The following is a 55,316-nucleotide window of genomic DNA, read 5'->3' as shown; positions in this document are numbered from 1 at the left end:
GCTGACCGTGCGGACCACCGTAGGGGTCGAGCAGGACCGGCAGGGAGGTGTCACCGGCGTAGTCACGCGGCAAGAGCACGGCGCACGGGATTCGTCGTGCGCCCCCCTCGACAAGCGTCACACGCGGGGACAAACCGGGATCTTCGGCATGTGGGGTCACGGTCGCGAACTGCTTGCCGTCGCGCAGCAGCCGTACCTGCGCGCCCGGGTGGTCGAGCGAGGCGGACACCAGCACGGTCACGCCCCCGGCGCGCACCGCCGTGTGCACGCCGGGTTCCTGCGACAAGCGCTCCACGCCGAGTTCGCTGACGCGGTAGACGTGCACCTCGCCGATCTCGGACGCCTCGGCCTCCGCGCCCGCCGACGCCGAGACCAGCACGTCGTCGTCCCCGACCGCCAGCACGGCGCGTACGTGCAACTGCGGTCCGGTCAGGGGGCGTTCGCCGACCGCCAGGACCCGCGCGCCGCCCTCGTCGGCGATCCGCACGAGCCGCCCCGAAGGGCTCCAGCAGGGCACTCCGGGGAAAAGATCAAGCCAAATTGGATCTTCGTCCGCGTGTACCAGACGGGTCGCTCCCGTGTCCGGATCCACCGCCAGGTACAGCTGACTGCGCTGGTCGCGCGCCTGTACGAGGAGCAGCGGCGCACCCGCGTCTGACCAGTGCACATGCGCCAGATACGGATACCGCGCCCGGTCCCAGACGACCTCCGTGCGGGCCCCGTGCAGGCCGATCACGAACAGCCGCACCTCCGCGTTGGCGGTGCCCGCCGCCGGATACGGGACGTGCTGTGGATCACGTTCGGGATGCGCCGGGTCGGAGATCCACCAGCGCTGCACGGGCGTGTCGTCCACGCGCGCGACCAGCAGCCGGTCGGACTCGGGCGACCACCAGAAGCCGCGCTGGCGCTGCATCTCCTCGGCCGCGATGAACTCGGCCAGTCCATAGGTGATGTTCGCCGACTCCGGCTCGGCGAGCGCCCGTTCACCCTCGCCCTCGGCGCCCACGATCCGCAGGGCACCGCCGGCCACGTAGGCGACATGCCGTCCGTCGGGGGCCGGGCGCGGGTCGATCACCGGTCCGGGGACGGTGAGTTCACGTGCCGTGCCGGCCCGCAGTTCGGCCGTGAACAGCCGCCCCGACAGGGCGAAAGAGGCCAGCTCGACGGTCGCGTCGGTGGCGTAGCCGACGATGCCGGCGCCGCCCTCGCGGCTGCGTTCGCGACGGGCGCGCTCCTGCGGGGAGAGGTCCTCGGCGGCCCCGTCGAGCAGGGCGCGCGGGTCCGCCGCGACGCGCTCCCCGCCGTCCGTCGGATCCAGCACCCACAGTGAATTCGCCCTGTCCGTACCGGAGGTGGAGCGCAGGAACACGACCCGCGAACCGTCGGGTGCCACCGAGAACGCGCGCGGCGCACCGAGCGTGAAGCGCTGGGTGCGGGCGTGTCGGCGGGGGAAAGAGTCGGACGTCGTCGTCATGCTCCGACCATATTGGCCATGCGCCCCCTTGTGCGGCCGTGCGCCGATCGATGCGCGCGTGCGGATAGTTATGATCACTGACGCATGGTGGGTATGAATCCGCTGGCTGACGTATGGATTTATCTGCTGGATTCATCTGCCCCTTGGTCCGACTGGTCCGACCCCGCGTACTTGGGATCTTTGGAGGTGAGCCGCCGTGGCACTTTCGATTTCGGCGGTGGTGCTGCTGGCGATCGTCGTCTTCCTGTTGGTCAAGAAGTCAGGTCTGAAGGGCGGGCACGCCGTGGTGTGCGTCCTTCTCGGCTTCTACCTCGCCTCCTCGACCGTCGCTCCCACCATCAGTGAGCTGACGACGAACATCGCGGGGATGATCGGCAGCCTCAAGTTCTGACCCGGGCCGCGCCGGGCTTGTCGGTGGCGCCTCGTAGGGTGGCTCCATGACGGAACTGCCTGCTCGGCGTCTGCTCCTGGTGCACGCGCATCCTGACGACGAGTCGATCAACAACGGCGCGACCATGGCCCGGTACGCGGCCGAGGGTGCCCACGTGACCCTGGTCACCTGCACCCTCGGCGAGCTCGGCGAGGTCATCCCGCCGCAGCTGCGCCACCTGACCGGCGCCGCCCTGGGCGAGTACCGCCGGGGCGAGCTCGCGGCGGCCCTGCGTGCGCTCGGCGTCCAGGACTTCCGTCAGCTCGGCGGCCCCGGACGCTACCGCGACTCCGGAATGATGGGCCTCGCCGACAACGACGACCCCGCCGCCTTCTGGCAGGCCGACCTCGATGAAGCCGCAGGCCACCTCGTCGAGGTGATCCTGGAGGTACGCCCCCAGGTCCTCGTCACCTACGACGAGCACGGCGGGTACGGCCACCCCGACCACATCCAGGCCCACCGCGTCGCGACGCGCGCCGCCGAGCTGGCCGCCGACGCCGGCTGGCGGATCCCCAAGGTCTACTGGAACCGCGTCCCGCGCCCGGTCGCCGAGGCCGCGTTCGCCCGCCTCTCGGGCGCCCTGCTCGGCCTGCCCTTCGCCAAGTCCGCCGTTGTCGACGACGTGCCGGGCGTGGTGGCCGACGACCTCGTCACCACCGAGATCGACGGCACCGCGTACGCCGCCGCCAAGGCCGCAGCGATGCGCGCGCACGCGACCCAGATCGCCGTCGCGGAACCGTACTTCGCGCTCTCCAACGAGCTGGCCCAGCCGCTCTTCACGACGGAGTACTACGAACTCGTGGGGGGCGCCGGAGCAGTTCGGCGCGATTCCGGTGGGCGCGAGACCGACCTGTTCGCCGGCATCGGCACCGAGGAGGCGTCATGAGCGACCGGGGTTCCATGCTCGCGCAGCCCTTGCAGCGGCCCTCTCTCGGGCGGGCGCTCCTCTACGTGGGGCTCTTCGTGCTCGGTGCGGTGGTCGGGGGCGCCGGGGCGCTGGTGCAGTCCGGCTGGTTCCCGGGCGGGCTGCTGCTCGCGCTCGTCGGCGAGGCGGGGCTCTGTCTCGGCGGCGGCTGGGCGATCGGCGGCCGGGGCGGGGCGATCGCGCCCGCCGCCGGCTGGATGGTCTCCGTCATCCTGCTCACCGCCAGCAGACCGGAGGGCGACTTCCTGTTCGCTGCAGGAGGTGGCTCTTATCTCTTCCTCCTCGGAGGGATGGCCGTCGCTGTGATCTGCGCCACCCTTGGACAAGGGCGGCAACCAGGCGCCCGTGACGTCCGACTTGGCAAGTGACGTACCACTTCGCCGTTAAGGGCGCGTGCAAGTGCCGTGTGGGTTTACTCGGCGGTCGCGGGATACGCGCCAGACGTGGCCAGTATGGTGGTGCGCGCCGCCGAGCCGCCCGCTGAGGTTGTGTCGGGCGGCGGAGCCAACCGGGAGAACCTGCCTTGAGTCGTGAAACTGACACTCCGTCCTCCGGGCCCAACGGGCGCGGCGGGGCCGCCTACCCGTCGGGTACGCCGCCGTACGGGACCCCCGCGGTTCCCGACGCCGGTACGGACGCGGGTCGTTCGGCCGCGCAGCCGGAGGAACGCAAGACCGAGACCACGCTGACGACCCGGATCCGGATCAACATCCCCGGGTCGCGGCCCATTCCGCCTGTCGTCGTACGGACCCCCGTCACGGACGCGGACGCCCCCGACGGCAGTGCTGCGGAGGCCGAGGCTCCGGCGCTGCCCGCGCTGCCGTCCATGGGCTCCGGCGAGCCGCCCACCGGACAGGGCGGACCCGGCGCTCCCGGCGGCTCCGGCGGGGAGAAGACGAGCGACTGGTTCGCGCCCCGCAAGTCCTCGGCGGGCAAGCCCGATTCGGGCGGCGGTGCCACCAACGGCGCCGGAATCCCGGGCGGTTCGGCCGCCCCCGCCACGCCTCCCGCGGGCACTCCGACCCCCGGTGCCCGTCCCGGCGCGGGCCGCCCCGGCGGTGTCGTCGGCTCCATGAGCGTGCCGGGCGGCTCCCGCCCCGGCGGCGCGAGCGGTGCCCGGCCCGGCGGGACCAACGGTTCGGGGCTCACCGGCGCGACCGGCGGCCCGGTGGCCCCCGGACACGGCGGCGGCACCGGTTCCTTCGACGTCACCGAGGCGCTCGCCGCGGGACCGCTGGGCCCCGGCTCACGTCCCGGCGGCGGCGAACCGCGCCGCGCCGAGCTGCCGTACTTCGCCGAGGGCGAGCGCGGGGAGCAGGGCGGCCCGGGCACCCAGGGCGGCTACGGCGGCCCCGGCGGCGCGAGCGGCTTCAACGGACCGGGCGGCCCCGGCGGCCCCGGTGGCGGCCCGCACGGCCCCGCGGGACCGACCGGCGGTCCGGTCACCGGCGACGGGCCGATGGCCCCGCAGCTGGGCGCCGGCCCCGGCGGCCCCAACGGCCAGGGCGGCTATGGCGGTCCCGGCGGTCCGGGCAACCCGCACGACTTCTCGACGCCCGGCGGCCCTGGCGGTCCTGGTGCCATGGGCGCTCCCGGCACGGGACCCGGCGCCGGACCGCGTGGGCTCGGTCCCGGCGGCGGGCTGAGCGACGACACCGCGATCCTCACCCCGCAGATTCCCGCCTCCGCGCGGCCACCGCAGAGCTACCCGAACCCCGACAACGTCTCCGGGCACACCGTCACCAGCGGCATCCCGGTCGTCCCGTCCGGCCAGGGCGCGCCCTTCGGACCGGGCGCCCACACCGACGGACCGCTGCCGCACACCCCGCCCAAGCTGCCCGAGCCGGTCGCGCAGGACGTGCCGGCCGCGGCGTCGAGCAAGGCGGGCAAGAAAAAGAAGAAGGGGCGCAGCAAGCTGGTGCTCCTGGTCGTCGCCCTGTTCGTCATCGGCGGCGGTGCCTACGGCGCCGGGCTGCTGATGAACCACACCGACGTGCCCAAGGGCTCCACCGTGCTGGGTGTCGACATCGGCGGCGGCACCCGCGACGACGCCGTCAAGAAGCTCGACGAGGCCTTCGGCAACCGCGTCAACAAGCCGCTGAAGCTCTCCGTGGGCGGCAGCACCGTCTCGCTCACGCCGGACCAGGCGGGCCTGCAGTTCGACGAGCAGGCCACGGTCGCCGCGGCCGCGCAGAGCGACTACAACCCGGTCTCCGTCGTCGGCTCCCTCTTCGGCAACCACCGGATCATCGACCCGGTCATGCCGGTGGACGAGGAGAAGCTGACCGCCGCTCTCAAGGACGCGGCCGGCGGCTCCGGCTCGGTGACCGAGGGCACGATCGAGTTCAAGTCCGGCAAGCCGGTCGCCGTCTACGGCAAGGCGGGCAAGGGTATCGACGCCGCGAGGTCGATCGACGCCGTCGTGCAGGCCTACCGCACCCAGGTGGAGACCAACACGACCACGCCGGTCACGGTCGCGACCACGACCCAGCAGCCGGCGATCTCGAACGCCGAGGTCGACCGCGAGATGAAGGACTTCGCGAAGCCGGCGATGTCCGCCCAGGTCATCGTGCAGACCGACGCGACGCACAGCATCCCGTTCGGTTCCCTGTCCCTGCCGAAGATCCTCGGCTTCAAGGCGGTGGACGGCAAGCTGGTGGAGACGTACGACCTCGACGCGCTCAAGGAGGCGTACGGCGCCACCTTCGAGGGCGTGCTGATCACCCGGGGCACCGGCCAGAAGACGGCCGTCACCCCCCAGGACGTCGCCGGCGCGCTGCGCAAGGCGCTGGTCGGCAAGACGGCGGCGGAGCGCATCGGGGTCATCGACACCGACCCGAGCTGACGTCCGTAGGAACGTGTGAAGGCCCGTCCTGACCGGACGGGCCTTCATGGGTTTCACGCGGTCACGGACGCGTGATGCAGTACAGGGCCACGTAGCCCTTGATCCCCTGGTAGTTGATGGCGATCCAGAAGAATCCGTCGGTGTGACCGCAGGCGGTGTAGGTTCCGCCCTCCGAGGATCCGCCGCATTCGGCGCCCGCGCCCTTGGGGAAGAGCCCGAGGGCGGCCGCGCTGGTCGACTTCGTCTGCCGGATCCGGACGCTCTCCTTGGCATGACAGTTGATGGCCTGGACCGAGACGGTGTCCGAGGATGCCGCCTGTGCCGGGGCGGCGAAGGCGAGGCTGGTGGCGGCGACCACGGCGGTCGCGGCGCCGGCAAGGAACGTGCGCATCACAGTTTCCCCCTGGGGTGGTTGTGCCTGGCGGGTCGGGCCGAGCGGTGATCGAGCCTACTGATTGAACGCGTTCATGCCATCTGCTTTTCAGGCGCGTTCCTGAGCTCACCCTCCCGACATGACATCTGTCATCCGGCACTCAGGACCGCCGACACTGCCGGGCGGGAGCGCCCGGCGGCCACCATGGTCCGCATGACGACGACAGCGGCGACGGCCACCACCCCGGTGGTCGGGTTCGACCAGGTGAGCAAGATCTACGGGGACGTACGGGTCGTGGACGGGCTGACGCTCGCTCTGCACCCGGGGGAGACGGTGGCCCTGCTGGGGCCCAACGGGGCCGGCAAGTCGACCACCCTCGATCTGCTGCTGGGGCTGAGGCAGGCCGACAGCGGCACGGTGAAGGTGTTCGGGAGCAGTCCGCGCGAGGCCATCGTCGCCGGGCGGGTGGGCGCGATGCTGCAGAGCGGCGGGCTGATGGACGAGGTCACGGTCGCCGAGCTGGTCCGGCTCGCCTGCGATCTGCACCCCAGGCCGTACCCGCTGAGCGAGGTGCTGGCCCGCGCCGACATCGCGCAGATCACCGACCGCAAGGTGAACAAGCTCTCCGGCGGCCAGGCCCAGCGCGTCCGCTTCGCCCTCGCCACCGCGGGCGACAGCGATCTGATCGTGCTGGACGAGCCGACCACCGGCATGGACGTCTCCGCCCGCCAGGCCTTCTGGGCCACCATGCGCGAGCAGGCCGACCGGGGCCGCACGGTCCTGTTCGCCACGCACTACCTGGAGGAGGCCGACGCCATCGCGGACCGCGTGCTGGTCCTGCACCGCGGCCGGCTCCTCGCGGACGGCACCGCCGCCGAGATCAAGGCGAAGGCGGGCGCGCGCAAGGTCGCCTTCGACCTGGAGGGCGAGATCGACGAGGCGCCGATCCGGGAGCTGCCGTTCCTCACGTCGGTCGACATCTCCGGCCAGACGGTCCGTATCCAGTCCACCGACGCCGACGCGACCGTCCACGCCCTCTACGGCCTCGGCGTCTACCCCCGCAATCTCGAAGTCGCCGGGCTCGGCCTGGAGCAGGCGTTCGTGGCCATCACCGCCGCCGAGGAGGCGAAGTCGAAGTGAACAGCCTGATCAAGCTGGAACTCACCCGCGCCCTGCGCAACCGCAAGTTCCTGTTCTTCTCGGTGATCTACCCCTCGGCCCTGTTCCTGCTGATCGCGGGCAGCGCCGGCCGCACGGACAAGATCGACGGCACCGGCCTGAACGTCGCGACCTACATGATGGTCTCCATGGCCTCCTTCGGCGCCCTGACGGCCGTCCTGATGGGCAACAGCGAGCGCATCGCCAAGGAGCGGGAGAGCGGCTGGGTACGGCAGCTGCGGCTGACCCCGCTGCCGGGGCGCGGGTACGTGATCGCGAAGACCGCGAGCGCGGCCGTGGTCAGCCTGCCGTCGATCGTGATCGTCTTCCTGGTCGCGGCCACGGTGAAGGACGTACGCCTGGACGCCTGGCAGTGGCTCGCGCTCACCGGCGCGATCTGGGCCGGCAGCCTGGTCTTCGCGGCGCTCGGCGTGGCCATCGGCTACCTCGCCACCGGTGACGCGGTCCGCCCGATCACGATGATCACCTACTTCGGCCTGTCCCTGTTGGGCGGCCTGTGGATGCCCGCGACGACGTTCCCGCAGTGGCTCCAGGACATCGCGAAGTGGCTGCCCACGCACGCGTACGCTGCCCTGGGACAGGCCATCGAGCAGAGCCAGTCCCCGAGCTCGAAGGACGTCGCCCTCCTCGTCGTCTACTTCGCCCTGTTCGCGGGCGGCGCGGCGTGGCTGTACCGGAAGGACACGCTGAAGGCGTGAGCGCGATGACGGAAGATCTGCGGTCCGACGAGGAAGCCCGCGCGGATCGGCTGGTACGGATCGGCCGACCGCCCCGCAACCGGGGCGACGCGATCCGCAAGCTGGTGTGGGTCCTGCCCTGGCTGGTCTTCCTCAGCGCCCCCGTGCAGGACCTGACGGCCGGCCACCACACCCCCTCGGCCACGACGGCCGGCTGGGTGGGCCTGGTGGCCTTCACCGGGATCTACCTGGCCGTCGTCTTCCGCACCATGGGCCGCCCCTACGCGGGCTGGTTCGTCGCCGTCCTGGTGGCCGTGCTGGGGGTCCTGGCCGTCACCCTGTCCTTCTCCCTCGGCAGCCACTGGCTGGGCCTGTACGTCTACGTCTCCGTCACCTGCGGGATCACCCTCCCCCTGCGCGCCGCGTACTGGACGATCCCGCTGGCCACCGCCGCGATGATGCTGGCGGGCTGGTTCGTCGACGACCTGGACGAGGCCTGGGGCCTGTTCCTGGTGGTGCTGCTGGTGGGCTACTCGATGACGGGTGTACGACAACTGGTGCGTACGACGGTGGAGTTGCGCAAGGCACGCGCCACCGTCGCCCAACTGGCCGCCAACGAGGAGCGGTTGCGCCTGGCCCGGGACCTGCACGACCTGCTCGGCCACTCCCTCTCGCTGATCACGCTGAAGAGCGAACTCGCGGGCCGTATGCTCCCCGACCACCCCGACAAGGCGGCCCAGCAGGTCGCCGACATCGAACAGGTCAGCCGGCAGGCCCTGGTCGACGTCCGGGAGGCCGTCACCGGTTACCGCCGCCCGCGCCTGGCCGCCGAACTGGCGGGCGCCCAGGTCGCGTTGACCGCGGCGGGGGTCACCGCCGAACTCCCCGAGGAAGCCACCGTCGACCTGACCGGCGTACCCGAGGAGAGTCAAGCGGCCCTGGCCTGGGCGCTGCGCGAGGCGATCACCAACGTCGTCCGGCACAGCGGTGCCCGGCGCTGCACGGTGGAGCTGCTCGCCCGCCAGACCCTGGGCGGCCGGATGCTGGAACTCACCGTCGAGGACAACGGCTCCGGCGGCTCCGGCAAGGGCCCCGGCAACGGCCTCACGGGCCTCGCCGAGCGCCTGGAGAAGGCGGGCGGCACCCTCGAAGCCGCCGGCACCAAGCACGGCTTCCGCCTGGTCGTCCGCGTGCCCGCCGGCACCCCGGCGGACGTAGGATCCGGGGCATGAGCCGAACGATCAAGGTCCTGCTGGCCGAGGACCAGTCGATGGTCCGCGAGGCGCTGGCCGCGCTGCTCGGTCTGGAGGACGACATCGAGGTCGTCGCCCAGGTGGCGCGCGGCGACGAGGTCCTGGCCGCGGTCCGCGAACACGCCGTGGACGTGGCCCTGTTGGACATCGAGATGCCCGGCTGCACCGGCATCGAGGCGGCGGCCGCCGTACGCAGGGAACTCCCGTCCGTGAGGCTGGTCGTCCTCACCACCTTCGGCCGCCCCGGCTACCTCCGCAGCGCGATGGAGGCCGGCGCCGACGCCTTCCTGGTCAAGGACGCCCCCGCGGCCCAACTCGCCCAAGCGGTACGCAAGGTCCTCGCCGGTGACCGGGTCATCGACCCCACGCTGGCGGCTGCCGCCCTGGCCGATGGCGCGAATCCGCTGACCGAGCGGGAACGAGAGGTACTCCGTGCCGCGGCGGACGGCTCCACGAACGCGGAGCTGGCATCGGCCCTGCACCTGTCCCAGGGCACGGTCCGAAATTACCTTTCGACGGCAATCCAGAAACTGGCGGTACGCAACAGGGCGGAGGCGGTACGGATCGCAAGGGAGAAGGGCTGGTTGTAGCCGACGTTTTAAGGGGCGCGGGGCTGTATCGATGTGCGGCTCCGCCGCGTGGACGCGACCAGCCACAACGCACCCGCACTCGCTCAACCAGAGTCGCTCCTAAGGCGATTGGGCGAGCTCAGTTGAGCAACGCCCGAGCAGCCCGAGCCTGCCCCCGCACCGTCTCCGCCCACGATTCATCAACCGCACTGATCATCCCCGCGTACTCCTCCAACTCCACCGCCCCCTCGACGAAGTCCCCCCGCTGAACAAGGAGTTGCGCTCGCTCGTACCGCAACCGCGCAGGATGCGAAGGCAACAGCAGCGAAAGATCAACCGCCCACAGCGCGACATCCGACCGCTCGGGCCGAGCCACCGCCCAGGCCCGCACGTTGTTGAGAATCCGCAGCACCACCTCCAACGGATTCGGCGGCCTCAACATCGACGCATCCAGCGGAGCCCCCGTCGCCCCCGCGACCAACAACTCCGCGTCGCCCCCACCGAGCACCCGCCCCCCGTCGAACGGATCCGCGAGTACCTGCTGCTCGGGCGGCCCGAACCCGACGACGAAATGTCCGGGAAGTGCCACTCCGTACACCGGCGCCCCAGCCCGCCGAGCGACCTCCATCCACACCACCGACAGCAGGATCGGCAACCCGCGCCGCCGCCGCAGCACCTCGTGCAGCAGGGACGACTCGAGCCGCTGGTAGTCGACGGGGAAACCGCGGTACCCCTCCTGGACACCCAGCAGATGGTGCAACGCGGTCGCCCAGGACAGCGGCCCGCCCGGCCGGAAGGGCAACTGCCCGGCCAGCCGGTCGAGTTCCATCTGCGCGGCGTCCAGCCCGGCCTCGTCCAGCGTGCCGTCGGCCGCCGCGCCGACCAACAGGCACAGCGCGGACAGATCGGGCCGCTCGGACCGAGCCTCTTCGGCGAACCGCCGCCGTACCTCGGCGGCCCGCTCGGGCGGCGGGGGAGTGGGGTGACGCATAGCAGGCTCGTGCCCTTTCCCGGCGATCGCTACCGGCCGTCGTGGATTGTCCCGTTGCCGGGACGGGCCGGCTCCCGGTAGTGGTGATACGCGTGGTGCGCCCCGAACCCCATCCCGTCGTACAGCGCCCGCGCCCCGACGTTCTCCGCCTCGACCTGCAACCAGGCGGCCGAGGCCCCCTCCTCCAGCGCCCGCCGGGCCAACGCGGCCATCACCACGGTGGCCAGCCCCCGCCGCCGCATCGCCGGATCGACCTCCACGGCGGCGAACGAAGCCCACCGCCCATCGACCACGCACCGCCCGATGGCAGCGGGCGACTCCTCGCCGGGAACCGTCGCGAACCACACCGACGGCCCTCCCCCACTCTCGGCTTCGCTCAAGCGGGGGGACCCCCCTCCGAGCACCTCCAACGCCACCTCGCTCACCCCCTTGCGCTGATACCGCGACAGCCACGCCTCGTCGGCCTCCCGGGAGAGCACGACGTCCGCGCCCTCGGCCCGGTCCGCGACCGGCGCGAGCGCCCCGATCCACAGCTCGGCGCTCACCTCACGCACCCAGCCCCGCCGCTCCAGCTCCGCGCACAGCACCTCCTGCGTGCCCTCGGCGCCGGTCGCGGTCTGGATGTACGCCGGCAGCCCCCGGTCGCCGTACCACCGTCGTACGACATCCAGCGCCTCGTCGAGCGGCAGGCCCGGATCGCCCAGCGGGAGCACGGAGTTCGCGCGCCGCGTGAAACCGCTCGCGGCGCGCAGCTCCCAGTCGCCGAGGCGCTCGCTCTCCACCGGCCGCCACGCGCGCGAGGACACGTGCGCGAGTTCCTCGTACGAGGCGGCGGGGCCCCGGCGGCGGGCCGGCGGGGTCGGCACCACCTTGCCCGCGACCAGCGAGGATTCCGCGATGTGGACGCTCTCGCCGCTCTTGCGTGTGATCAGCAGCACACCGTCGTCCCATGATGTGAGAACACCCACCGTGTCGGTGAACTTCTCCTGAGTTGTCCCAGGCTCGTTCAACCGCCGTACGGATACTCGTTTCCCCACGTCAGCTGTGGTGATACGGACCTCGAGACGTCCGGCGGCCGAGATTTCCACAGGTCTGTCCACCCCTCCTGTTCGGATCATGCCCAGGAACGGAGATACTAGGGGCGGGCATCGACGACGCCGCGCTCCCGCGCGCCAGGCGGCGGAGCCTGAGGAGGCCCGCCGGCGCCCTATCGAGGAGGAACGACAGCGTGACCTACGTCATCGCGCAGCCTTGTGTCGACGTCAAGGACAAGGCGTGCATCGAGGAGTGCCCGGTCGACTGCATCTACGAGGGCCAGCGGTCCTTGTACATCCACCCGGACGAATGCGTCGACTGTGGAGCCTGCGAGCCGGTGTGCCCGGTCGAGGCGATCTTCTACGAGGACGACACTCCCGAGGAGTGGAAGGACTACTACAAGGCGAACGTCGAGTTCTTCGACGAGCTCGGCTCGCCGGGCGGCGCCAGCAAGCTGGGTCTGATCGAGCGCGACCACCCGTTCGTCGCCGCGCTGCCCCCGCAGGCAGCGGCCGAGTAGCCGCCGCCCGCGGCCCGCACATCGCGCCGCCTCGGTCCCGTACGGCCTGATCCCCGGATCGCGGCCGTACGGGGCCGAGGCGTTTGCCGTACCGAAGAAAGTGAGCGAGTAACCGTGTCCGCAGTCTCCGACCGCCTGCCCACCTTCCCCTGGGACAAGCTGGAGCCGTACAAGAAGACGGCCGCGGCGCACCCCGGCGGCATCGTCGATCTGTCTGTCGGCACCCCGGTCGATCCGGTCCCCGACCTGATCCAGAAGGCGCTCGTCGACGCGGCCGACTCGCCCGGCTATCCGACGGTCTGGGGCACCCCGGCGCTACGGGACGCGATCACCGGCTGGGTCGAGCGGCGGCTGGGCGCCCGGGGCATCACCCACCGGCACGTCCTGCCGATCGTCGGCTCCAAGGAACTCGTCGCCTGGCTCCCCACCCAGCTGGGCCTCGGCCCGGGCGACCGGGTCGCCTACCCGCGCCTGGCCTACCCGACCTACGAGGTGGGCGCCCGGCTGGCCCGCGCCGAGTACGAGGTCTACGACGACCCCACGGCGCTGGACCCGAGCGGCCTGAAGCTCCTCTGGCTCAACTCGCCCTCCAACCCGACCGGTCGGGTCCTGTCGAAGGACGAGCTGACCCGGATCGTCGCCTGGGCCCGCGAGCACGGCGTCCTGATCTTCTCCGACGAGTGCTACCTCGAACTGGGCTGGGAGGCCGACCCGGTCTCGGTGCTGCACCCGGACGTCAACGGCGGCTCCTACGACGGCATCGTGGCCGTCCACTCGCTCTCCAAGCGCTCCAACCTCGCCGGGTACCGCGCGGCCTTTCTGGCCGGTGACCCGGCCGTCCTGGGCCCGCTCCTGGAGATCCGCAAGCACGGCGGCATGATGACCTCCGCGCCGACCCAGGCCGCCGTGGTCGCGGCCCTCGGCGACGACGGCCATGTGCGCGAGCAGCGGGAGCGGTACCTCGCCCGGCGGGCGGCCCTGCGCGAGGCGCTGGTCGGGCACGGCTTCCGGATCGAGCACAGCGAGGCCAGCCTCTACCTGTGGGCGACCCGCGGCGAGTCCTGCTGGGACACGGTGGCCCACCTGGCAGGACTGGGCATCCTGGTCGCGCCCGGTGACTTCTACGGGACCGCCGGCGACACGTTCGTGCGGGTGGCGCTGACGGCGACGGACGAGCGGGTGCGGGCGGCCGTGGAGCGGCTGGCGTAGACGCGTAGGCGTACGTACGCGTGCGTGCGTGACGACGTGCAGGACCACGCGCACGACGAAGTGCAGGACCACGTGCACGACGAAGGGGCCCGGGAGACGATCCCGGGCCCCTTCTTTTTCGTCGTGCGCGGGGCGATCAGCCGCCGAGCGGCAGGCCCTTCAGCGGGAGGGTGTCCGTGGAGGGGAGGCCGCCGCCGGGGAGGCCGCCCTTGGTGAGGGAGTCCGTGGGCAGCCCGCCCTTGGTGGCGGTCTTCGTGGTGTCACCGACGAGGTCCCCGGCGGAGCCCGCCGCCTCGCCCGCGGTCTTCTGCGCGGCCGGCGCGGCCTTCTTGACCGCCTTGCCGCCGGTCTTGCCCGCGGCCGGCACCGCCTTCTTGACGGCCTTGCTGCCGGCCTCGCCCGCGAGCCCGGTGACGTTCTGTGCCGCTCCGTCGACGGTGTTGCCCACGTTCGCCCCGTCCAGGGCGGTCAGGCCGCCGAGGTTGGGGGTGGCGGGCAGCTCGGGGGCCGCGCTCGCGGCGCCGGCCGCACCTACCCCGGCAGCCGCTCCCGCCGCGACGAGCAGCGCGGCACGGGCAATCCGACGGGTCAGGGGGAGGGACATGATGCTCCTTGTGACGGGAGGAAACGTTGCTCGGACGTCGTGACTACCGCTCGAAGCCCCTCGGAGGTTGCGCAGCGACAACGTAAAGAGTTGGCAATGCGTCGCATAATCGGCTGCGGATAAAAACGGGCAAAGAGTGCCTGGTCCGAAAGTGTGCCGAATCCTTACAGCCCTTTGTTCTCAAGGGATTTCGCGGTTTCGGGAGTGACTGCGCGAAAACCTGCGCACACCCTGCCGCGAAGGGCCCGCGGCTGACCCTCGCGGGTGATCACTCGCACTACTGCCCGGTGACGATCCGCACCGCGTTCGCGGACTGCTTCGCCGCGTCGGCGTCCTGCGTACCCGTCGTACGCCACTTGCTGTCGGTGTTCCCCGCGCTCCACTCGCGTCCGCCGTAGGACACGCGCTCGATGTGCAGCGCGGAGGCGTTGGCCACGGCCCAGTGGGCCAGCTGCCAGCCGCGCTCGCGCACGTCACGGCCCTTGCCCGCGCCGGTGTCCTTGGTCACCGGCAGCGTGACGGTCCGCGAACCCGGCGTCGCGCTCACCGTCGGTGTGGGGGTGGGCGTCGAGGCGTCGCTCACCTCGGCGGCGGCCGGTTGCAGCGCGTCCCGCCCGAAGTCCCGTACCAGCGCGGCCCGTACGGCGTCCGGACCCGCCTCGGTCACGGTGGTGGGGTCCGGGCGGCCCTGGCAGGTCAGCGTGGCCGGCGAGGAGCCGGTGAGGGCGGCGGCCAGCAGCGTCGCGTCCGGCTCGTGCTTGGCGTACGCCTCCGGGAAGCCGCTGCGCTGCACGCGCTGCGCGGCCACGGTCAGCGGCAGCTCGGTGTAGTCGGGCACCTTGGCCAGGTGCTCGTAGAAGATGCCCGCCGCGTACGTCGGGTCCAGGATCTCCTTCTCGGTGCCCCAGCCCTGCGAGGGACGCTGCTGGAACAGGCCGAGTGAATCCCGGTCGCCGTGCTGGATGTTGCGCAGGCCGGACTCCTGGATCGAGGTCGCCAGCGCGATGGCCACGGCCCGCTCGGGCATGCCGCGTCCGGTGCCGACGGCGGCGATCGTCGCCGCGTTCACCGCCTGCTCCGGCGTGAACTCGTACGCCGCTTCACCGCCCTTGCCGGAGACGACCTCGCAGCCCGGGCCTCTGCCTCCCGTCTCGTACTGCACGACGAGATATCCCGCTACACCGAGCAGGACCACGAAGGCCGCGGAGAAGCGGAGGAAGCGACCACGACGCTTGGGGGAGTGAGGTGACGGCTCTGGCACGCGTACAAGGTAGCGGAGGCCGCTGTGACTGCCGAGCCGGGTGTGGACGGAGTTCGCGACCTCGGCGCGTTAGGGTCGACGGCATGGCCGACACCCCCCTTGACCTCACGCTGGACGCCGCCCTGTTGACCGCACAGCTCGTCGACTTCCCCTCGGAGAGCGGCACCGAGAAGCCGCTCGCGGACGCGATCGAGGCCGCCCTGCGCGCGCTTCCGCACCTGACGGTCGACCGGTTCGGCAACAACGTGATCGCCCGCACGAACCTGGGCCGCGCGGAGCGCGTCATCCTGGCCGGCCACATCGACACCGTCCCGATCGCCGACAACGTCCCCTCCCGCCTCGACGACGAGGGCGTCCTGTGGGGCTGCGGCACCTGCGACATGAAGTCCGGGGTGGCGGTCCAACTCCGCATCGCGGCAACGGTCCCCGCCCCCAACCGGGACATCTCCTTCATCTTCTACGACAACGAAGAGGTCGCCGCCGAGCTGAACGGCCTGCGCCATGTCGCCGAGGCCCACCCGGACTGGCTGGAGGGCGACTTCGCGGTCCTGCTCGAACCGTCCGACGGCGAGGTCGAGGGCGGCTGCCAGGGCACCCTGCGCGTGCTCCTGAAGACCAAGGGCGAACGGGCCCACTCGGCACGCTCCTGGATGGGCTCGAACGCGATCCACGCGGCGTCCCCGATCCTCGCCCGCCTCGCCGCGTACGAGCCCCGCTACCCGGTCATCGACGGTCTGGAGTACAGGGAGGGCCTGAACGCGGTCGGCATCTCCGGCGGGGTCGCCGGGAACGTCATCCCCGACGCGTGCGTGGTGACGGTCAACTTCCGCTACGCGCCCGACCGTACGGAGGAGGAGGCGATCGCCCACGTGCGCGAGGTGTTCGCGGACTGCGGGGTCGAGGAGTTCGTGGTCGACGACCACAGCGGCGGCGCGCTGCCCGGCCTCTCCCACCCGGCCGCGGTCGCCTTCATCGAGGCGGTCGGCGGCGAGCCCCGGCCCAAGTACGGCTGGACGGACGTCTCCCGCTTCTCCGCGCTCGGCGTCCCTGCGGTCAACTACGGCCCCGGGAACCCGCACTTGGCGCACAAGCGGGATGAAAGGGTCGAAACGGCAAAGATCTTGGCGGGCGAGGAGCGGCTGAAGGCGTGGCTCTCGGCCTGATTCGAGGCGGCGCTCCGTGGCGGACATGCCGACGTCCCCCGTCTGTAACCAGCGGAGATCTACGCTGAGGTGGAAACACCTGCAAGCGGAGGGAGCGCACATGGCTACCGGGAACCCCGAGGGCAAGAAGCAGCCACCGGAGGAGCAGCGCCTGGGGCCGGTACTCCGGCGGCGTGACCAGGTGACGGCGAGCACGACCGACCAGCGCCTGCTGGACGCGGGCGGCCCCTCGGACTGGGTCCACACCGACCCCTGGCGGGTGCTGCGCATCCAGTCGGAGTTCATCGAGGGCTTCGGCACGCTCGCCGAACTCCCGCCCGCGATCAGCGTGTTCGGCTCGGCGCGGACCAAGACGGACTCGCCGGAGTACGAGGCGGGCGTACGGCTCGGCCGGGCGCTGGTGGAGGCGGGCTGGGCGGTGATCACCGGCGGCGGCCCCGGCGCCATGGAGGCGGCCAACAAGGGCGCGGGCGAGGCCAAGGGCGTCTCGGTCGGCCTCGGCATCGAGCTGCCCTTCGAGCAGGGCCTCAACCCCTACGTCGACATCGGCCTCAACTTCCGGTACTTCTTCGTCCGCAAGATGATGTTCGTCAAGTACGCCCAGGGCTTCGTGGTCCTCCCCGGCGGCCTCGGCACCCTCGACGAACTCTTCGAGGCCCTCACCCTCGTCCAGACCCAGAAGGTCACCCGCTTCCCGATCGTCCTCTTCGGGAGTGAGTACTGGGGCGGCTTGGTCGACTGGCTCCGCAACACCCTGGTAGCCCAAGGCAAGGCCTCGGAGAAGGACCTCCTCCTGTTCCACGTGACGGACGACGTGGACGAGGCGGTGGCGTTGGTGTCCAAGGAGGCGGGCCGTTAGGCGCGGCGCTTTGAGATGTCGGAGGGGCTGATCTTTCAGCCCCTCCGGCGTTTGAGGAGCGGGGTCTGGGGCGGAGCCCCAGAAGGATGGGACGGGTAGGGGCGGCGGGGGCGAGGAACCCTTACGCCAAGCCCCGACGGGCGACCGCCGGCGGACGCCGCCCCGCGATCGACGCCACCATGTCCAGCACCTGCCGCGTCTCCGCCACCTCGTGCACCCGATACACCTGCGCCCCCAGCCACGCCGACACCGCCGTCGTCGCCAGCGTCCCCACCACCCGCTCCTTCAGCGGCTTGTCCAACGTCTCGCCCACGAAGTCCTTGTTGGACAGCGACACCAGAACGGGCCACCCGGTCTCGACCATCTCCCCAAGACGCCGCGTCGCCTCCAGGCCGTGCCGCGTGCTCTTGCCGAAGTCGTGCCCCGGATCGATCATGATCGACTCCCGAGGCACCCCCAACCCGGCCGCCCGCTCCGCGAGCCCGACGGTCACCCGCAGAATGTCGGCCATGACATCGTCGTACGCCACCCGATGCGGCCGAGTCCGAGGCTCCGCCCCACCCGCGTGCGTACACACAAGCCCCACCCCATACCGCGCCGCGACCTCCGCGAGCCGCGCGTCGACCCCACCCCACGCGTCGTTCAGCAGATCCGCCCCGGCCTCGCACACGGCCGCCCCGACATCCGCCCGCCAGGTGTCCACGCTGATCACGACGTCCGGGAACCGCCGCCGCACCTCCGCCACGAACCCGACGGTCCGCCGCGCCTCCTCCTCGGCCGTCACCTCTTCGCCCGGGCCGGCCTTGACCCCGCCGATGTCGATGATCGCCGCGCCCTCGGCCACGGCCTGCTCCACGCGTGCGAGGGCGGGCTCGTCGAGGAACGTCGCCCCTTGGTCGTAGAAGGAGTCCGGGGTCCGGTTCACGATCGCCATGATCACCGGCTCGTGCGCCTCGAATTCGCGCCTGCCCAGCCTGAGCATCCCCTGTGACCTCTCCTAGTACGAGCCCGTCTTCGGCCGCCTGCGACCCTAACCGTCAGACCCGCATGGCACGATCGGACCCTGACACATTCAGCTTCCGAACATCGAGTTTGGGGACCACAGCGATGGTTATGTTCTTGTTCCTGGTCGTCGCCCTGGCCGTCGTGGTGGCCGCGGTGACGCTGGCCGTGGTGGGCGGGGGAGAGAGCGACGGCCCGCTGCCCGAGGTGGCCCCCGAGCGGCTCCAGGACCCGCTGCCGCCGGACCGCCCGGTCACCCGCGCGGACGTGGACGAACTCCGCTTCCCCCTCGCCGCCCGCGGCTACCGCATGGCGGACGTCGACGACGCCCTGAACCGCGTCGCCGCCGAACTCGCGGAGCGCGACGCGCGCATCGCCGACCTGGAGTCCGCGCTGGCGGGCGCCCGGGCCGGTGCCCACATCTCCATGGAGAAGCCCGCGCACGGCCCGGGGGAGCAGCAGTGAGCGACGGCACCGCCCTCGCCGGCCCGGACGGCGCGCTGCGCTGCCCCTGGGCGCTGTCCACCGAGGACTACGTGGCGTACCACGACGAGGAGTGGGGCCGCCCGGTCCACGGCGACCAGGCCCTCTTCGAGCGGGTCAGCCTGGAGGCCTTCCAGTCCGGCCTCTCCTGGATCACGATCCTGCGCCGCCGCCCGGGCTTCCGTGCCGCCTTCGCCGACTTCAAGATCGAGGCCGTCGCCGCCTTCACCGACGAGGACCGCGAACGCCTTCTGGCCGACGCGGGCATCATCCGCAATCGGGCCAAGATCGACGCGACCATCGCCAACGCGCGCGTGCTCGTCGACTGGGCCCCGGGCGACCTGGACACCCTCATCTGGTCCCACGCCCCGGACCCCGCCACCCGTCCGGCCCCCAGGACGCTGGCGGATGTCCCGGCCGTCACCCCGGAGTCGACGGCCCTGTCGAAGGACCTCAAGAAGCGCGGCCTGCGCTTCGTGGGCCCGACGACGGCGTACGCGCTGATGCAGGCGTGCGGCCTGGTGGACGACCACCTGGCGGACTGCGCGGCCAGAGGCGACCGGTAACCGGTAGGAGTCCTTCCGAAGGCCGACACGCCCGGCGGTAACCCCGTGTCGGCCCTGCCCGCCCCGGTACGGGCCTACCGGCCCAGGTACTTCGGCGTCTCCTTGTTCACGAAGGCCTGCACCGCGATCGCGTGGTCCTCGGACTGCCCGGCCCGCGTCTGCAGCTCGTCCTCCTTGTCCAGGGTCTCCGTCAGGGAGTGGGAGAGCCCGTAGGCCACCGCCTCCTTGATCGCCGCGTACGCCACCGTCGGTCCGACGGCGAGCGCGCGGGCCACCTTCTCGGCCTCGGCCCGCAGCTCGCCGGCGGGAACGACCCGGTTCGCGATCCCCAGCTCGTAGGCGTCCTGGGCGCTGATGCTGCGCGGGAAGAGCAGCAGATCGGCGGCGCGGCCGGGGCCCACCACGCGCGGCAGCGTCCACGAGATCCCGGAGTCCGCCGTCAGGGCCACCCCGGCGAACGAGGTGTTGAAGGCCGCCGTGTCCGCCACCACCCGGTAGTCGGCGGCGAGCGCGAACCCGAGGCCGGCGCCCGCCGCGACCCCGTTCACCCCCGCCACCACGGGCTTCGGCATCTGCGTCAGCGCCCGCACGATCGGGTTGTAGTGCTCCTTCACCGTGGTCATGGTCTGCCCGGAGCCGGTCTCGCGGTCCGACGCCAGCAGCGTGATGTGCTCCTTGAGATCCTGCCCGACGCAGAACGCCCGGTCGCCGGCGGACGTCAGCAGCACCGCGCGCACGGCGTCGGCGGCCGCTGCGGACTCGACCGCCTCGCGCAGGGCCACCTTCGTCGCGATGTTCAGCGCGTTCATCGCCTCGGGGCGGTTCAGCGTGATCGTCGCGAGTCCGTCGCCCACCTCGTAGAGCACGGTGTCGGCCATGGTGATGTCCCCTCCGGTGTCGCGGCTCGGGCGTACCGTCCGGTACGCCCCTGTCCGAAGGACAGCATGGCGGAGATCACCGTCCGGGGACCGGAGCGGTCGTGTGACCTGCGTCAAAGAAATCTCGACGGATTCCGGTCCGCGGAAGTCCGTGCGGCGGCGGAGTATCGCAGTCACATCGCCGAATTGAGTGGTTTTGCTCGCGCGCGTTGCCCAAGCGATGCCGACTGATGTTGGTCATCGGGTCCTGAGATGCGGGATAATGGCCTGGAAGCAATGTGTTCGATGCCGGTGTCGTGCGTCCCAGTCACTCGCTGTGGCCACGCGTGCCCTCTTGGGCCGTCGGCTTTGACGATGAGCTGGTTTCAGGAAGGGGAACGAGCATGGCGGCCATGAAGCCGCGAACGGGCGATGGCCCGCTCGAGGTGACCAAGGAGGGGCGGGGCATCGTCATGCGCGTTCCGCTCGAAGGCGGCGGTCGACTCGTCGTCGAGCTGACCCCTGACGAGGCCGACGCGCTCGGCGACGCCCTCAAGAAGGTCGTCGGCTGACGCGCACGCGACCAGACCCGTCACTGCCCCGGCATCGTCTTCGATGCCGGGGCAGTTGTTTGTCCGTCTTCCTGTTCCGTCAGCGCTTGACCGCGCACAGCAGGCCGTCGCCCACCGGCAGCAGCGACGGCACCAGCTCCTGGCTCTCGCGCACCGCACGCAGCAGCTCGCGCAGCCGCAGGACCTCGGTGGGCTGCGGGCCCGAGTCGACCGTGCGGCCGTTGGCGAAGACGCCCTCGAAGACCACCAGCCCCCCCGGACGGAGCAGGCGCAACGATTCAGCGAGGTAGTCGAGGAACTCCAGCCGGTCGCCGTCGCAGAAGACCAGGTCGTAGCCGGCGTCCGCGAGCCGGGGCAGCACGTCGAGGGCACGGCCCGGGATGAAGCGGGCGCGGTTGCTGGCGAAACCGGAGGCGCGGAAGGCCTGGCGGGCGAAACTCTGGTGCTCGGGCTCGGGGTCCACGGTGGTCAGCACGCCGTCCGCGCGCATGCCGTGCAGCAGATGGACACCGGAGACACCGGTGCCGGTGCCGATCTCCGCGACCGCCTTCGCGTCCACGGAGGCGGCCAGCAGACGCAGTGCGGAGCCCGTGCCGGGCGACACCGAGCGCAGCCCCGCCTCACGGGCCCGGTCCCGGGCCCAGCGCAGCACTTCGTCCTCGGCGACGTAGGCGTCGGAGAACGCCCAGCTCGTCTGCCGGTTGCCGGTAATGACCCTCTCCTGTCCCCGTGGTTGCCTGGGCGTGACTGTATCCGCTGGCGTCGGGAACCCGCAGATGGGACCAGGCGTTTAGAGGGGTGGAAGAAGGAGCGGGGGGACACAGTTGGATCACGAAGACGAGCAGGGGGACGAGCGGGGCCTCGAGCAACTGCTGACGCAGCCGCCCGAGCCACGCCGGTCCTCATCAAATTCTCGTAAAACCGCTTATCCGGAGCTAACGGGCGAGGTGGCTATGGTAGGGGCTCCACTGGACACCACCAGAGCCGACAGGGGAGGTGCGGCTGCGCCTATGGATCGGGGAGGAGTGCTGCGGCGCTTCCTCGGATCGGCGGGCAGGCCGAAATCCGTGAACGACACCGCTGCTGACCCCAGCCACGCCGCTGACCAGACCCAGACCGCGACTTTCTCCACCGACGCGGACGGGCAGGCGTGGACTCCGCCCACGTGGGAGGAGATCGTCAGCACCCACAGCGGCCGTGTGTACCGGCTCGCGTACCGCCTGACAGGTAACCAGCACGACGCCGAGGACCTCACGCAAGAGGTCTTCGTCCGCGTCTTCCGCTCCCTGTCCACCTACACGCCCGGCACCTTCGAGGGCTGGCTGCACCGCATCACCACCAACCTCTTCCTCGACATGGTCCGCCGCAAGCAGCGCATCCGTTTCGACGCGCTGGGCGAGGACGCGGCCGAGCGACTGCCCAGCCGTGAGCCCTCGCCCCAGCAGGTCTTCAACGACGCGCACTTCGACGCGGACGTCCAGCAGGCCCTCGACACCCTCGCCCCGGAGTTCCGCGCCGCGGTCGTCCTGTGCGACATCGAAGGACTGTCGTACGAGGAGATCGCCGCGACCCTCGGGGTCAAGCTCGGCACCGTCCGCTCCCGGATCCATCGTGGCCGTTCCCAGCTGCGCAAGGCCCTGGCGCACCGTTCGCCGGAGGCCAGGGCGGCCGAGCGCCGTTCCTCTTTCGTGCCACGGGTGCCCGCACTGGGGGGAGGGGGCGCGACCGCGTGAGTGGATCACGACCCAGCCCCGCCGAGGGGCGCTTTTCCGAGCAGCACCTGGGAGACCGACTCTCCGCCCTGGTGGACGGAGAGCTCGGTCATGAGTCGCGCGAGCGCGTCCTCGCCCACCTGGCCACCTGCGCCAAGTGCAAGGCCGAGGCCGACGCCCAGCGACGCCTGAAGAACGTGTTCGCGGAGGCGGCGCCCCCGCCGCCCTCCGAGAGCTTCCTGGCCCGTCTCCAGGGGCTCCCCGGGGGAGGTGACACGGACGGCGGTGGCTCGCCGTTCGGCGGGGGCGGATTCTCCGACGGCTTCGCCGCCCGCCCCACCGCCGGAGCCGGAGCAGGCGCCGGGACCTCCGGAGTCTTCGGACTGAGGCGCGCCGAGCGCTTCGAGTTCGGCTACGTGCCGGCCCGTCCGCACACCCCGGCAGCCGGACCCGGCCCGCTCCCCATGCCCGCGGCGGCCGACCGAGGGTTCCGCATACACGACGTCAGCCGGCACGACGCCGAGCGCTCCGCCTCGCGCGGAATGCGGTTCGCGTTCGTCGCCGCCGGCGCGGTGTCGCTGGCCGCGATCGCGCTCGGTGGCGTCACCAGCGGCGTCCCGACCGACACCGCGGACGCCCGCGGCGGCACCGGCACGGGCAGCAACGTGACGCCGATGCGCACGCAGGGCACGGGAGCCGCGACGGCGCCCGAGTCCCAGCGGCGCCGTGGCGCCGTCGGCCCCCTGCTCGCACAGGGCCAGAGCCAGCGCACGCTCGGCGCCCCGGTCGCCCCGACCTCGGTGTCCGCGCCCCTGCTGCCCGGCGTACCGAGCCCCGCGGTCGCCGGACGCGAGGAGACCATGCACACGCTGGCCACGCCCGTGGTGTCCGGTGTCGCGGCCATGTCCCCGCTGATACGTCCGCTCGGCACCACCTCGCCGTTCGCCCTGACCTCGTGGTCCACCACGCCGGAGGTCACGGCCCCCGGCAGCCTGCTCGCCGCACCCGTCCCCGACACGACCTCAGCTCCTTCCTCCCCCACCTCCCCCACCTCTCCGCGCACGGCCCGCTGACCGGCCCCTGCGCCACGGCTCGCGAACCTGGTTGAATCCTGTGAGGGCCGCGCCCTGTACAGGCAGTCGGGCGCGGAGTCGACGAACCGCGACCGCCGACGACGAGCCGTGTCGCGGTCAGCTGTGGGGAGAGCAGTGAACGAGGGGAAGCCGACGAAGGCGAAGTGGTGGAATCGTCCACACCCGCAGGACCCTTCGGGGGCGGCGGGGACGGACGGTTCCACCGACGGTGATGTCGAGTTGGCGCGGCCCGCTTCCGCGGAAGGCGACTTCGAGTTGGCGCGGCCGGCTTCCGCGGAGGGTGACTTCGAGTTGAGGCACCCGGAGAGCGTGCCGCTGACAGAGGAACCGGACGCGTCTTCCCCGCAGGTTCCCGACGAGCGTCCCGAACCCCTGCACGCCCCCGACCCCTTCAGCACCCCGCCCTACGGCGAGCCGGGCCCCTGGGCCTCCGCTCCACCGGTCCAGCAGCCACTCCCCGCCCCTTCCCCCGCGCCCGTGTCCACCCCCTGGCAGAACTACGACCCCTGGGCCGCCCCGGCCGCCCCCCTCCAGCAGACCGGCGCGGCCATCGACGGAGTCGCCTCGAGGCGTCGGCGCCTGCGGCGGGCCCTGGTCGGCGGGGCCGTGGCGCTCGCGCTGCTCTCCGGCGGTGTCGGGGGTGCCATCGGGGCGTATCTGGAGCGCAACGGCGGTGTGGGGGGCGTACAGCTGCCGCAGGCCGGCAAGGAGCCGGTCGGGCGGGCCGCGGACAGTGTGGCCGGGATCGCCGCGCGGGCCCTGCCCAGCGTGGTCACCCTGCATGTGACCGGTTCCGAGGAGTCCGGCACCGGCACCGGGTTCGTGCTCGACGACCTCGGGCACATCCTCACCAACAACCACGTCGTCGAACCCGCCGGTGCCTCCGGCGAGATATCGGTGACCTTCAACAGCGGGGACACCGCCAAGGCCACCGTCGTGGGACGGGACAGCGGATACGACCTCGCCGTGGTGAAGGTGAGCGGCGTGCGCGGGCTCAGCCCCCTGCCGCTGGGCAACTCCGACAACGTCCAGGTCGGCGACCCCGTCGTCGCCATCGGCGCCCCCTTCGACCTGGAGGGCACCGTCACCTCCGGCATCATCAGCGCCAAGTCACGGCCCATCACGGCCGGCGACAGCGTCGACGGCAGCGACGTGTCGTACGTGGACGCCCTGCAGACCGATGCGCCGATCAACCCCGGGAACTCCGGCGGACCGCTGCTCGACTCGCGGGCCCGGGTCATCGGCATCAACTCCGCGATCCGTTCCGCCGACGACGGCTCGGACTCCGGCGGCGGCCAGGCCGGTTCCATCGGGCTCGGCTTCGCCATCCCCGTCAACCAGGCCAAGCGCGTCGCCGAGGAACTGATCAACACCGGCAAGGCGACCCACCCGGTCATCGGCGTCACCCTCGACATGGACTACACCGGCGACGGCGCCCGGGTGGGCACCAAGGGCAGCGGCGGCAGCCCCGCCGTCAACGCGGGCGGCCCCGGCGACAAGGCCGGCATCAAGGCCGGCGACGTCATCACCGAGGTCGACGGTCAGCGCGTCCACTCCGGCGAGGAGCTGATCGTCAAGACCCGGGCCCACCGTCCCGGCGACCGGCTGGAGCTGACCGTGCGGCGCGACGGCAAGGAGCTGACGATCTCGCTGGTGCTCGGATCCTCCGACGGCGACTGAACCCCGTACCGACCGAACCTCGTACCGACCGATTCCCGACAGCAACTGACAGGAACCTCACACGTGAGGTCACGACCCCTGGTCCACAAGGCAAACAACCGGGAAAACCGGCATGCGGGCGCACTCGGAGCGCTCGGGACAGTACCGGTCGAAGCGGATCGCCGGGTACCGTGGATCCGGCCCGGACCACAAGGAGCATCAGGTGTTCAATGACATAGGACCGCTGGAGCTGGTGACGCTCGTTGTCCTCGCCGTGCTCGTCTTCGGTCCGGACAAGCTCCCCAAGGTCATCCAGGACGTCATGCGGACGGTGCGCAAGATCCGCGAGTTCTCGGAGAGCGCCAAGGAGGACATCCGGCAGGAACTCGGCCCGGAGTTCAAGGACTTCGAGCTAGAGGACCTCAACCCCAAGACGTTCATCCGCAAGCAGCTGGACAATGACGAACTGGGGCTCAAGGAGATCCGCAACGGCTTCAACCTGAAGAAGGAGATGGCCGAGGTCACGGACGCGGTGCAGAGCCGCGACGCCGACCGGTCGGACTCCTCCGGTTCCGCCTCCTCGTCCGGTTCGGCGGGCTCGTCCGGTGCCTCCGGCGGTCGTATCGACATGACCAAGAAGTCCGAGGACGACGACCGTCCGCCCTTCGACGCGGACGCCACCTGAGCCGTACGAACACGGCCGTTCACCTGCGTCGTACGTGACGCGTTTCATACCCGGTGGGGCCTTCGCGCGCCCTGAACCGGCCTCCTGAGCGACCCACGCGCCCGGCGGTTTCCCGGTTGCCCGCGGCGGGGTGGCTATGCTGCCGAGTTGTTGTGCGGGCCGGCGGCGAACAAGCAACGCCGCCCGAAGGGGGGCGGGCCGCTTCGGCCCGACGAGAACGAGGAGGCGTCCGGGCACATGGAGACGACGAGTCAGGCGGTCGCACAGGCGCCGGCCGCGGAGGGTGGACAACAGGTCCCCTCCGCCCGGCGCACGGTCGACGGCTACCTGCAGGCGCCCTTCCCGTGGTACGGCCTCGACGAGGCCTTCACGGGGCCGCGCTGGTTGATGCAGGTCGGTACGGCGGCCGACGGGGCCGTCGAGCACGGGTCGATCGGGCACGGTGACGAGCCCTCGGTCAAGAACGAGTACGCGGTGGGCTCCGCCGGTGAGCCGAAGGAGAAGTTCGCGGTCGTCGTCACCGTCGCCGCGAGTCCGTCCCGGCGGAGTGCGGACGGGACGGGATTGCTGGAGGCCACGTCGGTCTCCTCGGCGGCCTGGCTCGCCGGCGTGGGGCTGCTGTCCTTCACCTGGCCCGGTCAGATGGACCACTCGCTGCGGGACGACTGGCTGGACCAGCAGACGGAGACCGCGTGGGCCCTGGCGGACGATCTCGCCGGGTCCGACTGGTCGTCCCTGTCCCTGCCGGTGGACGGCGTCCCGACGCCCTTCCACTACCGGGAGTCGGAGTTCGGCTGGGTCCTCGCCGGGTCCACTCAGGCGGGGGTCCACGTGGGCGCCTACGGGCGGGGCATGAGCGCGTACGGGCTCGGCTTCGCGATGATCAAGGACATCTCGGCCTACGCCTAGTCGGGAGTACGACGATGGGGTGCCCTCCTGCCCGGAGGGCACCCCATCGTCGTACTGCTCAGAACTTGTTCTTCGGTGTGATCCCCAGGGACAGTCCCGAAAGGCCGCGCTGCCTGCCGCCCAGCTTGCCCGCGATCGCCCGCAGGGCCGCGCCCGCCGGGGAGTCCGGGTCCGTCAGGACGACCGGTTTGCCCTCGTCGCCGCCCTCGCGGAGGCGGACGTCGATCGGGATGGAGCCGAGGACGGAGACCGAGGCGCCGGTCGTGCGCGTGAGGCCGTCGGCCACCGACTGGCCGCCGCCCGAGCCGAAGACGTCGACCATCTCGCCGCAGTGCGGACAGGGCAGGCCGGACATGTTCTCGACGACGCCGACGATCTTCTGGTGGGTCTGTACGGCGATCGAGCCGGCCCGCTCGGCGACCTCGGCCGCCGCCTGCTGCGGGGTCGTGACGACCAGGATCTCGGCGTTGGGCACCAGCTGGGCGACCGAGATGGCGATGTCGCCGGTGCCCGGCGGGAGGTCCAGGAGCAGGACGTCCAGGTCGCCCCAGTAGACGTCCGAGAGGAACTGCTGGAGCGCGCGGTGCAGCATCGGGCCGCGCCACACCACCGGCGCGTTGCCCGGGGTGAACATGCCGATGGAGATGACCTTCACGCCGTTCGCCGACGGCGGCATGATCATGTTCTCGACCTGGGTCGGACGCCCCTCGGCGCCCAGCATGCGGGGCACGCTGTGGCCGTAGATGTCGGCGTCGACGACGCCCACCTTGAGGCCGTCGGCCGCCATCGCCGCCGCCAGGTTCACCGTCACCGAGGACTTGCCGACCCCGCCCTTGCCGGACGCCACCGCGTAGACCCGGGTGAGGTTGCCGGGCTTGGCGAAGGGGACCTCGCGCTCGGTCTGGCCACCGCGCAGGGCGGTCGCGAGTTCCTTGCGCTGCTCGTCGCTCATCACGTCGAGGGTCACGTCGACGCGGCTGACCCCGTCGACCGCGGCGACCGCATCGGTCACGCGTTGCGTGATCGTCTCCCGCATCGGGCAGCCGGAGACCGTGAGGTACACGGTGACCGCGACCGCTCCGTCCGCGTCGATCTCCACGGACTTGACCATCCCGAGCTCGGTGATGGGCCGGTTGATCTCGGGGTCGTTCACCGTCGCCAGTGCCTGGCGCACCGCGTCTTCGCTAGCCATAGGGTCGATGGTACGGCGCCGACGGGGCCCTTCGGCCAGCCCCTCAACGGTCGTCTGCGTCACGCCCCGCGGACCGTTCTGCCGGGAATACGACGTGTCCGTCCCGCCGACCCTCTATCTCCTTGACGAGGTCCTGCAGCTCGGAGCGGATCCAGTCGCGGGTCGCCACCTCGCCGAGGCCGATGCGCAGCGCCGCGATCTCGCGGGTCAGGTACTCGGTGTCGGCGATGGACCGCTCGTTCTGCTTGCGGTCCTGTTCGAGGTTGACCCGGTCGCGGTCGTCCTGCCGGTTCTGCGCGAGCAGGATCAGCGGGGCCGCGTAGGAGGCCTGCAACGACAGCATCAACGTCAGGAAGATGAACGGGTAGTTGTCGAAGCGCAGATCCCGCGGCGCGAAGATGTTCCACAGCACCCACGCGATGATGACGACCGTCATCCAGACGATGAACCGCCCGGTGCCCAGGAACCGTGCGATGCGCTCCGAGAACCGTCCGAAGGCCTCCGGGTCCCACTCGGGCAGGAGCCGGCGCCGCGCCGGCCGGGGCTGGTCCAGCCGGGCCCTCGCGCGCGTGCTCGCCGTCGCCCCCGCCGGGGTGCGCTCGCGGCCGTTCTCACGCTCAGCCATGCGCCGTCGCCTCCTCCCCTTCGATCGGTTCGTCGCGTCCATCGGGTTCGTCGGATTCGTCGGGCTCCTCGGATTCCTCGGTCTCGTCGAGGTGGAACTCGGTCTCCCGCCAGTCCTCGGGCAGCATGTGGTCGAGTACGTCGTCCACGGTCACCGCGCCCAGCAGCGACCCGGCCTCGTCGACCACGGGCGCCGCGACCATGTCGTACGTGGCGAAGAACCCGGCGACGACGGGCAGCGCGGCCTTCGGGTCGAGGGTCTGGAGGCTGTCGTCGAGGATCGAGCTGACCAGCGTGTAGGGCGGGTCGCGCAGCAGGCGCTGGAAGTGGACCGTGCCGAGGTACTTGCCGGTCGGGGTGTCGTCGGGCGGGCGGCAGACGTAGACCTGGGCGGCGAGCGCGGGGGAGAGGTCGGCGTTGCGCACGCGCGCGAGGGCGTCGGCGACGGTCGCGTCGGGCCGCAGCACGATCGGCTCGGTCGTCATCAGACCGCCGGCCGTGTGCTCCTCGTAGGACATCAGGCGCCGCATGTCGGCCGCGTCGGAGGGCTCCATCAGGTTCAGCAGCCGTTCCTGGTCCTCCTCCGGCAGCTCGCCGAGCAGGTCGGCCGCGTCGTCCGGGTCCATCGCCTCCAGGACGTCGGCGGCGCGCTCCTCCTTCAGCTTGCCGAGGATCTCGATCTGGTCGTCCTCCGGCAGCTCCTCGAGGACGTCGGCCAGGCGGTCGTCGTCGAGGGCGGCGGCGACCTCGGCCCGCCGCTTGGGGGCGAGATGGTGCAGGACGTTGGCGAGGTCGGCCGCGCGCAGCTGCTCGAAGGTGGCCAGGAGGCTCTCGGCGCCCTGTCCGTGCTCCTCCAGGGAGAAGCCGGTGACCGCGGACCACTCCACCGTCAGCGTCTCGCCCCTGGCCCGCCTGAAGGCGCCGCCCTTCTTCCCCTTGCGCACGAAGACGCGGCCGACCTCCCAGTCCCGGCGGGCCGGCAACTGCTGCACCGACAGATCGAGGACGGTCACCTCCTCGCCGGTCTCGGCGAGCGTGACCCGCCGGTCGAGGAGCTCACCGAACACGAGGCGCTCGGTGGGCCGTTGCTCGAAGCGGCGGACGTTGAGCACGCCGGTGGAGATGACCTGGCCGGACTCGATGCCGGTGACCCGGGTCATGGGCAGGAAGATCCGGCGGCGCGTGGTCAGTTCGACGACCAGGCCGAGCACGCGCGGGGGGCGCCGGGCCACGCGCAGCATGACGACGACATCGCGGACCCGGCCCACCTGGTCGCCGTTGGGGTCGAAGACGGGAACGCCCGCGAGATGCGAGACGAAGATCCGGGAAGGGGCGCCCGCTGCCATGAACGCGCCTCCTTTTCTTCCTGTTTCCTACGGGTGTTCCGCATGGTTTCCTACGGGTGTTTCGTACGGTGTTCCTTTTCCGAATTGCCCGCTCGGACGGCCTTCAGGCTAGCCCGTCCCGATCGGGTCCGCCCTGGTAGGGGGTCCGGACGGACCGGCTCCGTTCGGTCCGCGCGGCCCCGGTACGCTGCCTCCGTCCCGCGACAGAAAGGCAGCCCCAGCCGTGACCGTGATTGCCCAGGGCCGTACCCGCAGAGTCGCGCTGGTGAGCGCGGTGTGCGCGCTGGTGGTGACGGGGACCGGGTTGCTCACGGGGTGCAGCGAGGATCCGGACGCGGGTACGAACGGGGTCGGCAAGCTGCCGGCCGCCACGATCCAGTCCAAGTCCAAGGCGGCCGCCGACTCCGCCACGGCGGTGCGGCTTGCCGGGAACGTCGTCACCAACGGGCGGACGTACACGCTCGACATGCGGCTGTCGGCCGACGGCGGCACCGGCTCGGTCACCTCGAAGGGGGTGGCCTTCGGGCTGCTGCGCGTCGGTGAGCAGCTGTACCTGAAGGCCGACGCGGCGTTCTGGAACCAGGCCGACGGCGGCTCGGACGCGGGCGCCGCGAGTTCGCTCGACGGCAAGTACGTGAAGGTGCCCAAGGGTGACCCCTCCTACCAGAAGTTCAGTGGCTTCACCGAGAAGGACGTCCTCCTCGACGGACTGCTGACGCTGCACGGCACGCTCGCGACGGACGGTCACCACGAGCAGTCGGGCACCCGCACCATCCGCATCACCGGCGACGAGGGCTCAGGCGGCACGCTGGACGTCTCCCTGAAGGGCGAGCCCTACCCCCTCCGCCTGCAACGCGCCGGCGGCGCGGGCACCCTCACCTTCTCGGCCTGGGGCCAACAGTTCCCCCTGGCCGAACCGAAGGACGACGAAACGGTGGACTACGGCAAGCAGCTGCCGACGTCGTAGCGGGACCGAACTCGCCCTCGCCGTCGGCCACTTCCGCGTACTGACCGCTACTTCCGTCGCCGTTTACGGAACAGCAGCCGCGGCAGCCCCGCCGGAGCCGGCTGACGCGTGGTCGCCGGTGAAGGCAGCGGCGCCTGCGCCAGATCCCCGTCGGGCAACGGCGCCACAGCCCCCGTAGGAACCAGGCGGAGCACCCGGCACTCGCGCGCCCAACGCTCCGGCATCGCCTCGCCGTCGGGGGCGTTGAGCCGCTTGCCCTTCAGCTCGGCGACCGTCGCCTGCCACGCCTCGGAGTCCGGGGCGAGTTCGACGACCTGCGCCGACCAGGAGACCAGCCGGCCGCCCTTGTCCTTGCTGCGCACGGTGACGTCGGCGGAGCCGCCGTCGGTCAGCCCCGGCAGCGGCTGCTCGCCGGGACCGTCGCCGACCAGACAGGCCGCGCCCTCGTGCCAGACGTGCCACAGGGCGCGCGCCGGGACGCCGGGACCGTTGACCCAGACAAGGCCGGACTTCTTCGTGGCCTCCTCGACGAGGGCCTGGTCGAGCAGCTCGCTTGGCATCGGCTCCGCGGTCATGGGCGCAGCCTATCCAGCGCCGCTCCCGGCACCCTCACAGCCAGCCGTTGCGCTTGAGAGTGCGGTGGATGACCAGACAGACGCCCACGATGAAGGTCATCACCATCGGGTACCCGTACCGCCAGTGCAGCTCGGGCATGTGCTCGAAGTTCATGCCGTACACGCCGCACACCATCGTCGGTACGGCGATGATCGCGGCCCACGCGGTGATCTTCCGCATGTCCTCGTTCTGCGCGACGGACGCCTGCGCGAGGTTGGCCTGGAGGATCGAGTTGAGCAACTCGTCGAAGCCGATGACCTGTTCCTGGACGCGGGCGAGGTGGTCGGCGACGTCCCGGAAGTACTTCTGGATGTCCGGGTCGACCAGCCGCATCGGCCGCTCGCTCAGCAGCTGCATGGGCCGCAGCAGGGGCGACACCGCGCGCTTGAACTCCAGTACCTCACGCTTGAGTTGGTAGATCCGGGCCGAGTCGACACCGCGCGAGATACCGCCGCGCCCCGGCGAGAAGACCTCGGTCTCGACCTCGTCGATGTCGTCCTGCACGGCGTCGGCGACCGCGACATAGCCGTCGACGACGTGGTCGGCGATCGAGTGCAGCACGGCCGAGGGGCCCTTGGCGAGCAGCTCGGGGTCGTCCTGCAACCGGTGTCGCAGCGCGCGCAACGAGCCCTGGCCGCCGTGCCGGACGGTGATGAAGAAGTCCCGTCCGGTGAAGCACATGACCTCGCCGGTCTCCACCACCTCGCTGTTGGCGGTGAGTCGGTCGTGCTCGACGTAGTGGATGGTCTTGAAGACGGTGAACAGGGAGTCGTCGTAGCGCTCCAGCTTGGGGCGCTGGTGGGCCTGGACGGCGTCCTCCACGGCCAGCGGGTGCAGCCCGAACTCGCTTGCGATACCGGCGAATTCGGCCTCGGTCGGCTCGTGCAGACCGATCCACACGAAGCCCCCGTCGCGGCGCACCTGCCGCATCGCCTCGTGCGGAGTGCACGGCGTCGGCGTCACGACGCGGGTGCCGTCGCGGTAGACGGCGCAGTCGACGACGGCCGACGGAGTGCCGGGGTCACGGGTGGTGTCGTACGCGCCGGTGTCCTTGCGCAGCGAGGGACGCGACGGGCGTACTGCGGCACGCAGGTCACGGATCATCGACATGGCAGGCTCCTTCGTGACAGGCAACAAAGGGCGGCGGCGACGGGTGGAACTACCCGGAATGGGGACGTCCTGACTGCGGGTGTGTTTGGCACGTCCACAAAGCGGGGAGCACCGCATCGTCGCGGCAGCGGAGCTTCGTTGCTGGATCAGCTACTGCTTCAGATCAGACAGATCACAGAGATCAGGCAAAACGGAATGAAGTGCTCTTCCGTGCAAGGACGCGAGTGTGAGAGGCGGCGGTTGCCGGAGTCACAGCAGCTGCATCAGCGGGCGGAAGAACGAGTGGTACTGCACGGTCGACTTCGATCCATGACAGCCCCACCTCCTCCGGCCGGTCCCTCGTAAGGGAGTCTCAATCCCTCGAAAGGGAGTGGTGTCGGCGTCGGGACCTGATCGCGACGCTCAAGCGTGCTGCCCCGAACCACCGGGCAAGACTAGCAGTGACCCGAAGTGTCAAGCCGCCGCTTTGCCCGGTACTGACGAGTTCTATGCTCGCGACATGGTTGATGTTCTTCCTCTGGTCGATGCCCGGTTGCGCACCGCGCTGGGCGAGCCGGACGCGCGCGCGGCGGTCACCTTCCTCGGCACGGACCGCGTCGAGGTGCTGCGCTTCCAGGAGGGCGACATCGTCCGCTACGCCACGCTCGGCATGTCCGCGCAGCCGATGAGCGACCCCGCCGCGATGCTCGCCGACCCGGTCGCGGGACCGCGCGCCGAACTCGTCCTCTCCGTCCGCGCCGGACTCGCCGAGACGGACAAGGCGCTCCGCCCGCTCGCCGTTCTCGCCGCGTCTCCGCAGGTGGAGGGCGTGGTCGTGGCCCCGGGCGCCTCCCTCGACGTGGGAGAGCCGCTGTGGCCCGGCGCCCCGTTCACCTCGGTCCTGGTGGCCGAGCCGGGCGGACTGGTCGAGGACCTCGAACTGGACGCCCCCCTCGACCCGGTCCGCTTCCTGCCGCTGCTCCCGATGACCCCGAACGAGGCGGCCTGGAAACGTGTCCACGGCGCCCAGGCCCTCCAGGAGCGCTGGCTGACGAACGGGACGGACCTGCGGGATCCGTCCCGCAGGTCCGTCCCGCTGGAGTGAGCAAGCTCACCGGGCGGTGGCCGAAAAGCTTCAGTTGGCAAAGACCGTGACACTGTCCTCGACCGCGTGCCGCGTCTCCAGCTCCGCCGCCTCGTGCGTGAGCGCCTTGCGCCGTACGACGACCACGACCGCGCCCAGCAACGCCGTGACCGCCGCGACCACGAACGGGATGTGGATGTCGCTCCACTCCTCGATCTTCGGCGCGAAGAACGGCGCCGCCGCTGCCGCGAACCACCGGACGAAGTTGTAGCCCGCGCTCGCCACCGGCCGCGGCGCGTCCGAGACACCGAGCGCCAGCTCCGTATAGACGGTGTTGTTCACGCCGATGAAGGCGCCGGACAGGATCGTGCAGACGACGGCCGTGGTGTGGTCGCCGTAGCCGAGGACCAGGACGTCCGCCGCGAGCAGCACCAGCGAACCGCCGAGCACCTTCAGCGAACCGAACCGCTCCTGCAGCCGCGGTGCCACGAACACGGAGAAGACGGCGAGCAGGACGCCCCAGGCGAAGAACACCGCCCCCGACTTGTACGGGGTCATGTCCAGCACGAACGGGGTGAAGGCCAGCACGGTGAAGAACGTGTAGTTGTAGAAGAAGGACGAGGCCGCCGCGGAGGCGAGTCCACCGTGGCCGAGCGCCTTGATCGGGTCGAGGATCGAGGTCCTCGTCGTCGGCTTCGGCTGTTCCTTCAGGAACACCGTGATGCACAGGAAGCCGATCGCCATCAGGAACGCGGTGCCGAAGAACGGGTAGCGCCAGCTGGCGTCGCCGAGCAGCGCGCCGAGGAGCGGGCCGCACGCCATGCCGAGGCCGAGCGCCGACTCGTACAGCAGGATCGCCGCGGAGCTGCCGCCCGCCGCCGCGCCGACGATGACGGCGAGGGCCGTCGAGACGAAGAGCGCGTTGCCCAGACCCCAGCCCGCGCGGAAGCCGACGAGTTCGGCGACGGAGTTCGAGGTGCCCGCGAGACCGGCGAAGACGACCACCAGCGCGAGCCCGAGCAGCAGGGTCTTGCGGCCGCCGATGCGGCTGGAGACGAAGCCGGTGACCAGCATCGCGACGGCGGTGATCAGGAAGTACGAGGTGAAGAGCAGGGAGACCTGACTGGCCGTGGCGTCCAGGCCCTTGGCGATGGACGGCAGGATCGGGTCGACGAGTCCGATGCCCATGAAGGCGACCACGGACGCGCCGGCCGTCGCCCATACGGACCTGGGCTGTCGCAGGATGCTGGTCGCTCCCGCGTCGAATGGGTCGTCCATGCGGTCGTGCATGCTTCCTCCACCTCTCTCGCTGCTCTCCGACTGGGAGATAGTTGGTATATGCACATAGTAAGTTAGGTGGGCTAATTAATGCAAGCTACATGTACTTCCGCTCGGTAAGGCTTCCGTCCGGACGGGTGATCGTCCTTGACGTGCGCGAGCGAGGGTAGGACCGTGGGGCCCTATGAGGGGCGAACCCAGTTGCCCGAAGTGTGGTGGCCGGGTCAGGGCTCCCGGACTCTTCGCCGATTCCTGGCAGTGCGATCTGCACGGGACCGTGCATCCGCTGCAGCCCGTGATCCCGCCCAGCGTCGAGGCCCTCGAAGTCGTCGTGCACCGCACGCAGGTGCCGGTGTGGATGCCGTGGCCGCTGCCGGTCGGCTGGCTGTTCACGGGCGTGGCCTGCGCGGGCGACGACCGCAGCGGGGGCCGTGCGACGGCCGTGGCGTGCTCCGGTCCCGGCCCGCTCGGCGGGATCGGGGAGCTGATCCTGGTCGCCGAGGAACTGGGTGTCGGCCTCGGCGCGCGGTACGCGGGGATCGACGGACCGGACCCAGGGCCGTACATGAACGTGGAGAAGCCGCCGCAGGCGAAGGTGCTCGCGGCCGGGCGGCCGACGCCGCTCTGGCATGTCGCCGGTGCCTCCGACGACCGGGCCGTGTTCGCGGGTGAGGCGCTCGGGCTGTGGCTGTGGGCCGTGGTGTGGCCCGAGCAGTCGGGGTTGTTGATGTACGACGAGCTGGTGCTCACGGATCTGCGGGACGCGGGGGCGGAGGTGGAGCTGGTGCCCTGCGGGGCGCTGGCGCCGCGCCTGCTTCAGCCGTAGCGCCTACTGGGGTCGGGGTTCTGTTTTTGGGGCGGGTGCGGGTCGTGTCGGGCCGGCCGCGCGGTTCCCCGCGCCCCTGGGTCGGTCGGCGTAGCCGTTAGTCTTGGGCGGTCCCCTTTTCCGTCACCCCGCTGGAGTTCGCGTAGTGCGTATCGATCTGCACGCCCACTCCACCGCCTCCGACGGTACGGACACCCCCGCCGAGCTGGTGCTCAATGCCGCCGACGCCGGTCTTGACGTCGTCGCGCTGACCGATCACGACACCACGCGCGGGTACGCCGAGGCGATCGCCGCGCTGCCGGAGGGGCTCACGCTCGTCACCGGGGCCGAGCTGTCCTGTCGTATCGACGGGGTGTCCATGCATCTGCTGGCGTACCTCTTCGATCCGCAGGAGCCGGCGCTGCTCGCCGAGCGGGAGTTGGTGCGGGACGACCGGGTGCCGCGGGCCCGGGCGATGGTGGCGCGGCTTCAGGAGTCCGGGGTGCCGGTGACCTGGGAGCAGGTGGCGCGGATCGCCGGGGACGGGTCGGTCGGACGGCCGCATGTCGCGACCGCGCTGGTCGAGCTGGGCGTGGTGGCGACGGTGGACGAGGCGTTCACGCAGCAGTGGCTCGCCGACGGCGGCCGGGCCTACGTCCCCAAGCACGAGACCGACCCCTTCGAGGCGATCCGGCTGGTCAAGGCCGCCGGCGGTGTCACCGTGTTCGCGCATCCGGGCGCCAGCAAGCGCGGTCGTACCGTGCCGGAGTCCGCGATCGCCGAGCTGGCCGTCGCGGGGCTCGACGGCATCGAGGTCGACCACATGGACCACGACCTGGAGACGCGGGCGCGGCTGCGGGGGCTGGCCAAGGAGCTGGGGCTGCTCACCACCGGGTCCAGCGACTACCACGGCAGCCGCAAGACGTGCGTGCTCGGCGAGTACGTCACGGATCCCGAGGTGTACGGGGAGATCACGCGGCGTGCGACGGGGGCGTTCCCGGTGCCGGGGACCGGCGGGGCCTGACACCCACGCCCAGTCGTCCACTTCCCCCTTTCCCGTTTCTCTCGCAAGGCCTGTGCTCACCCATGTTCGATGTCGCCGTCTTCGGCTCCCTCTTTTTGACCCTGTTCGTCATCATGGATCCCCCTGGGATCACCCCGATCTTCCTCGCCCTGACCGCCGGCCGCCCCGGCAAGGTGCAGAAGCGGATGGCCTTCCAGGCCGTCTGCGTCGCCGGAGGCGTGATCACCGTCTTCGGGCTGCTCGGGCACCAGATCCTCGACTATCTGCATGTCTCCGTGCCCGCGCTGATGATCGCGGGCGGGCTGCTGCTTCTGCTGATCGCCCTCGATCTGCTCACCGGCAAGACCGACGAGCCGAAGCAGACCAAGGACGTCAACGTCGCGCTCGTACCGCTGGGCATGCCGCTGCTGGCCGGACCCGGGGCGATCGTGTCCGTCATCCTGGCCGTGCAGAAGGCCGACGGAGTCGCCTCGCAGGTGTCGGTGTGGGCGGCGATCCTCGCGATCCACGTCGTGCTGTGGGTGGTGATGCGGTACTCGCTGCTGATCATCCGGGTCATCAAGGACGGCGGCGTGGTGCTCGTGACGCGGCTCGCCGGGATGATGCTCTCCGCGATCGCCGTGCAGCAGATCATCAACGGGATCACGCAGGTGATCAAGGGCGCCTGAGGCGTTCGTATACGCAGAGGCCCTGTACGGCATCGGTGCCGTACAGGGCCTCTGAAGTGTGGTTGAGGGGTCCGCGTAAGTGTTACGAGGCCTTGGTCTCGGCGGGGCGGATCCACAGACGCTGTCCTATGGCGGCGGCCTGTTGCACGATCCGGTTGACGGAGGCGGCGTCCACGACGGTGCTGTCCACGGTGGTGCCGTCGACCTCGTCGAGACGCATGATTTCGAAGCGCATGGCTTCTCCCTTCGTCTGGTCATCCTCCTGAGGAGAACTACTCGGTTACTGATGTAGTCAACGGGATGCGTGTTACAAACATTCCCTACGCTAAGGAAATTTTTCGAACGGCTAATTACTGACCGGTAAGAGACTCTCAAGGTGCACGCAGGAGACTGACCGGGACCGGTTGTGTTCGCAGCGTGACCGCCGGGACAATGGAGGCAATGAGAGACGACGACCTGACGGCGCTGGGCGCCCGTATCGACCGCACGAACGAGCTGCTGAGACGCATGCTCGCCGAGGTGGCGAAGACACCCTCGACCCATGCGATCTTCGTCGACGCGGGCTACCTGTACGCGGCCGCGGGACGACTCGTCGCCGGCACGGAGGACCGCCGCTCCTTCGACCTCGACGCCGAGGGCCTGATCGAGGCGCTCATCGACAAGGCACGCACGATCTTCGCGGACAGCAGGCTGCTGCGGGTCTACTGGTACGACGGCGCCCGGCGCCGCATCCACACCGCCGAGCAGCAGTCCATCGCCGAACTCCCGGACGTGAAGGTCCGGTTGGGCAACCTGAACGCCAACAACCAGCAGAAGGGCGTCGATTCACTCATCCGCACCGACCTCGAATCCCTCGCCCGGCACCGCGCCATCAGTGACGCGGCCCTGCTCGGCGGCGACGAGGACCTGGTGTCGGCGGTCGAGGCGGCGCAGGGGTACGGGGCCCGGGTCCACCTGTGGGGCATCGAGGCCCCCGAGGGCCGCAACCAGGCCGAGCCCCTCCTCTGGGAGGTCGACAGCCAACGCACCTTCGACCTCGACTTCTTCAAGCCGTACGTCGCCCGCCGCGCCGCCCCCGCCTACGAGACCACGGCGACCCGGCCCACCCGCGAGGACGTCCGCTTCGTCGGCGCCCAGATCGCGGCGAAGTGGCTGGCCGCGCGGGGGCGCGAGGCGTTGGTGGAACTGCTGCCGGGACACCCGTACCTGCCGGGCTCGGTCGACCAGGATCTGCTGGTCGAGGCGGAGGGCCTTCTCCAGTACTCGTTGCGCGGACAGGCCGATCTGCGACGGGCGCTGCGGGACGGGTTCTGGGAGCACTTGCAGACGCAGTACTAGTACCGGCTTCCCGTGGTGACCGGCACTGGTTCTGCTGGTGCGCACGGTTTCAGCGGACGCCGTCCCAGAAGTCCGCGAAGGCGCGGGCCGTTTCCTCGGGGCGGTCGGTGTTGGGGGAGTGCTCGGCACCCTGGACGACCGTCCGACGGGCGCGCAGCCGCAGGGCCATCTCGTCGAGCAGCGGCACCGGCCAGGTGTCGTCACGCGCACCCGACAGGACGTGGAACGGCACTGGTACGGCGGCCAGTTCGGCCACGCGATCCGGCTCGACGCACAACTGGCGTCCCGTGGCGATGAGTTGGGCGGGCTTGTTGCCCAACCAGCGGCGCCGCAGGTCTTCCTGGTCGTCGAGACCGTCGTCCAGCCCGCCCGCGTCCGTCTCCTCCGGCGGCTGCGGTTCCATGGCCTGGATCGCCTCCCACACCTCGGCCAGGGTCATCACGGCCAGCGCGTCCCGCAACAGCTTCACGCGCTGCTGCTGCGAGGAGGAGATCTGGGCCGGACCGGAGGCCATGAGGGTCAGTGACCGGAAGGGCGAGTGGTCCAGGAGGACGGCGGCACGGGCGATCTGACCGCCGAGCGAGTGCCCGACCAGATGCACGGGCCCGTCGTGGACGGCAGCGGCCTGGGCGAGCACGTCCCGCGCCAACTCCTCCTGCGCGTAGGCCGATTCGTCGTCCACCGGCCCGTCCGACTCGTACTGGCCCCGCCCGTCCACGGCGACCGTCCGGTACCCGCGCGCCGCGAGCCGCTCGTGCAGCGGATTGAAGTCCTCCTTGCTGCCGGTGAACCCGGGCAGCATCAGCGCCACACCCCGCAGCTCGACACCGGCGGCCACGGGTGCGTCGACAACGGCGAACTCTCCGCGCGCGGTACGCAACGAGTACGCGCGGGCGCCGGGAGGCGGGGTGAAGGACGGAGGCCTGCTCATACGCCGAGGCTATCTGGCGGGTGTGACGGGGAGGGTGTCGGGCTGGTTCACGGGGGGTGTCCGGGGGTGGGGTGGCGGGGGCTGGTCGAGGCAGGGTGGAGAGGGATGGCCGAGGTGGGCGGGGTGGCCGAGGTGGGCCGGGATTGGGCTCGGCGGGGCGGAGATCTCCCGGGGTGGGAACCCCGGCGGGGCGGGCGGTGTACCAGAAGTGTCATGCGGTTCGGGGCGGACCGCGGTGGTGCGAGCGGGAGGGGGCGATCGGGGTGGAGCGAGCCGGGTGGGCGCGGAGTCGGAGCACGGGCGGGCCGAGGAGAGCGTGGCTCCCGACGAGGGCGTGGGCGGAAACGCCGACGGCCCGGCCCACAGGACGTGGGCCGGGCCGTCGGGGAGAGTGCGCGGTCAGCTGTCCGCGGGCTCCGTGGCTGTGGCGGTCGCCTTGCGGGTACGCCGTACCGTCTTGGGCTTTGCCTCGGTCGGCTCCGGGACGGTCTCGGCGGTCGCCGCGGCCTTCCGGGTACGGCGCGGCTTGGTCGCCGGCTCCTCCACGGCCTGGGCCGGGATGTCGGCCGTGACGGCCGCCGCGGTCTTGCGGGTGCGGCGGGTCTTGGGCTTGGTCTCCGTGCCCTCCGCCGTGTCCACGGCGGTCTCGGCAGCGGCGGCGACCTTGCGGGTGCGACGCGGCTTGACCTCGGCCGGCGCCTCGATGACCGCGGCGGTCTCCGGGGCGGCGGTCGCGGCCTTGCGGGTGCGGCGGACCTTGGGCTTGGCCTCGGTGGCCTCGGCCGTGTCCACGACGGCCTCGGCGGTCGCCGCGGCCTTCCGGGTACGGCGCGGCTTCGCCTCGGCCAGCTCCGTGACCTCCGCCACCGCTTCCACGGGCTCGGCGGTCTTGCGGGTGCGGCGGGCCCTGGGCTTGGTCTCCGTGGCCTCCGCCGTGTCCACGGCGGTCTCGGCGGCAGCGGCGACCTTGCGGGTGCGGCGCGGCTTGGCCTCGGCCAGTTCGATGACGTCGGCGACCTCGGTGGTCTCCGCGGCGACGGCCGGCTCGGCGGCCTTGCGGGTGCGGCGAGCCCTCGGCTTGGTCTCCACCGTGTCCACGGCGGTCTCGGCGGCGGCCGTCGCCTTGCGCGTACGACGACGCGGGGCGGCGGGAGCCTCCGGCTCCGTCACGGTGACCGGGGTCGCCACGACGACCGGAGCTTCCACGACAACCGGAGCCGCTACTGCGACGGCGGCCTGCGTGGCCTCCACCGGCGTCTCCGCGGACCGGCGGGTCCGGCGGCGGCGCGACTTCGACGCGGTCTCAGGGGCGTCCAGGGCAGGGCCCTCCGCCGTGGTGACCGCGGCCTCGGCGGCCTCGGTCGGTACGGCCGCGACAACCGTCACCGGCTCCGACGCACCGTTACGGGTACGGCGCCGACGGCGCGGGGTACGCGTGCCGGTGGCCTCCTCGGCCTCGGGCACCGCGGACACCGGCGCGGTCGTGGCGGTCGCACCGTCCAGCGGCGTTCCGTTGCGCGTCCGACGACGGCTGCGGGGCGTACGCGCGGGACGCTCGCGGTCGCCGGAGCGGGACTCGTTCCGGTCACCCCGATCGCCGCGGTCACGGTCGCCTCGTCCGTCGCGGTCACCTCGTCCGCCGCGGCCGCGCGGGCCGCCACGGCCGCCCGTCTCGCCCAGGTCCTCGAGCACCTCCGCCTCGAGACCGGCGCGGGTGCGCTCGGCCCGGGGCAGGACACCCTTGGTGCCCGCGGGGATGTTCAGTTCCTCGAAGAGGTGCGGGGACGTGGAGTACGTCTCCGGCGGGTTGTTGAAACCGAGGTCCAGCGCCTTGTTGATGAGCTGCCAGCGCGGGATGTCGTCCCAGTCGACGAGGGTGATCGCGATGCCCTTGGCACCCGCGCGACCGGTACGGCCGATGCGGTGCAGGTACGTCTTCTCGTCCTCGGGGGACTGGTAGTTGATGACGTGTGTCACGCCCTCGACGTCGATGCCGCGGGCGGCGACGTCGGTGCAGACGAGCACGTCCACCTTGCCGTTGCGGAAGGCGCGCAGCGCCTGTTCGCGGGCGCCCTGGCCGAGGTCGCCGTGGACCGCGCCGGCGGCGAAACCGCGCTGCTTGAGCTGGTCGGCGAGGTCGGCCGCGGTGCGCTTGGTGCGGCAGAAGACCATGACCAGGCCCCGGCCGTCGGCCTGGAGGATGCGCGAGACCAGCTCGGGCTTGTCCATGTTGTGCGCGCGGTAGATGTGCTGCGCGGTGTTCGCCACCGTCGCGCCCGCGTCGTCCGGCGCGGTGGCGCGGATGTGCGTGGGCTGCGACATGTAGCGGCGGGCCAGGCCGATGACCGCACCCGGCATGGTCGCCGAGAACAGCATGGTCTGACGCTTGGCCGGCAGGAAGTTGATGATCTTCTCGACGTCGGGCAGGAAGCCCAGGTCGAGCATCTCGTCGGCCTCGTCCAGGACGAGCGCCTTGATGTGCTTGAGGTTGAGCTTCTTCTGGCCCGCGAGGTCGAGCAGTCGGCCCGGGGTGCCGACGATGACGTCGGTGCCCTTCCGAAGGGCCTCGACCTGGGGCTCGTAGGCACGGCCGCCGTAGATCGCGGTCACGCGTACGTTGCGGACCTTGCCCGCGGTCAGCAGGTCGTTGGTGACCTGCGTGCAGAGCTCGCGCGTGGGGACGACGACGAGCGCCTGAGGGGCGTCGGTGAGGGCCTCGGGCTTGGCGCGGCCGGCCTCTACGTCGGCCGGGACGGTGACGCGCTCGAGGAGCGGGAGGCCGAAGCCCAGCGTCTTGCCGGTGCCGGTCTTGGCCTGGCCGATGACGTCCGTGCCCGAGAGGGCTACGGGGAGGGTCATCTCCTGGATGGGGAAGGGAGTGATGATGCCGACGGCTTCAAGCGCCTCGGCGGTCTCGGGAAGGATTCCGAGATCTCTGAACGTCGTAGTCAGGGTTTTGCCTCTTCTGTGTGCGCGGCGCGAGGCGAGCGAAGGGGTCGTTGACGGACCGTGCCGGGGACGTCGGCTGCCTTACGGACATCGGGCCGCAGGGCACGGGACCTCTGCCGACGCTCTAGCGCTCGTACCGCTGAGGGTTCCCTCCGTACTCCGTGCGCAGAGTGCGCACGGCCCAGAGGGCTGTCGGGTCGGAGCCGATCGGGCCACCGACCGGGCATCCTCAAACGTGCGGCCGCACGAGGTACGTCGTCGTTATGGACGTGCGTACTCAGCAGGCGCATTACCACCATACCCCGGAAACGTGCACACGCGATGGCCGAATTGGTCACGTAGTCGTCGTCACACTGATTGACCAGGGACTTCCGCCTCGCGGCGAGCGGGCTATTGTGCGCTTCATGACGACCTCTGACAAGCCTGACAACGCCTCCGACGCAACCGGGGAGACGACCGGAGAGGCGACTGCCGACGCCTCCGTCGAGCACACCGGGGTCGCCGCCCAGGACTGGGCGACGGCCGCCGCCGACCCGCAGTACCGTGCCGCGGTCGTCGACCTGCTCGGCGCGCTGGCGTACGGGGAGCTGGCCGCGTTCGAGCGGCTCGCGGAGGACGCCAAGCTGGCGCCGACGCTGGCGGACAAGGCGGAGCTGGCGAAGATGGCGTCGGCCGAGTTCCACCACTTCGAGAGGCTTCGGGACCGGCTCACGGAGATCGGCGAGGAGCCCACGCACGCGATGCAGCCGTTCGTCGCCGCGCTGGACGGGTTCCACCGGCAGACGGCGCCCTCGGACTGGCTGGAGGGGCTCGTCAAGGCGTACGTCGGTGACTCGATCGCGTCCGACTTCTACCGGGAGGTCGCCGCGCGGCTCGACACGGATTCGCGGGAGCTGGTGCTGGCCGTTCTCGACGACACCGGGCACGCGGGGTTCGCGGTGGAGAAGGTGCGGGCCGCGATCGATGCGGAGCCGCGTGTGGGTGGGCGGCTCGCGTTGTGGGCTCGGCGGTTGATGGGGGAGGCGTTGTCGCAGTCCCAGCGGGTTGTCGCTGACAGGGATGCGTTGTCGACGATGCTTGTTGGTGGCGTGGCCGACGGGTTCGATCTTGCTGAGGTGGGGCGGATGTTCTCGCGTATTACCGAGGCTCACACCAAGCGGATGGCTGCGTTGGGGTTGGCCGCGTAGCGCTCTGTGGGGGGTGGTTGCGGGGGGTTTCGCGGCTGCGGCCCGTGGGGGCTGGTCGCGCAGTTCCCCGCGCCCCCCAACGGCGTTGACCCTGGGGCGACTTGATTGCGCCGCCTGTCTTCCCGCCCTACCGCCCTACGCCGGGGCTGAGCGGCGGCCGAGTCTGCGGCTCGGGCGGAGCAGTAGGGAGAGGGACGCGGCGGAGATTACTGCCGCGCCCAGGAGGATCACGAAGAGGTTGCCCGGGTCGAGGGCGCTGTGGGTGACGAAGGCGCCGAAGAGGGCGCCGGCGACGCCGGTGGCCAGGACCAGGGAACGGGTCGGTAGGCGGTGTGCCAGCCGATGGGATGTCACGGCCGCCAGCACCAGACCGAGAACGGCGGCGGCGAGCGCTTCAAACAACATCACGAGGGGTCCCTCCCACATGGCCTGCCTGCGCATCACGTTCGTAGGCCGTCATACCCGTGACCTGCGGAATGCAATCCTCCCCTGTGGATGACTTGTGCTCCGTTTGTGGAGAAGAGCAACGAAGAGCAACAGGGAGAACAGCGGGGAGAACGGCAGAGGGGCCCGGCGACCGAAAGTCGCCGGGCCCCTCTGTCCGCGTGTGCCTAGAGCGCGCCGAAGCCCACCTTGCGCGGGGCCGCCTCACCCAGCTCGACGTAGGCGAGTCGCTCGGCCGGGACGAGGACCTTGCGGCCGTGCTCGTCCACGAGGGTCAGCAGCTGCGACTTCCCGGCCAGTGCCTCGGCCACGATCCGCTCGACCTCCTCGGCACTCTGACCGCTCTCCAGAACGATCTCGCGGGGCGCGTGCTGCACGCCGATCTTGACCTCCACGGCTATGTCCCTCCGACGGTCATGAAGTGCGCGACCTGTCCGCGCCCTACCCAGCACACATTAGCCCGGTGAGGGGACGTGCACGGTCCGCGCCCCAACGCCAGGAGCGAACAACGGACGGGAACAAACGGCCGCCCGGGGCCACGGTGGCGTCAGTGGTGCTGGTCGGTGCCGTGCAGCGGGAAGCCCGCGATACCGCGCCAGGCCAGCGAGGTCAGCAGCTGCACCGCCTGGTCGCGCGGGACGCTGCGGTCGCTGTGCAGCCAGGAGCGGGCCACCACCTGGGCGAGCCCGCCGAGCCCGGAGGCCAGCAGCATCGACTCCGCCTGGGAGAGGCCGGTGTCCTCGGCGATGACCTCACAGATCGCCTCGGCGCACTCGTTCGTCACCTTGTCCACGCGCTCGCGCACGGCGGGCTCGTTCGTCAGGTCCGACTCGAAGACCAGGCGGAAGGCGCCGCCGTCGTCCTCGACGTACGCGAAATAGGCGTCCATGGTCGCGCGCACGCGCTGCTTGTTGTCGGTCGTCGACGCGAGCGCCACGCGTACCGACTGGATCAGCGACTCGCAGTGCTGGTCGAGAAGTGCCAGGTAGAGGTCGAGCTTGCCGGGGAAGTGCTGGTAGAGCACCGGCTTGCTGACGCCCGCCCGCTCGGCGATGTCGTCCATCGCCGCCGCGTGGTAGCCCTGCGCCACGAACACTTCCTGCGCGGCGCCCAGCAGCTGGTTCCGTCGGGCACGGCGCGGCAGGCGCGTACCCCTCGGGCGCGCGGCCTCTGTCTGCTCGATGGCTGTCACGCCGCCTCCCAAAGTCGTCCTCTTGCGGTGAGCGCCGCGTCGCCATCGTACTTTTCGGTAACCGTGGTGTGCGCGGTGCGAGCGCAGAATTTCACGGACGGGACCGTGGTGATACCCGAAAAGGCGGTTTCGGACCTCTTCGATGTGGGCAAAAGAGGCTCTTCCGCCCGGTCAGGGGCCGTCGACTTCGTTGTCTTCGGTGGCAAGCGGTCGTCCTCAGCGGTAGTCGTCCTCGTCCAGCGAGACGACCCTGCGCTGTTCGATCAGGTCGGCCTCGGCCGCCCTGTCCTGGTCGGCGTCCTCCAGCGGCTCGTCGCGGTCGGGCACGACATCGGCGTGCTGCTCCGCCGCGTCCGCCTCCGGTGCCTCCACGTCGATCTCCGTCGCTTCCTCGGCGCGCTCGTCCTGGAATGTCTCGGGATCGGTGGGGTCGATGGCCATGATGGGCTCCCTTCCTACGAATGTCCCCGGAAGAAGCAGGGGCTACAAGCGGGTGCCCTCTCCACGAGCGTAGGAGACACCGGATCCGGACGCTATGCGACCGTGCGTGCGATCTGTGACGGCGAACACACGAGCCCCTACGTGATCGTCTCGTAACATTGCCGCATGTCTTCGACCGAGCCGCCGTCCGTGCCGGCGTCCAATGTGCTCCCGAAGGTGTCTCCCGTCAGGGTCGCGGACGGCGAGCGGCTCAGATCGGTCGGGCTGCCGGGCATCACACTGACGATCCGTTCGCGACCCCCCGCGCGCGAAGGGCTGCCGCCCGCGCTCTACGTCCATGGCCTGGGCGGTTCCTCGCAGAACTGGTCGGTACTGATGGAGCGCCTGGAGGGCGTCGTCGACGGCGAGGCCCTCGATCTGCCGGGCTTCGGCGACTCCCCGCCACCGGACGACGGCGACTACTCGATCACCGGGCACGCGCGCGCGGTGATCCGCTACCTCGACGCGGCCGGGCGCGGTCCCGTGCACCTCTTCGGCAACTCGCTCGGCGGCGCGGTCACCACGCGCGTCGCGGCGCTCCGGCCCGACCTGGTGCGCACGCTGACCCTCGTCTCGCCGGCGCTGCCCGAGATCCGCGTGCAGCGCAGCGCCGTGCCCACGGTGCTGATGGCGCTGCCCGGGGTGACCGGACTGTTCACCCGGCTCACCCGGGAGTGGACGGCGGAGCAGCGCGTCCACGGCGTTCTGACGCTGTGTTACGGCGACCCCGGCATGGTGACGCCGGAAGGCCTCCACGACGCCGTGGAGGAGATGGAGCGGCGGCTCCAACTGCCGTACTTCTGGGACGCGATGACCCGTTCCGCGCGCGGGATCGTCAACGCGTACACGCTGGGCGGCCAGCACGGGCTGTGGCGCCAGGCCGAGCGCGTCCTCGCGCCGACCCTGCTCGTCTACGGCGGCCGGGACCAGCTCGTCGGCTACCGCATGGCACGCAAGGCGGCCCGCACGTTCCGCGACTCCCGCCTGCTGAGTCTGCCGGACGCGGGGCACGTTGCGATGATGGAGTACCCGGAGCTGGTGGCCCGCAGCTTCTGCGAACTCCTCGCCGATACGGGGGAGTCGGTGCCCTCCGACGCGCGGGGCGACTTGGCCGGTGGGGCCCCTGGTGCCTACGGTGCTGGTGTCGCCGACGGCTCGTCAGTCGCCGGGCGCGGCGACGGTGGCGTCAAGGACGACGCTGCCGGCGAGAGCGCGAAACCCGAGCGCTCCAGGACTGTGGGTTCGAGGACGGGGCGTGCGAAGGTGGCCGGCGAGGGTGACGGAGTCGGCGAGAGCGCGAGGAGCTGAGGGGGGACGTGGGACGCCACAGCCGTCGCGGTATCGCCAAGAGCGAGGCCGCCGACATAGGCGCGGGGCGAGGTGCTCGGACGGCGCGATCGGAGTCCGGGGCCGGGTCCGCCGCTGCCGCGGGCGGGGAGTCGAGTGCGGCTTCCCGGCAGGGGCAGCAGGATCGGCAACGGGAACAGGGGCAGCAGCGGCAGTGGCCGGGTCCGGCTTCGGAGTCCGCGGCGGGTCCGCGCTGGGTGCCCGGCTTCGGTGCGGTGCCTCAGGTGCCCGGGCCTCGGCGCGGGGACGGTCCGGTTCCTGGCGCGGCTCCCGGAGCGTGGCAGCAGGGCGGCCGGCCTCAGCAAGGACAGCGGCAGGGGCAGCAACAGCAGCACCAACAGCAGCAGGGACAACAACAGGGACAGTGGCAGGGCTCGGGCGGTCCGGGCGGTCGGAGCGGAGCGGCGCGGATGGCTGACGGGACGCCGGCACACGGCTTTCCGAGGGCCGCCGACGGGACGCCCGCGCGCGGGGTACCGCGACTTCCCGACGGCACGCCCGCGCGTGGAGTGCCCCACTTCCCGGACGGGACGCCTGCGCACGGTTTCCCTCGGCTTCCCGACGGCACCCCCGCGCACGGCTTCCCTCGCCTTCCCGACGGCACACCGGCGCACGGATTTCCCCGGCTTCCGGACGGCACACCCGCCCATGGATTTCCTCGCCTTCCGGACGGCACCCCCGCGCGTGGAGTGCCTCGGCTTCCCGACGGGACTCCCGCGCATGGTTTCCCCCAGGTACGTGGGGGGCACCCGCAGCAGCGTGAATCCGGTGGCGGGTGGGGCGAGTTGAGGGGCGCGGGTCCGACGGGGCCCGGTACTGCGGTGCCGCGGCGGCGGCAGGCGCCCTCGGGCGGTGCGCGGCAGGACTACGTCGATGCCTTCGGTGAGGACGACGACGTCTTCGCCCCGCGCGGCCGGACCGCGACGGACCTCTACGACTCCGGCACCGAGTGGGACCGCCGCACCGGCGTCGGTGTCCCCTCCGAGACCGACGCCGACGACCAGGGCGTGCCGCCGACCTCCGTGCCCGCGACGGCCAAGGGCGCCAAGGGGCGTGCCTTCACCGGTATCGCGGCCGCGGCCGTCGTCACCGTGCTGGCCGTCGTGGTCGCCGGCCAGGTCGCGGACGGACGGGACGACGAGGGCGTACGGACGCAGGCGGCCACGGATCAGGGGCGGGACGCCCGGGACTCGTCCTCGCGCGGGGACGGGCGGCCGACGCCGTCCTCGTCGCCGAGCGTGGCGACGCTGACGTACACGCAGAAGATGGACAAGAAGTACCCGCTGAGCGCCAAGCTCAAGGGGTCGGGGAAGTTCGACGCGATCCCGGGGATCGCCAAGGCGCCCGGCAAGGGGCAGAAGTACACGTATCGCGTGGACGTGGAGCAGGGGCTCGGTCTCGACGGGGAGCTGTTCGCCGCCGCCGTGCAGAAGACGCTCAACGACGACCGGAGCTGGGCGCACAACGGCGCCCGTACCTTCGAGCGCGTCTACTCCGGTGAGCCGGACTTCGTGATCACGCTCGCCAGCCCCGGTACGACCGCCGAGTGGTGCGCCAAGTCCGGTCTGGACACCACCGAGGACAACGTCTCCTGCGACTCGGCCGCCACCGAACGAGTGATGATCAACGCATACAGATGGGCACAGGGGTCGACGACCTACGGTGACGAGATTCACGCCTACCGGCAGATGTTGATCAACCATGAGGTGGGTCACCGGCTGGGCTACCACCACGTGACCTGCGACAAGAACGGCCAGCTCGCGCCTGTGATGCAGCAGCAGACGAAGTTCCTGGACCATGACGGGATCCACTGTCTGCCCAACCCCTGGGCGTACCCCGGAAGTTGACGCACAGGGTGACCGGTGGTGCTTATGTCACATTGACATGCGTTGATCGGTCATACATATTGCTGCGCATGTGGTCTAGTCAATCCGTCGAGAACAGCGCCGCCATCGAGCTGGCGCTCATCGGCGTGACCCCGCTCTGCGTGGCCGACATCCACTGTCGCTGACGTTCGCCCCTGGGCGTTCGCGTCGCGATCTCTTCTCTCCGCCGTGACCCGGTCATGGCCTTTCGACGACCTGACGCCCGGGCAGACGTCTGTTCACTTTCGTCTCACCCCTTGTCAATCCGTCTCACCATTCGAGCCATGCGGTTCGAGCCACCCGAGAGGTCGTCATTCCGATGCGTCAACCGTCCGTAAACAGCCGCAGAGTGCTCGCGGCATCCGTAGGCCTGGTTCTGGCAGCGGGTGTCGCCGCCTGCGGACCGGACGACAACGATGCCAAGGGCTCCGGCGGTGGCGACTCCACGCCGCACAAGGGCGGCACGCTCACGGTCCTGAACTCCGACCCGCAGCAGGACTTCGACCCGGCCCGCCTCTACACCTCGGGCGGCGGCAACGTCCCGTCCCTGGTCTTCCGTACGCTCACCACCCGCAACCGCGAGAACGGCGCGGCCGGTGCCAAGGTCGTCCCGGACCTCGCTACCGACACCGGGCGCCCCAACAAGGACGCGACCGAGTGGACGTACACCCTGAAGAAGGGCCTCAAGTACGAGGACGGCACGGCGATCACGTCCGCCGACATCAAGTACGGCATCGAGCGGTCCTTCGCGCCCGAGCTGTCCGGTGGTGCGCCCTACCTGCGGGACTGGCTGGTCGGCGCGGCCGACTACCAGGGGCCCTACAAGGACAAGAAGGGCCTGTCGGCGATCGAGACGCCGGACAGCCGGACCATCGTGTTCCACCTGAACAAGCCCGAGGGCGAGTTCCCGTACCTGGCCACGCAGACGCAGACCACGCCCGTTCCCAAGGCCAAGGACACCGGCACGAAGTACGAGGAGCACCCGGTCTCGTCCGGCCCCTACAAGGTCGTCACGAACGAGAACGACGGTGAGCGCCTCGTCCTGGAGCGCAACACGTACTGGTCGGCCTCGGTCGACGACGAGCGCAAGGCGTACCCGGACAAGATCGACGTACGGTCGGGGCTCGACTCCTCCGTGATCAACCAGCGGCTGTCGGCGTCCCAAGGGGCGGACGCGACCGCGGTCACCACGGACACCAACCTCGGTCCGGCCGAACTCGCCAAGGTGTCCGGCGACAAGGAACTGGCCGCGCGCGTCGGCACCGGGCACTTCGGCTACACGAACTACATCGCCTTCAACCCGACCGTGAAGCCGTTCGACAACGCCAAGGTGCGCGAGGCGGTCTCGTACGCCATCGACCGCTCGTCCGTGATCAACGCGGCGGGTGGCTCGGCGCTGGCCGAGTCCGCGACGACCTTCCTGCCGAACCAGAAGTCCTTCGGCTACACGCCGTACGACCTCTTCCCGGCGGGGGCGACCGGCAACGCGGCCAAGGCCAAGGAGCTGCTGAAGGAGGCCGGTTACCCGAAGGGGCTCACCGTCACGCTGACGCACTCCAACAGCAAGGACTTCGAGACCAGCCCCGAGATCGCGACCGCGATACAGGACGCGCTCAAGAAGGCCGGCATCACGGTCAAGCTCCAGGGCCTGGAGGACAACGACTACCGGGACAAGATCCACAACGTGAAGACCGAGCCCGGCTTCTTCCTCGCCCACTGGGGTGCCGACTGGCCCTCCGGCGGCCCCTTCCTCGCCCCGATCTTCGACGGCCGACAGATCGTCAAGGATGGATCCAACTTCAACAACGGCCTGTTGAACGACAAGTCGGTCAATGCCGAGATTGACGCGATCAACAAGTTGACCGATCTTGACGCTGCGGCCAAGAGGTGGGGTGCACTGGACAAGAAGATCGGCGAGCAGGCGCTCACCGTGCCGCTGTTCCACCCCGTCTACAAGCGACTGGTCGGCCAGGACATCAAGAACGTCGTGATCAGCGACTGGACCGGTGTGCTGGACATCTCACAGGTCGCGGTCAAGTAGCGCCGTGAGCGAGGCACTTGTCGCCGCCGAGACCCCCGGGACGGGCATCGAACCCGTCCCGGGGGTCTCGGGGGCCCGTCAGTTCTGGCGGCGGCTGCGCACGCAGCGCGCCGCCCTCGTCGCGGCGGCCGTCGTCGCGCTGCTGGTCCTGGTCGCGCTCGCCGCGCCGCTGCTCACGGCGATCGAGGGCCAGGACCCGACCACCTACCACCCCTCGCTCATCGACTCCGCGCGCGGCGGCGTGCCGATCGGCTCGTTCGGCGGGATCAGCGGCGACCACTGGCTGGGCCTCGAACCGCAGACCGGGCGCGATCTGTTCGCGCGGCTGGTCTACGGGGCCCGTGTCTCCCTGGGGGTCGCGTTCGCCGCGACCGTGATCCAGGTCCTCGTGGGTGTCGTGATGGGCATCGCGTCCGCGCTCGGCAGTGGATGCGTTGATCAACTGTTGAGCCGGATCACGGACATCTTTGTCGCCATGCCCTTGATGATCATGGCGTTGGCACTGCTCGCGATCGTCCCATCGAGCTTCCCGCGACCCGTGCTGGTCACCCTGGTCATCGGGTTCATCGCGTGGGGCAACATCGCGAAGATCGTGCGCGCCCAGACGCTCACCCTCAAGGGGCTCGACTACGTCTCCGCCGCCCGGCTCAGCGGCTGGGGCACCTGGCGGATCGCCCGCAGGGAACTGCTGCCCGGGCTCGCCGCGCCGGTCATCACCTACGCGGCGATCCTCATGCCGGTCAACATCAGCGTCGAGGCGGCCCTGTCCTTCCTCGGCGTCGGCGTGAAGCCGCCGACACCGTCCTGGGGACAGATGCTCACCGCGGCCGACGTCTGGTACCAGGCGGCCCCGCAGTACCTGCTGCTCCCGGCGGGCTCCCTGTTCGTCACCGTGCTCGCGCTCACCGTCCTCGGCGACGGTGTCCGCACCGCCCTGGACCCGCGCGCCGCCTCGCGGTTGAGCGTGGGCACGGGCCGCAAGCGCGAGGCGAAGGCCGGCAAGGCGGAGAGCGCGGCAGGCAAGGGCGCGTCCGAGGCCGGCCAGGACGCGAGCGCGACCGAGGCCGGCAAGGAGGGGACCGCATGAGCGGCTTCGGAGGCTTCGTCCTGCGCCGCGCCGTCGGCACCGTGGTGACCCTGCTGGCCATCTCGGTGATCGTCTACGTCGTCTTCTACGCCACCCCCGGCAACGTCGCCCAGATCACCTGCGGCCCGCGCTGCTCCCCGGAGCAGGTGCACCAGGTCGCCCAGCAACTCAAGCTCGACGACCCGCTGTACGTGCGCTACTGGCACTTCCTGGTGGGTCTGGTCGCGGGCCAGGACTACTCCACCGGCACCTCGGTGGAGCATTGCTCGGCGCCCTGCCTCGGGCTCTCGTACCAGAGCGACCAGCAGGTCATGGACATCATCCTGACCAAGCTCCCGGTGAGCCTCTCGCTCGTGCTCGGCGCGATGGTCCTGTGGCTGATCCTCGGCGTCGGCACCGGTGTGCTCTCCGCCTGGCGGCGCGGCCGGTTCACCGAGCGGCTGCTGACCGCCCTGACCCTGGCCGGCTGGGCCACCCCGGTCTTCGTCATCGGCCTCGTCCTGATGATCGTCGTCTGCGGCGAACTGCAACTCCTGCCCTTCCCGCAGTACGTGAAGTTCACCGACGACCCCGAGCAGTGGGCGTGGAACCTCCTGCTGCCCTGGCTCTCGCTCGCCCTCATCGAGGCCGCGGCCTTCGCCCGGATGACCAGGGCGTCGATGCTGGAGACGCTGGCCGAGGACCACATCCGCACCTTCCGGGCCTACGGCGTCGCCGAGCGGACGATCGTCGGACGCCATGCCCTGCGCGGCGCGCTGGCGCCCGTCATCGCGCTCAACGCCAACAACGTCGGCTCGGCGATCGGCGGCGCGGTCCTCACCGAGACCCTCTTCGGCCTCCCCGGCATCGGCCAGGAACTCGTCCACGCCGTCGACGTGGTCGATCTGCCGGTCGTCGTCGGCATGGTCCTGGTCATCGGGTTCTTCGTGGTCCTCGCCAACGCCGTCGCGGACGTGCTGTACGCGCTGGCCGACCGACGGGTGGTAATGACGTGAGTGCGGGTGGTACCGACGTGAGTCCGGGTGGTCCTGAGGTGAGTCCGGGTGGTGCTGACGTGAATCTCGTCCAAGTCACGGACCTGTCCGTCGAGTTCGGCGACCTGCGGGCCGTCGACGGCCTCTCCTTCAGCCTGAAGCAAGGGGCCGCGGTCGCCCTGGTCGGCGAGTCCGGCTCCGGCAAGTCCACGGTCGCCTCGGCCCTGCTCGGGCTGCACCGCGGCACGGGCGCGCGGGTCGGCGGCTCGATCGAGGTGGCCGGCGTCGACGTACAGAAGGCGTCCGACGACGAACTGCGGCGGCTGCGCGGTGCGAAGGCCGCGATGGTCTTCCAGGACCCGTTGTCCTCGCTCGACCCGTACTACGCGATCGGCGACCAGATCGCCGAGGTGTACCGCGTGCACACGCGCGTGTCTCGGCGAGCGGCACGTGCGCGTGCCGTGGAGGTGCTGGACCGGGTGGGCATTCCGGACGCACAGCGCCGGTCGCGGTCCCGCCCGCACGAGTTCAGCGGCGGCATGCGCCAGCGCGCGCTCATCGCGATGGCGCTCGCCTGCGAGCCCGACCTGTTGATCGCCGACGAGCCGACCACCGCGCTCGACGTCACCGTCCAGGCCCAGATCCTCGACCTGCTGCACACGTTGCGCGAGGAGACCGGCATGGGGCTGCTGCTGGTCACGCACGACGTGGGCGTCGCCGCCGAGAGCGTCGACGACGTGCTCGTCATGCGGCACGGGCGCGTGGTGGAACACGGGGCGATCGCCGACGTCCTGGGGGCGCCCGTCCAGCCGTACACGCGCGAACTGCTGGCCGCGGTCCCGCGCGTGGACGCGCCACGAGCACCTTCCCAGCCCTCGGAGGAGGTCGTCCTGGAGGCCGTCGGGCTCAGGCGTGAATTCGGGCGCGGGAAGCGGGCGTTCACGGCCGTGGACGACGTGTCGCTGACGATCCGGCGGGGCGAGACCGTTGGGATCGTGGGCGAGAGCGGCAGCGGCAAGACGACCCTCGGGCGGATGCTGGTCGGGCTGCTGGAGCCGACGGCGGGGGAGGTCCGATACGAGGGCCACGCGCGCGTGGGTGTGCGGCCGGCCGTGCAGATGGTCTTCCAGGACCCCGTCTCCTCCCTCAACCCCCGCCGCAGCGTGGGCGAGTCGATAGCCGACCCGCTGCGCGCGCGTGGCGAGCGGGACGAGAAGCGCATCAGGGGGCGCGTGACGGAACTGCTGGAGCGCGTGGGACTCGAAGGGGCGCACTACGACCGCTACCCGCACGAGTTCAGCGGGGGCCAGCGCCAGCGCGTGGGCATCGCGCGGGCGCTCGCGGCCGACCCGCGCGTGATCGTCTGCGACGAGCCCGTCTCCGCCCTGGACGTGACCACCCAGGCCCAGGTGGTGGCCCTGCTCGGCGAGTTGCAGCGCGAACTCGGACTCGCGCTCGTCTTCATCGCGCACGACCTCGCCGTCGTGCGGCAGGTGAGCGACCGGGTCGCGGTGATGCGCCGCGGCCGGATCGTCGAGTCCGGCCCCGCCGACGAGGTGTACGACAGCCCGCAGGACCCGTACACCAAGCAGCTCCTGGCCGCCGTACCGGCATTGGACCCGCAGGTCGCGGCCCGGCGGCGGGCCGCGCGACGAGAGCTGGCCGCTGCTTGACGAGAGCTGGCCGCTGCCTGACGGAACGTAACTGCTTGATCCCTTAGCGCGATCGAACGCGATCCGCACGGGAAAGTTACGACCGTTCACCCCTTCTGGTGGCGGGGCGGGCCAACCGCCCGCGCCCCCCCCCCCAGTGCGCCAACCATAGTACCCCGGCGCGGGGCCCGGGGCACCGCGGCGGCCCCAAACGGGGGTAGGGGGGGGGCC

General features: G+C 71.0%; 56 protein-coding genes (1 of these 56 only partly in view). 34 read left to right on the top strand and 22 right to left on the bottom strand.

Features of this window, described 5'->3' with window-relative positions:
• A protein-coding gene (locus ACIP6U_RS05230) for a prolyl oligopeptidase family serine peptidase (RefSeq protein WP_401713245.1) crosses the window boundary here: on the bottom strand, positions 1-1,474 show its 5' portion. Its footprint begins 641 nt before the window's first position; the window shows 1,474 of its 2,115 coding nt (coding positions 1-1,474); its start codon is at positions 1,472-1,474; its stop codon lies beyond the left edge, outside the window.
• A gap of 196 nt (positions 1,475-1,670) precedes the next feature.
• On the opposite strand from ACIP6U_RS05230, the gene ACIP6U_RS05225 reads away from it, so the two are divergent.
• From ACIP6U_RS05225 to ACIP6U_RS05210, 4 genes are all read left to right on the top strand, one after another.
• Positions 1,671-1,865 (top strand): hypothetical protein, encoded by a 195-nt coding sequence (locus tag ACIP6U_RS05225; protein WP_123997939.1) that lies wholly within the window; start codon positions 1,671-1,673, stop codon positions 1,863-1,865.
• Positions 1,866-1,911: 46 nt separating this feature from the next.
• On the top strand, positions 1,912-2,790 hold the full coding sequence (mshB, locus tag ACIP6U_RS05220; RefSeq protein WP_401713242.1) for an N-acetyl-1-D-myo-inositol-2-amino-2-deoxy-alpha-D-glucopyranoside deacetylase: 879 nt from the start codon (positions 1,912-1,914) through the stop codon (positions 2,788-2,790).
• The gene (locus ACIP6U_RS05215; RefSeq protein WP_123997937.1) at positions 2,787-3,197 is read left to right on the top strand and encodes a DUF6113 family protein; all 411 of its coding nucleotides are present in this window, start codon (positions 2,787-2,789) and stop codon (positions 3,195-3,197) included. The genes mshB and ACIP6U_RS05215 overlap by 4 nt, the downstream gene beginning before the upstream one ends.
• Positions 3,198-3,352: 155 nt before the next feature.
• Complete coding sequence (locus ACIP6U_RS05210; RefSeq protein WP_401713239.1) at positions 3,353-5,674, top strand: hypothetical protein; 2,322 nt, start codon at positions 3,353-3,355, stop codon at positions 5,672-5,674.
• Between the two features lie 61 nt (positions 5,675-5,735).
• Here ACIP6U_RS05210 and ACIP6U_RS05205 read toward each other — a convergent pair whose 3' ends face one another.
• Positions 5,736-6,065: a hypothetical protein gene (locus ACIP6U_RS05205; protein ID WP_401713237.1), complete on the bottom strand. Its 330-nt coding sequence runs from the start codon at positions 6,063-6,065 to the stop codon at positions 5,736-5,738.
• A gap of 195 nt (positions 6,066-6,260) precedes the next feature.
• Here ACIP6U_RS05205 and ACIP6U_RS05200 point away from each other — a divergent pair, with 195 nt between their 5' ends.
• Genes ACIP6U_RS05200 through ACIP6U_RS05185 form a run of 4 tightly spaced genes read left to right on the top strand, consistent with a single transcriptional unit; the run spans position 6,261 to position 9,746 of the window.
• Positions 6,261-7,187 carry an ABC transporter ATP-binding protein gene (locus ACIP6U_RS05200; RefSeq protein WP_401713235.1) on the top strand — a complete coding sequence of 309 codons (927 nt, stop codon included), beginning with the start codon at positions 6,261-6,263 and terminating at the stop codon, positions 7,185-7,187.
• Entirely contained in the window at positions 7,184-7,924 is a 741-nt protein-coding gene (locus tag ACIP6U_RS05195; RefSeq protein WP_401713232.1) for an ABC transporter permease, read from the top strand. The genes ACIP6U_RS05200 and ACIP6U_RS05195 overlap by 4 nt, the downstream gene beginning before the upstream one ends.
• Positions 7,921-9,135 (top strand): sensor histidine kinase, encoded by a 1,215-nt coding sequence (locus ACIP6U_RS05190; RefSeq protein WP_401713230.1) that lies wholly within the window; start codon positions 7,921-7,923, stop codon positions 9,133-9,135. The genes ACIP6U_RS05195 and ACIP6U_RS05190 overlap by 4 nt, the downstream gene beginning before the upstream one ends.
• Positions 9,132-9,746 carry a response regulator gene (locus tag ACIP6U_RS05185; RefSeq protein ID WP_401713227.1) on the top strand — a complete coding sequence of 205 codons (615 nt, stop codon included), beginning with the start codon at positions 9,132-9,134 and terminating at the stop codon, positions 9,744-9,746. Before ACIP6U_RS05190 ends, ACIP6U_RS05185 begins: the two co-directional genes overlap by 4 nt.
• 118 nt (positions 9,747-9,864) lie before the next feature.
• Here ACIP6U_RS05185 and ACIP6U_RS05180 read toward each other — a convergent pair whose 3' ends face one another.
• Both ACIP6U_RS05180 and ACIP6U_RS05175 read right to left on the bottom strand, forming a co-directional pair.
• Entirely contained in the window at positions 9,865-10,716 is an 852-nt protein-coding gene (locus ACIP6U_RS05180) for a transglutaminase-like domain-containing protein (RefSeq protein ID WP_401713224.1), read from the bottom strand.
• 29 nt (positions 10,717-10,745) lie between these two features.
• The gene (locus ACIP6U_RS05175; protein ID WP_401713221.1) at positions 10,746-11,834 is read right to left on the bottom strand and encodes a GNAT family N-acetyltransferase; all 1,089 of its coding nucleotides are present in this window, start codon (positions 11,832-11,834) and stop codon (positions 10,746-10,748) included.
• A 110-nt stretch (positions 11,835-11,944) separates the two neighbouring features.
• On the opposite strand from ACIP6U_RS05175, the gene fdxA reads away from it, so the two are divergent.
• Together fdxA and ACIP6U_RS05165 are read left to right on the top strand one after the other, a co-directional pair.
• Positions 11,945-12,271, top strand: coding sequence for a ferredoxin (gene fdxA / locus ACIP6U_RS05170; protein WP_187747405.1), 327 nt, complete (start codon positions 11,945-11,947; stop codon positions 12,269-12,271).
• A gap of 114 nt (positions 12,272-12,385) precedes the next feature.
• Complete coding sequence (locus ACIP6U_RS05165; RefSeq protein WP_401713217.1) at positions 12,386-13,480, top strand: bifunctional succinyldiaminopimelate transaminase/glutamate-prephenate aminotransferase; 1,095 nt, start codon at positions 12,386-12,388, stop codon at positions 13,478-13,480.
• Positions 13,481-13,616: 136 nt separating this feature from the next.
• Here the strand turns inward: ACIP6U_RS05165 and ACIP6U_RS05160 are convergent, their stop codons facing one another.
• On the bottom strand, positions 13,617-14,084 hold the full coding sequence (locus ACIP6U_RS05160) for an ATP-binding protein (protein ID WP_401713215.1): 468 nt from the start codon (positions 14,082-14,084) through the stop codon (positions 13,617-13,619).
• Positions 14,085-14,361: 277 nt separating this feature from the next.
• Positions 14,362-15,345, bottom strand: a complete 984-nt coding sequence (locus ACIP6U_RS05155; protein ID WP_401713212.1) for a heavy metal transporter — start codon at positions 15,343-15,345, stop codon at positions 14,362-14,364.
• A gap of 83 nt (positions 15,346-15,428) precedes the next feature.
• Between ACIP6U_RS05155 and dapE the strand changes: the two genes are divergently transcribed.
• Positions 15,429-16,508, top strand: coding sequence for a succinyl-diaminopimelate desuccinylase (gene dapE, locus ACIP6U_RS05150; protein WP_401713210.1), 1,080 nt, complete (start codon positions 15,429-15,431; stop codon positions 16,506-16,508).
• Positions 16,509-16,608: 100 nt separating this feature from the next.
• The gene (locus ACIP6U_RS05145) at positions 16,609-17,367 is read left to right on the top strand and encodes a TIGR00730 family Rossman fold protein (protein WP_401713208.1); all 759 of its coding nucleotides are present in this window, start codon (positions 16,609-16,611) and stop codon (positions 17,365-17,367) included.
• A gap of 121 nt (positions 17,368-17,488) precedes the next feature.
• Here the strand turns inward: ACIP6U_RS05145 and folP are convergent, their stop codons facing one another.
• A complete protein-coding gene (folP, locus tag ACIP6U_RS05140) occupies positions 17,489-18,349 on the bottom strand; it encodes a dihydropteroate synthase (protein WP_401713205.1) in 861 nt (286 codons plus the stop codon).
• A gap of 131 nt (positions 18,350-18,480) precedes the next feature.
• Here folP and ACIP6U_RS05135 point away from each other — a divergent pair, with 131 nt between their 5' ends.
• Both ACIP6U_RS05135 and ACIP6U_RS05130 read left to right on the top strand, forming a co-directional pair.
• A complete protein-coding gene (locus ACIP6U_RS05135) occupies positions 18,481-18,834 on the top strand; it encodes a DivIVA domain-containing protein (RefSeq protein WP_401714396.1) in 354 nt (117 codons plus the stop codon).
• Complete coding sequence (locus ACIP6U_RS05130) at positions 18,831-19,418, top strand: DNA-3-methyladenine glycosylase I (RefSeq protein ID WP_401713202.1); 588 nt, start codon at positions 18,831-18,833, stop codon at positions 19,416-19,418. Before ACIP6U_RS05135 ends, ACIP6U_RS05130 begins: the two co-directional genes overlap by 4 nt.
• 74 nt (positions 19,419-19,492) lie before the next feature.
• On the opposite strand, the gene ACIP6U_RS05125 is transcribed toward ACIP6U_RS05130, so the two are convergent.
• Positions 19,493-20,296: an enoyl-CoA hydratase/isomerase family protein gene (locus tag ACIP6U_RS05125; RefSeq protein ID WP_401713199.1), complete on the bottom strand. Its 804-nt coding sequence runs from the start codon at positions 20,294-20,296 to the stop codon at positions 19,493-19,495.
• Positions 20,297-20,679: 383 nt separating this feature from the next.
• Between ACIP6U_RS05125 and ACIP6U_RS05120 the strand changes: the two genes are divergently transcribed.
• Entirely contained in the window at positions 20,680-20,847 is a 168-nt protein-coding gene (locus ACIP6U_RS05120; RefSeq protein WP_003966491.1) for a DUF3117 domain-containing protein, read from the top strand.
• 79 nt (positions 20,848-20,926) lie between these two features.
• Here ACIP6U_RS05120 and ACIP6U_RS05115 read toward each other — a convergent pair whose 3' ends face one another.
• A complete protein-coding gene (locus tag ACIP6U_RS05115; protein ID WP_123997922.1) occupies positions 20,927-21,559 on the bottom strand; it encodes an O-methyltransferase in 633 nt (210 codons plus the stop codon).
• A gap of 313 nt (positions 21,560-21,872) precedes the next feature.
• Between ACIP6U_RS05115 and sigE the strand changes: the two genes are divergently transcribed.
• The 5 genes from sigE to ACIP6U_RS05090 all read left to right on the top strand — a co-directional run bounded on the left by sigE (position 21,873) and on the right by ACIP6U_RS05090 (position 26,906).
• Positions 21,873-22,580: an RNA polymerase sigma factor SigE gene (sigE, locus tag ACIP6U_RS05110; RefSeq protein WP_401714395.1), complete on the top strand. Its 708-nt coding sequence runs from the start codon at positions 21,873-21,875 to the stop codon at positions 22,578-22,580.
• Positions 22,577-23,632: an anti-sigma factor family protein gene (locus tag ACIP6U_RS05105; protein WP_401713197.1), complete on the top strand. Its 1,056-nt coding sequence runs from the start codon at positions 22,577-22,579 to the stop codon at positions 23,630-23,632. The genes sigE and ACIP6U_RS05105 overlap by 4 nt, the downstream gene beginning before the upstream one ends.
• Before the next feature lie 135 nt (positions 23,633-23,767).
• Positions 23,768-25,333, top strand: a complete 1,566-nt coding sequence (locus ACIP6U_RS05100; protein ID WP_401713195.1) for a trypsin-like peptidase domain-containing protein — start codon at positions 23,768-23,770, stop codon at positions 25,331-25,333.
• 202 nt (positions 25,334-25,535) lie between these two features.
• Positions 25,536-25,997 (top strand): sec-independent translocase, encoded by a 462-nt coding sequence (locus tag ACIP6U_RS05095; protein ID WP_401713192.1) that lies wholly within the window; start codon positions 25,536-25,538, stop codon positions 25,995-25,997.
• 237 nt (positions 25,998-26,234) lie between these two features.
• Positions 26,235-26,906, top strand: coding sequence for a hypothetical protein (locus tag ACIP6U_RS05090; protein WP_401713190.1), 672 nt, complete (start codon positions 26,235-26,237; stop codon positions 26,904-26,906).
• 58 nt (positions 26,907-26,964) lie between these two features.
• On the opposite strand, the gene ACIP6U_RS05085 is transcribed toward ACIP6U_RS05090, so the two are convergent.
• The 3 genes from ACIP6U_RS05085 to ACIP6U_RS05075 are packed head-to-tail and all read right to left on the bottom strand — an operon-like array spanning position 26,965 to position 30,068.
• Positions 26,965-28,098, bottom strand: coding sequence for an Mrp/NBP35 family ATP-binding protein (locus tag ACIP6U_RS05085; RefSeq protein WP_401713187.1), 1,134 nt, complete (start codon positions 28,096-28,098; stop codon positions 26,965-26,967).
• A gap of 43 nt (positions 28,099-28,141) precedes the next feature.
• Positions 28,142-28,723: a DUF1003 domain-containing protein gene (locus ACIP6U_RS05080; RefSeq protein WP_401713185.1), complete on the bottom strand. Its 582-nt coding sequence runs from the start codon at positions 28,721-28,723 to the stop codon at positions 28,142-28,144.
• Entirely contained in the window at positions 28,716-30,068 is a 1,353-nt protein-coding gene (locus ACIP6U_RS05075; protein ID WP_401713183.1) for a magnesium transporter MgtE N-terminal domain-containing protein, read from the bottom strand. Before ACIP6U_RS05075 ends, ACIP6U_RS05080 begins: the two co-directional genes overlap by 8 nt.
• Before the next feature lie 223 nt (positions 30,069-30,291).
• Here ACIP6U_RS05075 and ACIP6U_RS05070 point away from each other — a divergent pair, with 223 nt between their 5' ends.
• Entirely contained in the window at positions 30,292-31,035 is a 744-nt protein-coding gene (locus ACIP6U_RS05070) for a hypothetical protein (protein ID WP_401713180.1), read from the top strand.
• 47 nt (positions 31,036-31,082) lie between these two features.
• Here the strand turns inward: ACIP6U_RS05070 and ACIP6U_RS05065 are convergent, their stop codons facing one another.
• Together ACIP6U_RS05065 and ACIP6U_RS05060 are read right to left on the bottom strand one after the other, a co-directional pair.
• Positions 31,083-31,595, bottom strand: a complete 513-nt coding sequence (locus ACIP6U_RS05065) for a hypothetical protein (protein ID WP_401714394.1) — start codon at positions 31,593-31,595, stop codon at positions 31,083-31,085.
• Between the two features lie 49 nt (positions 31,596-31,644).
• On the bottom strand, positions 31,645-32,760 hold the full coding sequence (locus tag ACIP6U_RS05060; RefSeq protein ID WP_401713177.1) for a magnesium and cobalt transport protein CorA: 1,116 nt from the start codon (positions 32,758-32,760) through the stop codon (positions 31,645-31,647).
• A gap of 499 nt (positions 32,761-33,259) precedes the next feature.
• Between ACIP6U_RS05060 and ACIP6U_RS05055 the strand changes: the two genes are divergently transcribed.
• Positions 33,260-33,844, top strand: a complete 585-nt coding sequence (locus ACIP6U_RS05055; protein ID WP_401713174.1) for a suppressor of fused domain protein — start codon at positions 33,260-33,262, stop codon at positions 33,842-33,844.
• 30 nt (positions 33,845-33,874) lie between these two features.
• Here ACIP6U_RS05055 and ACIP6U_RS05050 read toward each other — a convergent pair whose 3' ends face one another.
• Positions 33,875-35,113 (bottom strand): MFS transporter, encoded by a 1,239-nt coding sequence (locus ACIP6U_RS05050; RefSeq protein WP_401713171.1) that lies wholly within the window; start codon positions 35,111-35,113, stop codon positions 33,875-33,877.
• Between the two features lie 172 nt (positions 35,114-35,285).
• Here ACIP6U_RS05050 and ACIP6U_RS05045 point away from each other — a divergent pair, with 172 nt between their 5' ends.
• The 3 genes from ACIP6U_RS05045 (at position 35,286) to ACIP6U_RS05035 (ending at position 37,598) form a co-directional block, all read left to right on the top strand.
• Entirely contained in the window at positions 35,286-35,927 is a 642-nt protein-coding gene (locus ACIP6U_RS05045; RefSeq protein ID WP_401713169.1) for a DUF6758 family protein, read from the top strand.
• 145 nt (positions 35,928-36,072) lie between these two features.
• Positions 36,073-36,930: a PHP domain-containing protein gene (locus tag ACIP6U_RS05040; protein ID WP_401713166.1), complete on the top strand. Its 858-nt coding sequence runs from the start codon at positions 36,073-36,075 to the stop codon at positions 36,928-36,930.
• A gap of 62 nt (positions 36,931-36,992) precedes the next feature.
• Positions 36,993-37,598: a MarC family protein gene (locus ACIP6U_RS05035; RefSeq protein ID WP_123997909.1), complete on the top strand. Its 606-nt coding sequence runs from the start codon at positions 36,993-36,995 to the stop codon at positions 37,596-37,598.
• An 82-nt stretch (positions 37,599-37,680) separates the two neighbouring features.
• Here ACIP6U_RS05035 and ACIP6U_RS05030 read toward each other — a convergent pair whose 3' ends face one another.
• Positions 37,681-37,833: a hypothetical protein gene (locus ACIP6U_RS05030; RefSeq protein WP_019058373.1), complete on the bottom strand. Its 153-nt coding sequence runs from the start codon at positions 37,831-37,833 to the stop codon at positions 37,681-37,683.
• 197 nt (positions 37,834-38,030) lie between these two features.
• Here ACIP6U_RS05030 and ACIP6U_RS05025 point away from each other — a divergent pair, with 197 nt between their 5' ends.
• Positions 38,031-38,936 carry an NYN domain-containing protein gene (locus tag ACIP6U_RS05025; RefSeq protein ID WP_401713162.1) on the top strand — a complete coding sequence of 302 codons (906 nt, stop codon included), beginning with the start codon at positions 38,031-38,033 and terminating at the stop codon, positions 38,934-38,936.
• A gap of 49 nt (positions 38,937-38,985) precedes the next feature.
• Here the strand turns inward: ACIP6U_RS05025 and ACIP6U_RS05020 are convergent, their stop codons facing one another.
• Positions 38,986-39,867 (bottom strand): alpha/beta fold hydrolase, encoded by an 882-nt coding sequence (locus ACIP6U_RS05020; RefSeq protein WP_401713159.1) that lies wholly within the window; start codon positions 39,865-39,867, stop codon positions 38,986-38,988.
• Between the two features lie 399 nt (positions 39,868-40,266).
• A complete protein-coding gene (locus ACIP6U_RS05015; RefSeq protein ID WP_401713157.1) occupies positions 40,267-42,726 on the bottom strand; it encodes a DEAD/DEAH box helicase in 2,460 nt (819 codons plus the stop codon).
• 494 nt (positions 42,727-43,220) lie between these two features.
• Here ACIP6U_RS05015 and ACIP6U_RS05010 point away from each other — a divergent pair, with 494 nt between their 5' ends.
• Positions 43,221-44,003 (top strand): ferritin-like fold-containing protein, encoded by a 783-nt coding sequence (locus ACIP6U_RS05010; RefSeq protein ID WP_401713154.1) that lies wholly within the window; start codon positions 43,221-43,223, stop codon positions 44,001-44,003.
• Between the two features lie 135 nt (positions 44,004-44,138).
• Here the strand turns inward: ACIP6U_RS05010 and ACIP6U_RS05005 are convergent, their stop codons facing one another.
• The 4 genes from ACIP6U_RS05005 to ACIP6U_RS04990 all read right to left on the bottom strand — a co-directional run bounded on the left by ACIP6U_RS05005 (position 44,139) and on the right by ACIP6U_RS04990 (position 46,080).
• On the bottom strand, positions 44,139-44,408 hold the full coding sequence (locus ACIP6U_RS05005; protein ID WP_401713152.1) for a hypothetical protein: 270 nt from the start codon (positions 44,406-44,408) through the stop codon (positions 44,139-44,141).
• 206 nt (positions 44,409-44,614) lie between these two features.
• On the bottom strand, positions 44,615-44,842 hold the full coding sequence (locus ACIP6U_RS05000) for a DUF3107 domain-containing protein (protein WP_123997903.1): 228 nt from the start codon (positions 44,840-44,842) through the stop codon (positions 44,615-44,617).
• 152 nt (positions 44,843-44,994) lie between these two features.
• A complete protein-coding gene (locus tag ACIP6U_RS04995; RefSeq protein WP_123997902.1) occupies positions 44,995-45,639 on the bottom strand; it encodes a TetR/AcrR family transcriptional regulator in 645 nt (214 codons plus the stop codon).
• Positions 45,640-45,855: 216 nt separating this feature from the next.
• Positions 45,856-46,080, bottom strand: a complete 225-nt coding sequence (locus tag ACIP6U_RS04990) for a hypothetical protein (RefSeq protein WP_401713148.1) — start codon at positions 46,078-46,080, stop codon at positions 45,856-45,858.
• Positions 46,081-46,245: 165 nt separating this feature from the next.
• Between ACIP6U_RS04990 and ACIP6U_RS04985 the strand changes: the two genes are divergently transcribed.
• The 7 genes from ACIP6U_RS04985 (at position 46,246) to ACIP6U_RS04955 (ending at position 55,106) form a co-directional block, all read left to right on the top strand.
• Positions 46,246-47,427 carry an alpha/beta fold hydrolase gene (locus ACIP6U_RS04985; protein WP_401713145.1) on the top strand — a complete coding sequence of 394 codons (1,182 nt, stop codon included), beginning with the start codon at positions 46,246-46,248 and terminating at the stop codon, positions 47,425-47,427.
• 449 nt (positions 47,428-47,876) lie between these two features.
• A complete protein-coding gene (locus ACIP6U_RS04980; RefSeq protein ID WP_401713142.1) occupies positions 47,877-49,313 on the top strand; it encodes a DUF3152 domain-containing protein in 1,437 nt (478 codons plus the stop codon).
• Between the two features lie 68 nt (positions 49,314-49,381).
• Positions 49,382-49,477 carry an Ms4533A family Cys-rich leader peptide gene (locus tag ACIP6U_RS04975; RefSeq protein WP_401713139.1) on the top strand — a complete coding sequence of 32 codons (96 nt, stop codon included), beginning with the start codon at positions 49,382-49,384 and terminating at the stop codon, positions 49,475-49,477.
• A 173-nt stretch (positions 49,478-49,650) separates the two neighbouring features.
• Positions 49,651-51,372 (top strand): ABC transporter substrate-binding protein, encoded by a 1,722-nt coding sequence (locus ACIP6U_RS04970; RefSeq protein ID WP_401713136.1) that lies wholly within the window; start codon positions 49,651-49,653, stop codon positions 51,370-51,372.
• A gap of 4 nt (positions 51,373-51,376) precedes the next feature.
• Positions 51,377-52,459, top strand: a complete 1,083-nt coding sequence (locus ACIP6U_RS04965) for an ABC transporter permease (protein ID WP_401713133.1) — start codon at positions 51,377-51,379, stop codon at positions 52,457-52,459.
• Positions 52,456-53,454, top strand: coding sequence for an ABC transporter permease (locus ACIP6U_RS04960; RefSeq protein ID WP_401713130.1), 999 nt, complete (start codon positions 52,456-52,458; stop codon positions 53,452-53,454). Before ACIP6U_RS04965 ends, ACIP6U_RS04960 begins: the two co-directional genes overlap by 4 nt.
• Positions 53,455-53,513: 59 nt before the next feature.
• A complete protein-coding gene (locus tag ACIP6U_RS04955) occupies positions 53,514-55,106 on the top strand; it encodes a dipeptide ABC transporter ATP-binding protein (protein ID WP_401713127.1) in 1,593 nt (530 codons plus the stop codon).
• Positions 55,107-55,316: the final 210 nt, after the last annotated feature.

It is taken from the genome of Streptomyces sp. NPDC088794, from assembly GCF_044750545.1.
Lineage (GTDB): Bacteria > Actinomycetota > Actinomycetes > Streptomycetales > Streptomycetaceae > Streptomyces.
This window is presented reverse-complemented; position numbering and strand designations above follow the sequence as displayed.

Excerpts from the sequence above, each read along its gene's own strand:
- ACIP6U_RS04975 (WP_401713139.1), top strand. The coding sequence starts at position 49,382 with ATGTGGTCTAGTCAATCCGTCGAGAACAGCGCCGCCATCGAGCTGGCG.
- dapE (WP_401713210.1), top strand. The coding sequence starts at position 15,429 with ATGGCCGACACCCCCCTTGACCTCACGCTGGACGCCGCCCTGTTGACC.
- ACIP6U_RS05125 (WP_401713199.1), bottom strand. The coding sequence starts at position 20,296 with ATGGCCGACACCGTGCTCTACGAGGTGGGCGACGGACTCGCGACGATC.
- ACIP6U_RS04990 (WP_401713148.1), bottom strand. The coding sequence starts at position 46,080 with ATGGCCATCGACCCCACCGATCCCGAGACATTCCAGGACGAGCGCGCC.
- ACIP6U_RS05045 (WP_401713169.1), top strand. The coding sequence starts at position 35,286 with ATGAGGGGCGAACCCAGTTGCCCGAAGTGTGGTGGCCGGGTCAGGGCT.
- folP (WP_401713205.1), bottom strand. The coding sequence starts at position 18,349 with ATGCTCAGGCTGGGCAGGCGCGAATTCGAGGCGCACGAGCCGGTGATC.
- ACIP6U_RS05085 (WP_401713187.1), bottom strand. The coding sequence starts at position 28,098 with ATGGCTAGCGAAGACGCGGTGCGCCAGGCACTGGCGACGGTGAACGAC.
- ACIP6U_RS05215 (WP_123997937.1), top strand. The coding sequence starts at position 2,787 with ATGAGCGACCGGGGTTCCATGCTCGCGCAGCCCTTGCAGCGGCCCTCT.
- ACIP6U_RS05020 (WP_401713159.1), bottom strand. The coding sequence starts at position 39,867 with ATGAGCAGGCCTCCGTCCTTCACCCCGCCTCCCGGCGCCCGCGCGTAC.
- ACIP6U_RS04985 (WP_401713145.1), top strand. The coding sequence starts at position 46,246 with ATGTCTTCGACCGAGCCGCCGTCCGTGCCGGCGTCCAATGTGCTCCCG.
- ACIP6U_RS05055 (WP_401713174.1), top strand. The coding sequence starts at position 33,260 with ATGGTTGATGTTCTTCCTCTGGTCGATGCCCGGTTGCGCACCGCGCTG.
- ACIP6U_RS04970 (WP_401713136.1), top strand. The coding sequence starts at position 49,651 with ATGCGTCAACCGTCCGTAAACAGCCGCAGAGTGCTCGCGGCATCCGTA.
- ACIP6U_RS04960 (WP_401713130.1), top strand. The coding sequence starts at position 52,456 with ATGAGCGGCTTCGGAGGCTTCGTCCTGCGCCGCGCCGTCGGCACCGTG.
- ACIP6U_RS05010 (WP_401713154.1), top strand. The coding sequence starts at position 43,221 with ATGACGACCTCTGACAAGCCTGACAACGCCTCCGACGCAACCGGGGAG.
- mshB (WP_401713242.1), top strand. The coding sequence starts at position 1,912 with ATGACGGAACTGCCTGCTCGGCGTCTGCTCCTGGTGCACGCGCATCCT.
- ACIP6U_RS05175 (WP_401713221.1), bottom strand. The coding sequence starts at position 11,834 with ATGATCCGAACAGGAGGGGTGGACAGACCTGTGGAAATCTCGGCCGCC.
- ACIP6U_RS05015 (WP_401713157.1), bottom strand. The coding sequence starts at position 42,726 with ATGACCCTCCCCGTAGCCCTCTCGGGCACGGACGTCATCGGCCAGGCC.
- ACIP6U_RS05035 (WP_123997909.1), top strand. The coding sequence starts at position 36,993 with ATGTTCGATGTCGCCGTCTTCGGCTCCCTCTTTTTGACCCTGTTCGTC.
- ACIP6U_RS05120 (WP_003966491.1), top strand. The coding sequence starts at position 20,680 with ATGGCGGCCATGAAGCCGCGAACGGGCGATGGCCCGCTCGAGGTGACC.
- ACIP6U_RS05060 (WP_401713177.1), bottom strand. The coding sequence starts at position 32,760 with ATGTCGATGATCCGTGACCTGCGTGCCGCAGTACGCCCGTCGCGTCCC.
- ACIP6U_RS05025 (WP_401713162.1), top strand. The coding sequence starts at position 38,031 with ATGGAGGCAATGAGAGACGACGACCTGACGGCGCTGGGCGCCCGTATC.
- ACIP6U_RS05135 (WP_401714396.1), top strand. The coding sequence starts at position 18,481 with ATGTTCTTGTTCCTGGTCGTCGCCCTGGCCGTCGTGGTGGCCGCGGTG.
- ACIP6U_RS05090 (WP_401713190.1), top strand. The coding sequence starts at position 26,235 with ATGGAGACGACGAGTCAGGCGGTCGCACAGGCGCCGGCCGCGGAGGGT.
- ACIP6U_RS05030 (WP_019058373.1), bottom strand. The coding sequence starts at position 37,833 with ATGCGCTTCGAAATCATGCGTCTCGACGAGGTCGACGGCACCACCGTG.
- ACIP6U_RS05185 (WP_401713227.1), top strand. The coding sequence starts at position 9,132 with ATGAGCCGAACGATCAAGGTCCTGCTGGCCGAGGACCAGTCGATGGTC.
- ACIP6U_RS05065 (WP_401714394.1), bottom strand. The coding sequence starts at position 31,595 with ATGCCAAGCGAGCTGCTCGACCAGGCCCTCGTCGAGGAGGCCACGAAG.
- ACIP6U_RS05075 (WP_401713183.1), bottom strand. The coding sequence starts at position 30,068 with ATGGCAGCGGGCGCCCCTTCCCGGATCTTCGTCTCGCATCTCGCGGGC.
- ACIP6U_RS05080 (WP_401713185.1), bottom strand. The coding sequence starts at position 28,723 with ATGGCTGAGCGTGAGAACGGCCGCGAGCGCACCCCGGCGGGGGCGACG.
- ACIP6U_RS05200 (WP_401713235.1), top strand. The coding sequence starts at position 6,261 with ATGACGACGACAGCGGCGACGGCCACCACCCCGGTGGTCGGGTTCGAC.
- ACIP6U_RS05205 (WP_401713237.1), bottom strand. The coding sequence starts at position 6,065 with ATGCGCACGTTCCTTGCCGGCGCCGCGACCGCCGTGGTCGCCGCCACC.
- ACIP6U_RS05005 (WP_401713152.1), bottom strand. The coding sequence starts at position 44,408 with ATGTTGTTTGAAGCGCTCGCCGCCGCCGTTCTCGGTCTGGTGCTGGCG.
- ACIP6U_RS05145 (WP_401713208.1), top strand. The coding sequence starts at position 16,609 with ATGGCTACCGGGAACCCCGAGGGCAAGAAGCAGCCACCGGAGGAGCAG.
- ACIP6U_RS04980 (WP_401713142.1), top strand. The coding sequence starts at position 47,877 with ATGGCTGACGGGACGCCGGCACACGGCTTTCCGAGGGCCGCCGACGGG.
- ACIP6U_RS05160 (WP_401713215.1), bottom strand. The coding sequence starts at position 14,084 with ATGTCCCTCCCCCTGACCCGTCGGATTGCCCGTGCCGCGCTGCTCGTC.
- ACIP6U_RS05050 (WP_401713171.1), bottom strand. The coding sequence starts at position 35,113 with ATGCACGACCGCATGGACGACCCATTCGACGCGGGAGCGACCAGCATC.
- ACIP6U_RS05180 (WP_401713224.1), bottom strand. The coding sequence starts at position 10,716 with ATGCGTCACCCCACTCCCCCGCCGCCCGAGCGGGCCGCCGAGGTACGG.